The organism is Nesterenkonia sandarakina, assembly GCF_003003175.1.
Lineage (GTDB): Bacteria > Actinomycetota > Actinomycetes > Actinomycetales > Micrococcaceae > Nesterenkonia > Nesterenkonia sandarakina_A.
This window is the reverse complement of the sequence record NZ_PVTY01000013.1, coordinates 1-57,671: the sequence shown is the minus strand read 5'-3', so window position 1 is coordinate 57,671 and position 57,671 is coordinate 1. Positions and strand designations below refer to the sequence as shown.

General features: G+C 67.3%; 45 protein-coding genes, 3 rRNA genes and 2 pseudogenes. 31 read left to right on the top strand and 19 right to left on the bottom strand.

All coding sequences use genetic code 11. From position 1 onward, the window contains the following. Window positions 1–9: 9 nt before the first annotated feature. Both BCL67_RS11330 and BCL67_RS11325 read left to right on the top strand, forming a co-directional pair. Window positions 10–1,893, top strand: coding sequence for an ABC transporter ATP-binding protein (locus tag BCL67_RS11330; RefSeq protein ID WP_106123544.1), 1,884 nt, complete (start codon window positions 10–12; stop codon window positions 1,891–1,893). Continuing rightward, window positions 1,886–3,760: pseudogene (locus BCL67_RS11325) on the top strand (ABC transporter ATP-binding protein). The gene BCL67_RS11330 and the pseudogene BCL67_RS11325 overlap by 8 nt, the downstream one beginning before the upstream one ends. Before the next feature lie 5 nt (window positions 3,761–3,765). On the opposite strand, the gene aroQ reads toward BCL67_RS11325, so the two are convergent. Further along, complete coding sequence (gene aroQ / locus BCL67_RS11320) at window positions 3,766–4,218, bottom strand: type II 3-dehydroquinate dehydratase (RefSeq protein ID WP_106123543.1); 453 nt, start codon at window positions 4,216–4,218, stop codon at window positions 3,766–3,768. Between the two features lie 129 nt (window positions 4,219–4,347). Continuing rightward, entirely contained in the window at window positions 4,348–6,360 is a 2,013-nt protein-coding gene (gene acs, locus BCL67_RS11315) for an acetate--CoA ligase (RefSeq protein WP_106123542.1), read from the bottom strand. 119 nt (window positions 6,361–6,479) lie between these two features. On the opposite strand from acs, the gene nth reads away from it, so the two are divergent. Together nth and BCL67_RS16000 are read left to right on the top strand one after the other, a co-directional pair. Then, entirely contained in the window at window positions 6,480–7,262 is a 783-nt protein-coding gene (nth, locus tag BCL67_RS11310; protein ID WP_106123541.1) for an endonuclease III, read from the top strand. Between the two features lie 163 nt (window positions 7,263–7,425). Beyond that, entirely contained in the window at window positions 7,426–8,160 is a 735-nt protein-coding gene (locus BCL67_RS16000; protein WP_106123540.1) for an NUDIX hydrolase, read from the top strand. A gap of 363 nt (window positions 8,161–8,523) precedes the next feature. Here the strand turns inward: BCL67_RS16000 and BCL67_RS15995 are convergent. Continuing rightward, window positions 8,524–8,820, bottom strand: a pseudogene (locus BCL67_RS15995) (PIG-L deacetylase family protein); the annotation flags it as partial. A 479-nt stretch (window positions 8,821–9,299) separates the two neighbouring features. Between BCL67_RS15995 and BCL67_RS11290 the strand changes: the two are divergent. From BCL67_RS11290 to BCL67_RS11270, 5 genes are read left to right on the top strand one after another with little or no spacing between them, the layout of a single operon-like run. Beyond that, complete coding sequence (locus tag BCL67_RS11290; RefSeq protein WP_106123539.1) at window positions 9,300–10,421, top strand: hypothetical protein; 1,122 nt, start codon at window positions 9,300–9,302, stop codon at window positions 10,419–10,421. Next, window positions 10,414–11,568 (top strand): TadA family conjugal transfer-associated ATPase, encoded by a 1,155-nt coding sequence (locus BCL67_RS11285; protein WP_106123538.1) that lies wholly within the window; start codon window positions 10,414–10,416, stop codon window positions 11,566–11,568. The genes BCL67_RS11290 and BCL67_RS11285 overlap by 8 nt, the downstream gene beginning before the upstream one ends. Beyond that, entirely contained in the window at window positions 11,565–12,521 is a 957-nt protein-coding gene (locus tag BCL67_RS11280; RefSeq protein ID WP_106123537.1) for a type II secretion system F family protein, read from the top strand. The genes BCL67_RS11285 and BCL67_RS11280 overlap by 4 nt, the downstream gene beginning before the upstream one ends. Then, on the top strand, window positions 12,514–13,161 hold the full coding sequence (locus tag BCL67_RS11275) for a type II secretion system F family protein (protein WP_106123536.1): 648 nt from the start codon (window positions 12,514–12,516) through the stop codon (window positions 13,159–13,161). The genes BCL67_RS11280 and BCL67_RS11275 overlap by 8 nt, the downstream gene beginning before the upstream one ends. Window positions 13,162–13,171: 10 nt before the next feature. Then, complete coding sequence (locus BCL67_RS11270; protein WP_106123535.1) at window positions 13,172–13,477, top strand: MTH1187 family thiamine-binding protein; 306 nt, start codon at window positions 13,172–13,174, stop codon at window positions 13,475–13,477. Here the strand turns inward: BCL67_RS11270 and BCL67_RS11265 are convergent. Then, the gene (locus tag BCL67_RS11265; RefSeq protein ID WP_106123534.1) at window positions 13,464–14,429 is read right to left on the bottom strand and encodes a DUF4031 domain-containing protein; all 966 of its coding nucleotides are present in this window, start codon (window positions 14,427–14,429) and stop codon (window positions 13,464–13,466) included. The two genes, BCL67_RS11270 and BCL67_RS11265, sit on opposite strands and share 14 nt — an antisense overlap. A gap of 225 nt (window positions 14,430–14,654) precedes the next feature. Between BCL67_RS11265 and BCL67_RS11260 the strand changes: the two genes are divergently transcribed. Both BCL67_RS11260 and BCL67_RS11255 read left to right on the top strand, forming a co-directional pair. Further along, window positions 14,655–15,653: a TAXI family TRAP transporter solute-binding subunit gene (locus tag BCL67_RS11260; protein ID WP_258174989.1), complete on the top strand. Its 999-nt coding sequence runs from the start codon at window positions 14,655–14,657 to the stop codon at window positions 15,651–15,653. Beyond that, window positions 15,650–17,767 carry a TRAP transporter permease gene (locus BCL67_RS11255; RefSeq protein ID WP_181255985.1) on the top strand — a complete coding sequence of 706 codons (2,118 nt, stop codon included), beginning with the start codon at window positions 15,650–15,652 and terminating at the stop codon, window positions 17,765–17,767. Before BCL67_RS11260 ends, BCL67_RS11255 begins: the two co-directional genes overlap by 4 nt. 103 nt (window positions 17,768–17,870) lie before the next feature. On the opposite strand, the gene BCL67_RS11250 is transcribed toward BCL67_RS11255, so the two are convergent. The 4 genes from BCL67_RS11250 to BCL67_RS11235 all read right to left on the bottom strand — a co-directional run bounded on the left by BCL67_RS11250 (window position 17,871) and on the right by BCL67_RS11235 (window position 20,885). Continuing rightward, window positions 17,871–18,149, bottom strand: coding sequence for an Lrp/AsnC family transcriptional regulator (locus BCL67_RS11250; protein ID WP_058889587.1), 279 nt, complete (start codon window positions 18,147–18,149; stop codon window positions 17,871–17,873). 86 nt (window positions 18,150–18,235) lie between these two features. Then, window positions 18,236–19,366, bottom strand: a complete 1,131-nt coding sequence (gene menC, locus BCL67_RS11245) for an o-succinylbenzoate synthase (protein WP_106123532.1) — start codon at window positions 19,364–19,366, stop codon at window positions 18,236–18,238. Continuing rightward, on the bottom strand, window positions 19,366–20,067 hold the full coding sequence (locus BCL67_RS11240; protein ID WP_219886497.1) for a MurR/RpiR family transcriptional regulator: 702 nt from the start codon (window positions 20,065–20,067) through the stop codon (window positions 19,366–19,368). Before BCL67_RS11240 ends, menC begins: the two co-directional genes overlap by 1 nt. Then, window positions 20,064–20,885, bottom strand: a complete 822-nt coding sequence (locus tag BCL67_RS11235; protein ID WP_146131142.1) for a hypothetical protein — start codon at window positions 20,883–20,885, stop codon at window positions 20,064–20,066. The genes BCL67_RS11240 and BCL67_RS11235 overlap by 4 nt, the downstream gene beginning before the upstream one ends. 51 nt (window positions 20,886–20,936) lie before the next feature. Between BCL67_RS11235 and BCL67_RS11230 the strand changes: the two genes are divergently transcribed. After that, window positions 20,937–22,103 (top strand): M20/M25/M40 family metallo-hydrolase, encoded by a 1,167-nt coding sequence (locus BCL67_RS11230; RefSeq protein WP_106123529.1) that lies wholly within the window; start codon window positions 20,937–20,939, stop codon window positions 22,101–22,103. 1 nt (window position 22,104) lies between these two features. Here BCL67_RS11230 and BCL67_RS11225 read toward each other — a convergent pair whose 3' ends face one another. From BCL67_RS11225 to BCL67_RS11180, 10 genes are all read right to left on the bottom strand, one after another. Further along, window positions 22,105–22,524, bottom strand: a complete 420-nt coding sequence (locus BCL67_RS11225; protein ID WP_106123528.1) for an Rv3654c family TadE-like protein — start codon at window positions 22,522–22,524, stop codon at window positions 22,105–22,107. Then, the gene (locus tag BCL67_RS11220; protein WP_106123527.1) at window positions 22,521–22,871 is read right to left on the bottom strand and encodes a TadE family type IV pilus minor pilin; all 351 of its coding nucleotides are present in this window, start codon (window positions 22,869–22,871) and stop codon (window positions 22,521–22,523) included. Before BCL67_RS11220 ends, BCL67_RS11225 begins: the two co-directional genes overlap by 4 nt. Beyond that, window positions 22,855–23,094, bottom strand: a complete 240-nt coding sequence (locus BCL67_RS15840) for a DUF4244 domain-containing protein (RefSeq protein ID WP_258174987.1) — start codon at window positions 23,092–23,094, stop codon at window positions 22,855–22,857. The genes BCL67_RS11220 and BCL67_RS15840 overlap by 17 nt, the downstream gene beginning before the upstream one ends. Window positions 23,095–23,417: 323 nt before the next feature. Next, on the bottom strand, window positions 23,418–24,440 hold the full coding sequence (locus BCL67_RS11210) for an aldo/keto reductase (RefSeq protein ID WP_106123525.1): 1,023 nt from the start codon (window positions 24,438–24,440) through the stop codon (window positions 23,418–23,420). A 97-nt stretch (window positions 24,441–24,537) separates the two neighbouring features. Then, window positions 24,538–25,215, bottom strand: coding sequence for a methionine ABC transporter permease (locus BCL67_RS11205; protein ID WP_106123524.1), 678 nt, complete (start codon window positions 25,213–25,215; stop codon window positions 24,538–24,540). Beyond that, a complete protein-coding gene (locus tag BCL67_RS11200) occupies window positions 25,212–26,240 on the bottom strand; it encodes a methionine ABC transporter ATP-binding protein (protein WP_106123523.1) in 1,029 nt (342 codons plus the stop codon). The genes BCL67_RS11205 and BCL67_RS11200 overlap by 4 nt, the downstream gene beginning before the upstream one ends. After that, window positions 26,237–27,229 (bottom strand): MetQ/NlpA family ABC transporter substrate-binding protein, encoded by a 993-nt coding sequence (locus BCL67_RS11195; protein ID WP_106123522.1) that lies wholly within the window; start codon window positions 27,227–27,229, stop codon window positions 26,237–26,239. Before BCL67_RS11195 ends, BCL67_RS11200 begins: the two co-directional genes overlap by 4 nt. 392 nt (window positions 27,230–27,621) lie before the next feature. Then, entirely contained in the window at window positions 27,622–30,186 is a 2,565-nt protein-coding gene (locus BCL67_RS11190) for a DEAD/DEAH box helicase (RefSeq protein WP_106123521.1), read from the bottom strand. A gap of 32 nt (window positions 30,187–30,218) precedes the next feature. After that, complete coding sequence (locus BCL67_RS11185; protein ID WP_106123520.1) at window positions 30,219–31,265, bottom strand: homocysteine S-methyltransferase family protein; 1,047 nt, start codon at window positions 31,263–31,265, stop codon at window positions 30,219–30,221. Between the two features lie 108 nt (window positions 31,266–31,373). After that, window positions 31,374–32,075 (bottom strand): GNAT family N-acetyltransferase, encoded by a 702-nt coding sequence (locus BCL67_RS11180; RefSeq protein ID WP_106123519.1) that lies wholly within the window; start codon window positions 32,073–32,075, stop codon window positions 31,374–31,376. An 88-nt stretch (window positions 32,076–32,163) separates the two neighbouring features. On the opposite strand from BCL67_RS11180, the gene trhO reads away from it, so the two are divergent. From trhO to BCL67_RS11125, 11 genes are all read left to right on the top strand, one after another. Continuing rightward, window positions 32,164–33,114: an oxygen-dependent tRNA uridine(34) hydroxylase TrhO gene (gene trhO / locus BCL67_RS11175; RefSeq protein WP_106123518.1), complete on the top strand. Its 951-nt coding sequence runs from the start codon at window positions 32,164–32,166 to the stop codon at window positions 33,112–33,114. After that, window positions 33,111–34,784, top strand: a complete 1,674-nt coding sequence (locus tag BCL67_RS11170) for a DUF7059 domain-containing protein (RefSeq protein ID WP_106123517.1) — start codon at window positions 33,111–33,113, stop codon at window positions 34,782–34,784. The genes trhO and BCL67_RS11170 overlap by 4 nt, the downstream gene beginning before the upstream one ends. A gap of 89 nt (window positions 34,785–34,873) precedes the next feature. Then, on the top strand, window positions 34,874–37,690 hold the full coding sequence (gene topA, locus BCL67_RS11165; RefSeq protein ID WP_106123516.1) for a type I DNA topoisomerase: 2,817 nt from the start codon (window positions 34,874–34,876) through the stop codon (window positions 37,688–37,690). A 15-nt stretch (window positions 37,691–37,705) separates the two neighbouring features. Continuing rightward, window positions 37,706–38,767, top strand: a complete 1,062-nt coding sequence (locus tag BCL67_RS11160; RefSeq protein ID WP_106123515.1) for a Ppx/GppA phosphatase family protein — start codon at window positions 37,706–37,708, stop codon at window positions 38,765–38,767. Beyond that, the gene (locus BCL67_RS11155) at window positions 38,757–39,596 is read left to right on the top strand and encodes a sugar phosphate isomerase/epimerase family protein (protein ID WP_106123514.1); all 840 of its coding nucleotides are present in this window, start codon (window positions 38,757–38,759) and stop codon (window positions 39,594–39,596) included. The genes BCL67_RS11160 and BCL67_RS11155 overlap by 11 nt, the downstream gene beginning before the upstream one ends. Before the next feature lie 2 nt (window positions 39,597–39,598). Continuing rightward, window positions 39,599–40,498, top strand: coding sequence for a pyrroline-5-carboxylate reductase (proC, locus tag BCL67_RS11150; protein ID WP_106123513.1), 900 nt, complete (start codon window positions 39,599–39,601; stop codon window positions 40,496–40,498). Next, the gene (locus BCL67_RS11145; RefSeq protein WP_258174985.1) at window positions 40,476–41,885 is read left to right on the top strand and encodes a TrkH family potassium uptake protein; all 1,410 of its coding nucleotides are present in this window, start codon (window positions 40,476–40,478) and stop codon (window positions 41,883–41,885) included. The genes proC and BCL67_RS11145 overlap by 23 nt, the downstream gene beginning before the upstream one ends. A 127-nt stretch (window positions 41,886–42,012) precedes the next feature. Next, window positions 42,013–42,684: a potassium channel family protein gene (locus BCL67_RS11140; protein ID WP_106123512.1), complete on the top strand. Its 672-nt coding sequence runs from the start codon at window positions 42,013–42,015 to the stop codon at window positions 42,682–42,684. Between the two features lie 10 nt (window positions 42,685–42,694). Further along, entirely contained in the window at window positions 42,695–43,879 is a 1,185-nt protein-coding gene (locus BCL67_RS11135; protein WP_258174983.1) for an acetoin utilization protein AcuC, read from the top strand. A gap of 138 nt (window positions 43,880–44,017) precedes the next feature. Beyond that, on the top strand, window positions 44,018–44,116 hold the full coding sequence (locus BCL67_RS11130; protein WP_081652675.1) for a 30S ribosomal protein bS22: 99 nt from the start codon (window positions 44,018–44,020) through the stop codon (window positions 44,114–44,116). 93 nt (window positions 44,117–44,209) lie between these two features. After that, the gene (locus BCL67_RS11125; RefSeq protein ID WP_106123511.1) at window positions 44,210–44,470 is read left to right on the top strand and encodes a glutaredoxin family protein; all 261 of its coding nucleotides are present in this window, start codon (window positions 44,210–44,212) and stop codon (window positions 44,468–44,470) included. 78 nt (window positions 44,471–44,548) lie between these two features. Here the strand turns inward: BCL67_RS11125 and BCL67_RS11120 are convergent, their stop codons facing one another. Continuing rightward, window positions 44,549–45,109: a hypothetical protein gene (locus BCL67_RS11120; RefSeq protein WP_106123510.1), complete on the bottom strand. Its 561-nt coding sequence runs from the start codon at window positions 45,107–45,109 to the stop codon at window positions 44,549–44,551. A gap of 273 nt (window positions 45,110–45,382) precedes the next feature. On the opposite strand from BCL67_RS11120, the gene BCL67_RS11115 reads away from it, so the two are divergent. From BCL67_RS11115 to rrf, 8 genes are all read left to right on the top strand, one after another. Then, complete coding sequence (locus BCL67_RS11115) at window positions 45,383–45,901, top strand: CarD family transcriptional regulator (protein WP_106123509.1); 519 nt, start codon at window positions 45,383–45,385, stop codon at window positions 45,899–45,901. Window positions 45,902–45,903: 2 nt separating this feature from the next. Beyond that, window positions 45,904–47,280, top strand: a complete 1,377-nt coding sequence (ispF, locus tag BCL67_RS11110; RefSeq protein WP_308738000.1) for a 2-C-methyl-D-erythritol 2,4-cyclodiphosphate synthase — start codon at window positions 45,904–45,906, stop codon at window positions 47,278–47,280. 92 nt (window positions 47,281–47,372) lie between these two features. Continuing rightward, entirely contained in the window at window positions 47,373–48,863 is a 1,491-nt protein-coding gene (gene cysS, locus BCL67_RS11105) for a cysteine--tRNA ligase (RefSeq protein ID WP_106123508.1), read from the top strand. Window positions 48,864–48,865: 2 nt separating this feature from the next. Beyond that, complete coding sequence (rlmB, locus tag BCL67_RS11100; protein WP_106123507.1) at window positions 48,866–49,858, top strand: 23S rRNA (guanosine(2251)-2'-O)-methyltransferase RlmB; 993 nt, start codon at window positions 48,866–48,868, stop codon at window positions 49,856–49,858. Further along, window positions 49,859–51,292 carry a maltokinase N-terminal cap-like domain-containing protein gene (locus BCL67_RS11095; RefSeq protein ID WP_106123506.1) on the top strand — a complete coding sequence of 478 codons (1,434 nt, stop codon included), beginning with the start codon at window positions 49,859–49,861 and terminating at the stop codon, window positions 51,290–51,292. A gap of 842 nt (window positions 51,293–52,134) precedes the next feature. Beyond that, window positions 52,135–53,659: ribosomal RNA gene (locus tag BCL67_RS11090) — 16S ribosomal RNA — on the top strand. 457 nt (window positions 53,660–54,116) lie between these two features. Next, window positions 54,117–57,226 (top strand): 23S ribosomal RNA (locus tag BCL67_RS11085). 263 nt (window positions 57,227–57,489) lie between these two features. Next, a 5S ribosomal RNA gene (gene rrf / locus BCL67_RS11080) occupies window positions 57,490–57,606 on the top strand. The 16S, 23S and 5S rRNA genes sit together here, the layout of an rRNA operon. Window positions 57,607–57,671 lie beyond the last annotated feature (65 nt).

Here is a 57,671-nt window from a genome sequence, read left to right as displayed (position 1 = left end):
AGTTGCTTGATGCAACGAGCGGCTGGAGTCGAGACGACTGAGACCCCCGAGCGTCCTCGCACGCTCTGGCAGGCCCTGACCCGGCTCGGGCCCTACCTCGACGGTCTCAAGCTGCGCTGGACCCTGGGTCTGCTCGCGGCGATCGGCGCCGGCGTCGTCGCGCTGTCCATCCCGCAGGTGCTCCAGGTCCTGGTGAACTCGCTGCTCGACGACGGGGCGCAGGTGAGCGCCGTGTGGATCGCCGGCGCGGTCATCCTCGGACTCGGCGTGCTGGAGGCCGGGCTGGTCTACCTGCGTCGATTCTTCGTGATCCCGCCGGCCTCGGATGCCGAGACCTCCATGCGGACCGGGCTCTTCGACAAGCTCCAGGACCTCTCTGCCTCCTTCCACTCCGCCTGGGGCGCCGGACAGCTGCAGTCCCGCGCGATCGCCGACCTGAACCTGCTCCGTCGCTGGTTCGCCTTCGGCTCACTGATGCTGATCACCTCGGTGGTCAGCCTGCTGGTCGGGTTCACCCTGATGGCCACGCTCTCACCGCTGCTCGCCGTGGTGTTCCTCGGTGCCGCGCTGCCGATCATGATCATCGGGCCGCGGTTCCGGCAGAAGTTCGTGCACTACTCGCGCGCCTCCCAGGACCAGGCCGGCGACGTCGCCACCAAGGTCGAGGAGTCCGTGCACGGGATCCGCGTCCTGAAGGCCTTCGGCCGTGGAGACTACGCGCTGGAAGGCTTCACCGAAGAGGCCGATGAGCTGCGCGACCTCGAGGTCTCCAAGGCCCGCACGCTGGCGAAGTTCCTGATGGCCATGGTGATCCTGCCTGAGGGAATCCTCGGGCTCTGCCTGCTGATCGGGATCTGGCAGGTCGCCAACCAGGAGACCACCGGCGTGACCATCGGAGCGCTTGCGGCCTTCTTCGCGACCGCCGCCGTGCTCAAGGGTCCGATCGAGGGCGTGGGCATGATGCTGGGCATGACCTTCACCGCGAAGACCGCCATCGACCGGCACGCCGATGTCATGGACACCGCCACCGAGATCACCTCCCCGGCCGATCCCGTCCGCGCCCCGGAGCGCGGCGTGCTCGAGCTCGACGACGTCCACTTCCGCTACCCCGACACCAAGACCGGGGAGCGCGACCTGATCGACGGGGTCACGCTGAAGGTCAGGCCCGGGGAGACCATGGCGCTGGTCTCCGCCACCGGCGGCGGCACCTCCACGCTGCTGAACCTGATCCCCCGGCTCTATGAGGTCACCGGCGGAGCGATCCGCGTCGACGGGGTGGACGTCAAGGACTTCAGCCTGGCCGACCTCCGCTCCCGGATCGGTGTCGCCTTCGAGGACCCGATCCTGTTCTCCACCTCTGTGAAGTCCAATGTGCTGCTGGGCACCTCTCACCTGCGCGACGTCGACGATCCGCAGAACCCGCACCGCGACGCCGCACCCGTGCCCGAGGAGCTCGACGCGGTGCTGCGCCGGACGCTGGTCACCGCCGACGCCGAATTCGTCGAGAACCTTCCTCGTGGCGCGGACACTCCGGTGGGGGAGGAGGGGCTGAGCCTCTCCGGCGGACAGCGGCAGCGCCTCGCGCTGGCGCGTGCGATCGCCTCCGCCCCCTCGGTGCTGCTGCTCGACGACCCGCTCTCAGCCCTGGACGTGCGCACCGAGGAGGCCGTGACCCACCGCCTGCGCGAAGTGCTGAACCGGACCACCACGCTGATCGTCGCGCACCGCCCCTCCACCGTCGCGATGGCCGACCGGGTGGCGCTGCTCGAGCACGGCCGGATCAGCGACGTCGGCACCCACGCCGAGCTTCTGGAGCGCAGCCCCGCCTACCGCGAGGTCATGAGCGCCAGCGTTCGTCCCGTCAGCGCCGAGGAGGTGCTCAGCCATGAGTGAGTCCACCAGCGAGTCCCGCCGACCGGTCACGACCGACGCCGCCGGCGACCGCTTCTCCCATCTGCGCGGGACCGCCGGCGAGGAGCAGATCCAGCTGGACAAGGAGGAGCGCCAGTTCATCCGGCGTCGTTCCTGGAAGCTGCTGGTCCAGCTCTCCGTCGGGGTCCGCCGGAAGCTGCTGATCACCGCGATCTTCGTGGTGATCGCCCAGGCCGCGCAGGCCTCGATTCCGCTGATCGTCGCCTGGGCCATCGACTGGGGCCTGCCCCGGATGACGGCGGGGCAGAGCTCCGGCATGTGGCTGCCAGGCCTGTCCTACATCGCCTGCGCCGTGACGGCGGGCGTGCTGATCTTCCACTACACCCGGATGACCGCCGAAGCCTCGCAGCAGATGCTCTTCACCCTGCGTGGGGAGGTGTTCCGCAAGACCCAGGCGCTGAGCCTGGACTTCCACGAGGACTACACCTCCGGCAAGGTGATCTCCCGGCAGACCTCTGACCTGGAGTCGCTGCGCGAGCTGCTCGACGGCGGGATCAACTCCCTGGTCCAGGGCATCATGTTCATGTTCTTCACCGCAGTGACCATCCTGATCATGGACTTCCAGTCCGGACTGGTGCTGCTGGCGGCGCTGATCCCGATCGCGGTGCTCGGCCGCTGGTACCAGCGCAACTCCGAGGTGGCGTATCGACGTACCCGGGTCTCCTCGGCGAAGATGATCGTGCACTTCGTGGAGTCCATGACCGGCATCCGCGCCGTGCAGGCCTTCCGCCGCGAAGACTCGCGGTCCCGGCAGTATCGTCGCCTCGCGGCGGACTACCGCGAGGACATGGTCCGCTCGATCTCACTGTTCGGGGTGCTGCAGCCCTCGCTGATGCTCATCGGCAACATCACCGTCACCGTGGTGCTGCTCTGGGGCGGATACCGCGTGCTCGAGGGCGATCTCGGGATCGGGGTGCTGGTCGCCCTGGTGCTGGCGACCAAACGCGTCTTCCAGCCGCTGGACATGATCGCGATGTTCTACAACTCGCTGCAGTCGGCCACCGCGGCGCTGGAGAAGGTCTCCGGGCTGCTGGAGGAGAGCCCCACGGTCACCGAGGCCCACTACCCGCGGCACCTGCCCGAGGCCCGGGGCGAGCTGGAGTTCCGGCAGGCCTCGTTCCGCTACGCCGAGGACGGTCCGGTGGTGCTCCACGCCTTGGACCTGCACATCCCCGCAGGCCAGACCGTGGCTGTGGTGGGACGCACCGGAGCGGGCAAGTCCACGCTGGCGAAGCTGCTGGCCCGGTTCTACGACGTCAGCGGCGGCTCGGTGAGCCTTGACGGGGTGGACCTGCGCGAGCTCGCCGTGGCCGATCATCACCGGCACGTGGCGATGGTGACCCAGGAGGCGTTCCTGTTCTCCGGCACCATCCGCGGCAACATCGCGCTGGGCCGCCCGGAGGCCTCCGAGCAGGAGATCATCGCCGCGGCCAAGGCCGTGGGCTGCCACGACCTGATCATGGAGCTGCCCGAGGGCTACGACACCGACGTCAACAAGCGCGGCGGCCGGCTCTCGGCCGGTCAGCGTCAGCTGATCTCCTTCGCCCGGGCGTTCCTGGCCGACCCCGCCGTGCTGATCCTCGATGAGGCGACCTCATCGCTGGACCTGCCCAGCGAGGCGCTGGTGTAGCAGGGTCTTGAGCGGCTGCTGGGCAACCGCACCGCGCTGATCATCGCGCACCGGCTCTCCACGGTCGCGATCGCCGACCGGGTCCTGGTGATCGACGACGGCCGAGTGGTCGAGGACGGCGCGCCGGCCGAGCTGGCGGCTCAGGGCGGGTACTACGCCAAGCTCGACGCCGCCTGGCGCAGCTCCATGGGCGCCTGAGCCGCTCAGCGCTGCTTCAGCAGCGAGGCCAGGTGATCGATGGCATAGCGGTAGCCGTTGAGCCCGGCGCCGGCGATCACCGCCGCAGCGGCGGGGGAGACGTAGGAATGCCGGCGGAACTCCTCGCGGGCGTGCACGTTGGAGATGTGCACCTCGACCACCGGGAGGTTCACCGCGCGCAGCGCATCGGCGATGGCGACCGAGGTGTGGGTATAGGCGGCCGGGTTGATCACGATGCCCGCCGCGCTGTCCTTCGCGGCCTGGATCGCGTCGATGATGGTGCCCTCGTGGTTGGACTGCAGCAGCTCGGCTTCGAGGCCGAGCGCGGCGGCGGACTCGCGGCACAGGGCTTCGATGTCGGCCAGCGTGGAGGCGCCGTAGATCCCGGGTTCACGGGTCCCCAGCATGTTCAGGTTGGGTCCGTTGATGATCAGCAGGCGGGGAGTCTCGGTGGGCATGCTCTCACCCTACCGGCCCTCTGAAGGCCCCACCACGCGCTGAGGGGCGGATTCTGCGAGCATTCTGCCCCCGCAATGGGGTGAGATGCCCGGAGAATCCGCCCCTCGACGCTGGGGTGGGGTGAGAGGCTACGCGGCGCCGTGCTTGGCGCGCATGTCCTCCGCGATGGAGAGCATCACGGTGGGATCGGCGAGGGTGGAGGCGTCTCCGGCCTCGCGGCCCTCGGCCACATCCTTGAGCAGGCGGCGCATGATCTTGCCGGAGCGGGTCTTCGGAAGCTCCGGCACCACCAGCACGTTGCGCGGCTTGGCGATCGGGCCGATCTCCTTGCCCACGTGGGCGCGAAGCTCCTGCTCGACCTCCTCCTTGTTCCCGCCCTCCGCGGAGCCGCGCAGGATCACGAACGCCACGACGGCCTCTCCGGTGGTCGCATCCTTGGCTCCGACCACGGCGGCCTCAGCGACCGACGGGTGGGAGACCAGCGCGGACTCGATCTCGGTGGTGGAGAGCCGGTGTCCGGAGACGTTCATGACGTCGTCCACGCGTCCCATGAGCCAGACGTCGCCGTCCTCATCGGTGCGAGCGCCGTCGCCGGCGAAGTAGACGTCGCCGAAGCGTGACCAGTAGGTCTCCTGGTAGCGCTCCGGGTTCTTCCAGATGCCGCGCAGCATCGCGGGCCAGGGCTCCTTGATGACGAGCAGGCCGGCCTCGCCCTTCTCCAGGGGAGTGCCCATCTCATCGACGATGCCGATGGAGATGCCCGGCACCGGCGTCTGCGCTGAGCCCGGCTTGGTGGCGGTGACGCCGGGAAGCGGAGCGATCATGTGCGCGCCGGTCTCGGTCTGCCACCAGGTGTCCACGATCGGGGCCGGCTCCTCCTTGGGGGCCATGCCGACGCCGTTGTTCGCACCGATGACGTCGCGGAACCACAGCCATGCCTCGGGGTTGATCGCCTCGCCCACGGTGCCGAGCACGCGCAGGGTGGAGAGGTCGAACTGGTCGGGGATCTCCCGGCCCCACTTCATGCAGGTGCGGATCAGCGTCGGCGCGGTGTAGAACTGCGTGACGCCGTACTTCTGCACGATCTCCCAGAGCCGCCCCTTGTGCGGGGAGTCGGGGGTCCCCTCGTAGATCACCTGGGTGGCGCCGTTGACCAACGGGCCGTAGACGATGTAGGAGTGTCCGGTGACCCAGCCGACGTCGGCGGTGCACCAGTAGACGTCGGTCTCCGGTCGCAGGTCGAAGCTGTCCCGGTGGGTCACCGCGGTCTGGGTCAGGTAGCCGCCGGTGGTGTGCAGGATGCCCTTGGGCTTCCCGGTGGTCCCGGAGGTGTAGAGGATGAACAGCGGGTGCTCGGAGTCGTGGGCCACATAGGCGTGCTCGGTGGACTGCTGCGGCACGACGTCGTGCCACCAGACATCGATGTCATCGTTGAAGGCGACCTCTTCGCCGTTGCGCTTGACCACGACCACGTGTTCCACGGTGTGCCCGGGCTTGGCGAGCGCGTCGTCGACGGCTGGCTTCAGCGTGGAGGGCTTGCCGCGGCGGTAGGAGCCGTCGGCGGTGACCACGAGCTTCGCCTCGGCGTCGTCCACGCGGGAGCGCAGCGCATCGGAGGAGAAACCGCCGAAGACCACGGAGTGGATCGCGCCGATGCGGGCGCAGGCCAGCATGGTCACGATCGTCTCGGGGATCATCGGCATGTAGATGGCCACCCGGTCACCCTTGGCGAGGCCGAGGGACTCGAAGGCGTTGGAGGCCCGCGCGACGTCGTCGGCCAGCTCCTGGTAGGTGATGCTGCGGGAATCGCCGGGCTCACCCTCGAAGTGCAGGGCGACGCGGCTGCCGTTGCCGGCCTCGACGTGGCGGTCCACTGCGTTGTAGGCCGCGTTCACCTCGCCGCCGACGAACCACTTGGCCACCGGCGCCTCGGACCAGTCCAGCACCTCGGTGAAGTCTTTGTCCCAGCTCAACACGGAGCGGGCCTGCTCTGCCCAGTAGCCGAGACGATCCTCGGAGGCCTTGTCGTAGCGCTCCTGGGTGGCGACGGCGTTCTTTGCGAACGTCTCGCTCGGGGGGAAGACCTGACCCGATTTCTGCATCGAGTCCAATTTGTTCTCTTGCTGGGGATTCTGGGTCATGCGGCTCCTCCTTGGATACTCCTGTGTTCCCGCTCACAATACATCTTTTCCCGCCCTGAGCCTGAGGTGGATATCACATAGCGGACACCCTGTTCGGGTGCTCCGTAGAATGGTCTGCGATGAGCCAAGAGACCCTGCTGGGAAAGAAGCGCCGCGTGCGCCGGATCAACCGTGTCCTGGGGGAGGTCTACTCCTACGCCGTGGCCGAGCTGGACTTCACCAACGCCTTCGAGCTACTGATCGCCACGGTGCTCTCCGCCCAGACCACCGATGTGCGGGTCAACGCGATCACGCCTGAGCTGTTCCGACGCTGGCCCGACGCGCACGCCATGGCCCACGCCGAGGAGGACGAGCTCGCGGAGGTGATCCGGTCCACCGGCTTCTACCGCGCCAAGACCCGCTCGCTGCTGGGGCTCTCGAACGCGCTGGTCAGTGAGCACGACGGCGAAGTGCCCGGTTCCCTGGACGCGCTGGTCAAGCTGCCCGGCGTCGGGCGAAAGACCGCGTTCGTGGTGCTCGGGGATGCCTTCGGCAGACCTGGGCTGACTGTGGACACCCACTTCGGTCGGCTGGCTCGCCGGCTGGGGATGACTCAGCAGCAGGACCCGGTGAAGGTGGAGCATGAGGTTGCGGAGCTCTTCGAGCGCCGTGACTGGACCGATCTGTCCCACCGGCTGGTGTTCCACGGCCGACGCATCTGTCATGCCCGCCGCCCCGCCTGCGGCGCCTGCCCGATCGCATCACTGTGCCCCTCCTTCGGTGCCGGCGAGGTGGACCCCGAGACGGCGGCCACGCTGTTGAAGTACGAGCTTGCGCCCGGGCGTGAGGAGCTCCTGGCCAAGATGCAGGCCGGGCACACGCGCCGGGAGCTGCGTGCGCAGGGATACCCGCTCAGTGCGTGACGCCGGTTCCGCCGCTCAGGGGGCAGATGCGCCGAGCCCCGATGCGCCGGGCTCTGATCCGCTCAGGTCTGAGGCGCCCGGTCCTGATCCATTCGGTCCGGAGGCGCCCGGTCCTGATCCATTCGGTCCGGAGGCGCCCGGTCCGGAGGCTCCGGGCGGGGGCATGCCTGCGGAGTTCTCGCTGACCGGCGCTGCGGTCCCGACCCGGCTTGAGGCGCTGCTGCAGCAGGGGCGCGACTACGCGCTTGCGCACCCTGAGTCCTCGGGATCCGGCGGCTGGTGGAATCAGAGCCCGGCCACCCGGCCGCCGAACAAGACCCCGGCAGGGATGGAGAACGCCCGGCAGGCGGCGGTGCTGATGCTCTTCTGTGCCCCCACCGCCGACGACGACGAGGCGCATCTGCTGCTGACCGAGCGTTCCCCGGGATTGAAGAAGCATCCCGGTCAGATCTCCTTCCCCGGCGGGGCCCAGGAGAAGTTCGACCGCGACCCGACGGCGGCGGCTCTGCGCGAGGCCCAGGAGGAGGTGGGGCTCGACCCCGCCCGGGTTCGGGTTCTCGGTTCCCTTCCGCCGGCTCCGGTGCCGATCAGCAGCTTCATGGTCACCCCCGTGATCGGCATGGCGGGTCATACCGGTGTGCTCCGTCCGCAGTCCGGTGAGGTGGAGCGCGTGCTCACGGTGAAGCTGGAGGCACTGATCCGCCCGGAGAACCGCAGGATGACCGTGCTGCGTCGCGCCGGCACGGTGTTCAGCGCCCCGGCGTTCCTTGTGGACGGCACCCTCATCTGGGGCTTCACCGGGATCCTGGTGGATCGGGTGATCAATCGGCTCGGCTGGGAAGAGCCCTGGGATGCCGGGCGCAGCGTGGACCCGGGGGACTACCTGCCGGGACTCTAGGGGCGGCCAGCTCATCCGGTGGACTGCGACGCCGAGCGCGTGGTCGACTCCCGGCAGGTCCGCCGCCTGGTCTGCGGCCATCGACTCCAACATCTGGCGGGTCTCGTCGGCGCCGCCCAGCTCGGCCAGGTACTGCTCGTGTGCCTCCAGCGAGGCGAGTCCCTGCTGCAGCGGCTCCCCGCTGATGTCGATCACATGGGTCGGTGCGGCGCCGAAGACCAGCAGCTCTCTCACGCCCCAGGGCTCGAGCAGCTCCTGCTCGAGGAGTTCGCGGAAGACCCATGGGTTGTCGGCATCGCGGACGGCGTCCAGCGTGGCGAGGCCGGTGGCGCGGTGGTCGGCATGGTTGAGTCCCCAGCCGACCTGCAGCTCCCAGGTCTGGGTCAGCACGACCTCGGGGCGCAGCTGGCGGATGCGGCGCGCGATCTGGCGCCGGGCATCCAGGGAGGCCTCCAGCGTGCCGTCGGGGAGATCCAGGATCACCAGGTCAGAGACGCCGACCAGCTCACAGGCTTGCCGCTGCTCCTCGGCGCGGATCTCTGCCGCCTCCTCAGGGTCTCGGCTGCGCATCCCGGCTTCGCCGGCGGTGAGCAGCAGGTAGGACACCTCTGCACCCTGGGCCGTCCAGCGAGCGACGGCGGCCGAGCCGCCGTATTCCATGTCATCGGGATGGGCCACGACGCACAGGACCCGGCGCAGGTCCGCGTCCGGATAGGTCGGAAGGGAAGCGGAGGCGGAGCTCATCGCCCCAGTCTAGGGGCGGGGAGCTTCGCCGGACAGAGCGGGAGTCACCAGTCGCCGAAGTGGCAGCCTCGACTGTCAGAAGACCACGCTGGACGTACGATGACGCTGTCGCATCAGTGGGTGTCGCCTCGACGGTGGTTCTCTCGGCCGCGACGTGGCAGCTGTTCAGCTCACCTCGGGATCACCGGACGTCTGCTTCACAGAGTGAGGCCACAGCTCAGAGCTGAGCGAGAGTCCTTCACACGTCTCCGCAGGACTCTCGGGCTCCGAGAATCCTCCGCACGGTTTTCCCCAGAGTTTTCCCCACCTCGGGAAGAACGGGGCGCTGCGCAGCCGGTCCCCACAGTTCCGCAGCCCCCGTGCACCTCCGCCGCCCAGATCGGCAGGGTGGGGGCATGGACGTGGAACCCCGGCTGCTGCTGATCACCGAAGATCGTGCGCTGCGCGACGACGTCGCGCTGATCGCCGCCACCGTGGGCGCCGCGCTCGAGTCTCGCCCGACCTGGGAGGCGGTGACGCCGCGGGAGTGGGCGGTCCTGATGTGCGGGGCCGACCGGCTGCCGCCGAGCCCACGGCTGGGGCGCGGAACGCTGCTGCTCGGTGACACGGCGGCAGCTCAGGGTGATGGGCAGCAGCTGTGGAGGCTCGCGGCGGAGCATCCTGGGCTGCAGCCGGTTCCGCTGCCCGCGGCGGAGGCCTGGTTGGCAAGACATCTGGGAGAGCGGGTGCTGGATCGTAGCCCGGGTCGGGTCTTGGCCGTGGCCGGTGTGCTCGGTGGTGTCGGGGCGAGCACGGTGGCGTATCTGCTCGCTGCCGAGCAGGCGGTGAGAGGTGCTTCGGTGCTCCTCGTCGATGCCGACCCGGCGCCCGGATCGGGGATCTCGGGGCTGCTGCCCGGGTGGGAGGGTCAGCCCGGAGCCCGGAACGGAAGAGTCAGGCGGGTCCGCCGCGGCGACGCGGAGCCTGGATCCGGTGACGAGCTCGGATGGGCGCAGCTCGCCGCTCTCGACGGTGAACTCGCCTCCCCACAGCTCGCGGCCGCACTGCCGGTTCGCGACGGAGTCCAGGTGCTCGGCGGAGCCCCCGGCGCCGAGGTGCGTCGGCGCATGCTGGAACCGGTGGTCCGCTCGGCCCGGCGCGTCTTCGACACGGTGGTCATCGACGTCGCGCGCGATGTCGACGCGGTCTCGCTGGTGCGCGAGCACCTGGATCACCTGCTGCTGGTCACGCCCTGCAGCGCGCGGGGAGCCTCAGCGGCCCTCCAGTTCAGTCAGTCCGAGTCGGGGGTGTCGTTGAGGCTGGTGGCCAACGGCGCATCGCACACCGGCTGGAGTCCATTGGAGCTGGCGGCGGCCACGGATCTCCCACTGGCCGGAGATATCCCCGAGCAGCGCTGGCTGCGGCGGGAGGATTCGATCGGCGCCGCCTACGAGCTGCTCCGATCACGCCGCGGAGCTGCCTTCATCGGGACACTCTTGGAGGTCCTGGACCTCCAGGAGCAGGTGCGGCATGAGTGACCGGCAGCTCGACTCGCTGCGGGAGTCGCTGACCAGCTCCGCCGAGCCGGTGACCGCTGCGCGGATCGCCGAAGCGGTCCGCGCCTCGGGGCTGGCGCTGGGGTCGCGCACCACCGCGGAACTGGTCCGGACGCTGCGGGATGAGCTGGTCGGGCTGGGACCGCTGCAGCCGCTGATCGAGCAGCCCGGCATCACCGATGTGCTCATCGACGGTCGCCGACAGGTGTGGACCGACGGTCGGGATGGTCTGGTCAGAACCGAGGTCCGCTTCTTCTCGGAGGAGCAGGTGCGTGGACTTGCCCGACGATTGATCGCGCTGTCCGGGGGCCGGCTCGATGAGGGCCAGCCCTGCGCCGATGGGCGGATCGGTGACTGTCGGATCCACGCGGTGATCCCGCCGGTCGCGGTGGAGGGGACGATGATCTCGGTGCGCATCTCCCGCGGCTCAGCGGCGACGTTGGAACAGCTCGCCCTCCAATGGGATGCGCCTGAGGTGTGGCTCCCCGTCCTTCGGGGGATCGTGGCGGCCCGGCTGAACTGCCTGATCTCAGGGTCCACGGGGTCCGGGAAGACCAGCCTGCTGGGGTCCATGCTCGCCGAGTGCCCGCACCATGAGCGGATCATCATCGTGGAGGACACCACGGAGCTGCGGCCAGACCATCCCCATGTGCTGCACCTCCAGCAGCGCCGCGGCAACGTGGAGGGAGCCGGTCAGCTCGGGATGGGCCAGCTCGTCCGTGAGACCCTGCGGATGCGCCCCGACAGACTGATCGTCGGGGAGTGCCGCGGCAGCGAGCTCAAGGACTTCCTCACCGCGATGAACACGGGACATCAGGGAGCGGTGGGGACGATCCACGCCAATTCACCGCACGCGGTGCCGGCCAGGCTCATCGCGATGGGGGCGCTCGCCGAGCTGCCACCGGAATCCGTGGCGCTGCAGGCCGGAGCCGCCCTGGACGCGGTGATCCACATGGAGCGTCGGCGAGGCCGACGGATGCCGGTGGCCATCTCATTGGTCCGCTGCGTGGAGCGGAGGCTTCAGATGGTGCCGGTCCTGCTCGCCGGAGACCTCGAACCGGGGAGTCGGGCCGACGTGCAGACCCAGGTCGGCTGGGACGAGCTGACCCGACGGATCGGCCTGCGGTGACCGATCTCGCACAGCTTCTCCTGGTGACCTGCGCCAGCGCCGCCATGTTCATCGCAGGGCTTCTCGGCATTCCCCCGCTGCGGGGAACTCCGATCGCAGGGCGCGGCCCGGAATTCCAGCCCACGGGACCACTGCTCACCGGTCCGCGGCGCACCGCGTCGCAGCTCGGGTGGGCGCGGCTCAGCGAGCTGCCGGTGACCTGGAGATCGAGAACCGGGGGTGACGTGGGTGACCTGCGGGGCAATGCCGGGTCTCTGCTGCACCAATACGCCGCATTGCTGCAGTCGGGGCGGTCCCAGGCCCAAGCGTGGACTGACCTGAGCGCCCATTGGCGCTCGCGGGAGGACTCGCACCCGCTCGCGCAGATCTGTGAACGGGCGGCCTCCGCAGAGCAGGCCGGCCTCGGTGCCGTGGTCGCGCTCCGACGCAGCCTCGCTTCCTTCACCGCGGGAGACCGCTCCAGGGCCGGTCCCTTCTCCAGGGACATCACCACGACCCGCAACGGGACCGGTGCCGATCTTCCCGCCGCCACGCTCCCGCGCACCGGTGCCCACCCCAGCACCGGCGTGGGCACCGGGCCCCGGCTCAGCCCCGCCGCCACCATCGTCCTGATCGAGGTGCTCCAACGACTGATCAGCATCCACGCACTCTCGCAGTCCACTGGGGCTCCGCTCTCCCGGCTCTGCCGCAAGGCAGCCGACTCGCTGGAGGACTCGGCCGCGCTCGACGGTGCCGTCCGCACCGCAGCCGCCGGCCCGCGCATGACCCAGCTCATCCTGGCGGCGCTGCCCGTCGGTGGATTGGCCATGGGTGCCCTGATGGGGGCGCAGCCTCTTGCCGTGCTGCTCGGTTCGCCGCTGGGGTGGGGATGCCTGGTGGCGGGACTGGGATGCATGGTGTTCGGCTGGCGCTGGAGCACCCGGCTGATCCGCGCAGTGGCCCTGCATGGCTGAGGCACAGGTGCTCCCAGCCCTTGCCTGCGCCCTGCTGACCGGGATCCTCGCGCTGATGCTGTCGGTCCTGCCTGCTCCGCCGCCGCAGAGTCGGCCGCGCGCGTTCGGACCGTACGACGGGGAACCCCGCACATCGGCGCCGCGCGTCGCCCGGCCGAGGCTCCCGCGGCGGGCCAGCTCACTCCGCCCGCGTGCCCAGCGGACGGTCCCGCAGCACCGGCCCGATGCCGCGACCCTGCTGGACCTCACGGCGGCGATGCTGCGGGCCGGAGTGGGCATCGAGCCCGCCGTGCTGCGACTCTCCGAGGACGTTCCAGGGTGCGCCCCACTGGGCCGGGTGCACCGCGGGCTCGTGACCGGGCAGCCATGGAAGGACGCCTGGTCCTGCGTGGATGCCCAGTCCCAGCTGCGCGAATTCGGCGAAGAGCTGGCATTCGCCCATGCCACCGGCGCGCCCACCGTGGAGCTGCTGGAACTGACTGCGGTCCAGGCGCGTCGGCGTCGCCGCGCAGCAGTAGAAGAACAGGCCGCCAGGCTGTCGGTGCAGATGGTGCTGCCGCTGGGGCTCTGCTTCCTGCCGGGCTTCATCCTGCTGGGTGTGATTCCGGTGGTGCTGGGACTGGTGCAGGAACTGGCGTAATCTGTGACGCATGTTGGCAGCCTTCTCCGTCGCGCCCGTCGCCGCAGACACCACCGATGGTTCGCTCAGCGCAGCCGTGGCCGAAGCCGTCCGCGTGGTGCGGGAGTCAGGGCTTCCCCATGAGACGACCTCGATGTTCACCACGATCGAAGGCGACTGGGACGAGGTCTTCGACGTCATCAGACGCGCCACGGAGGCGGTGGCGGCGGTCAGTCCGCGGGTCAGCCTGGTGGTCAAGGCCGATATCCGACCGGGATTCACCGGGCAGCTCACCGAGAAGGTGACCAGGCTCGAAGAGCGCCTCAGCGGCGACTGAGCTGCTCAAGCTCACGGGCCAGATTGACCCGAGCCTGGGGCTCCCAACGCTGGACCCCCGTGGCGGTGTGGAACAGCGACGGCGTGTCGAGTAGCCGCTCCAGCACCTGCGCCCGGCCGCGCAGGAAGTCCTCTTCGGCCACATGGCGGTAGTCCGCGCGCACCGCTGCCGTGTATTGGGCATAGCTCTCCGGAGTCCGGGCGAGCACCTCGAGGTCAGCGTCCACCAGGACGGCACCCCTGCGATCAGCAGGGTCGGGATCGTGATGCGTGGTGAGTCGGACCAGCCGGGCCGTCTCCTCCACCACGGGCCCGGGGAGCAGCGGCGCCAATCGGGCCTCTGCCAGCGTCGCTGACTCCTCCTCATCGGCTCCGACGACTCCGGCGTAGACGGCGTCGTGGAACCACGCCGCCAGGGTGACCACCGGACGATGCTCCGGTTCCAGCTCACCTGCTCGCGTCAACGTGCCCACTCCGCGCAGCACCGCGCTGAGGTGGGTCGGCGCGTGATAGTTCCGGTGCGGCTCGGACCATCGGGTGAGCAGCTCCTCACCCAGCGTCAGCCACGCCCCGTCCGGGGCGAGCCAGGAGGACAGCAGGGCGTCGTCGGCCGCGCTGCCGTGCTCGGCGGCGCTCCACTGCGCGCCCAGTCGCGCCCAGGCGCGCTGGAGATTGCGGCGAAGCTTCTCCGGGCGCTGCGCCGCGGGGATCCGCAGCCCGCAGCCGAGCAGGATCCGAGTCAGCTCACCACCGGAGACCGGCACCGCTCCCAGCACGGTGAGGTCTTCGAACAGGTGGGCTGGGACGTCGTAGTGATCCCGGTCGAAGGCGCGACGGCTGACCCCGGCGGCGCCGGCGATCTGATGCAGCTCCTCGAGCGAGTGGTCCGAGATCAGGTGGGAGAACACCGTGCCATGGGCAGGCCAGCTGGGTGGGTCGATGTAGATCGTCACCGTGCCACCTCCGTTTCCCTGTCGTCCGCAGCTCCCGGTTCCGTCCTGCGGAAAACACGAAACACCGTGCTCATCCGTATACGCCAGTCTAGAGAGGGTATCCGTGAGGCCAGCAAAGTGTCCTGCGCCACGGTAAAGTGGCTGACTACACATCGCACCGTGTATAGAACCAGAACATAGATCACTGCACCTTGAATCACTCGACTGAGGAGAAGACTCATGAAAATGCGTCGCACAACAATTGCAGTCACCGCTGCAGCCGCCCTTGCCCTGTCCGCCTGCGGCGGAGGCGAAGAGGGTGGAGACGAAGAGGTCCAGACCGGAGACGAGGACAGCTTCACCAATGAGCTGACCTTCGGCACCGGCGGCGTCGCCGGCACCTACTTCCCGCTCGGCGACGAACTGGCCACCATCTTCGAGGAGAACATCGAAGACGTCTCGGTCACAGCGATCGAGACCGGCGGCTCCGCGGACAACCTGGGCGGCATCTTCCAGGAAGAGATGCAGCTCGGCCTGACGCAGAACGACACGGCCGTCATGGGCGTCAATGGCGAGATCGAGGACCTCGACGGCGTGGCCCTGGACAACTTCGGCTGGATCGCCAACCTCTACCCCGAGGCCGCGCACATCATCGTCCGCGAAGACTCCGGGATCGAGTCCATCGAGGATCTCGAAGGACAGACCATCGCCGTGGGCGACGTCGGCTCGGGCACCCGCGCGATCTCCGACGCGATCCTCTCCGCGCACGGGATCGAAGAGGGCGACTACACCGCCGAGGTCGCCGACTTCGGCACCTCGACGGACATGCTCGCCGACGGACAGATCGACGCGTCGATCTTCGTCGTCGGCGTCCCGGTGGCAGGGCTGACCCAGCTGGCGGCCTCCACCGATGTTGCGCTGCTGGGCATCGAAGACGACATGACCGAGACCATCTCGGGCGAGTCCGGTGCCGAGTCCTACGACATCGCCGCCGACGCCTACGACTTCCTCGATGAGGACGTCACCACGGTCTCGGTGTTCGCCGCACTGGTCGCCTCCACCACTCAGGTCAGCGAGGACCTCGGCTACGAGATCACGGCCGCCACCCTGGAGAACGCCGGCGACGTCACGCTCGAGATCGGCGAGAACATCACCGAGGAGAACGCTCTGACGGGCATCGGGGACATCCCGCTGCACCCCGGCGCTGAGCGCTACTTCGACGAGCAGGGCATTGACCTGCCGTGACACGCAGCACTGCTGAGAATCGCTCCCCGGCTCCCGCTGACCAGCAGGAGCCGGGGGTCGGTGCTGAGGAACGAGCAGCCGAGATCCTTCGGCAGCACGACACCTCGAGCCGCTTCCGGACGGACCTGGGCTGGTGGACATGGATCGTGGGCGGCCTGTCCGTGGCCTTCACGCTCTACCACCTGTACTACGCGCTCGAGCGACCCTTCACCGGCTGGATCCACGGCGCCCTGCATCTCGCAGGCGCCACCTCCCTGGTCTTCCTGCTCTACCCGGCGAGCAAGAAGCTGCTCGACCTCAAGCCCACGGGAGTGCTCTGGAAGGACGTCCTGGTCGGTCGCGGCCGCGGCGTCCCCTGGTACGACGCCGTGCTCGCGGCAGCAGGTATGGCGGTCAACCTCTACATCGTGTTCCGCTACGAGTACCTGGTCGGCAACGCCGTGCAGATCCTCGGCTTCAGCGCGCTGGACTACGCCGTCGCAGTGGCCGGCACTCTGCTGGTCCTCGAAGCCACGCGCCGCTGTGTCGGTCTGCCGATCGTGATCATCGCTGGCTGCGCCATCGCCTACGCGGTCTTCGGCAATATGAGCCCGATCTTCCCGCACCGCGGACGCTCCTGGGACGCCTTCGCGACGGAGACCTTCCTCTCCACCAGGTCGATCTTCGGCACGCCGCTGCAGGTCTCGGCGAACTTCATCTTCCTCTTCCTGCTCTTCGCCGTGGTCCTGCTTCGCACCAACATCGGCCAGTTCTTCAACGACCTCGCCTTCCGCGCCGCCGGCAAGTACACCGGCGGGCCGGCCAAGGCCGCCGTCGCCGCCTCGGGGCTGCAGGGCATGGTCTCTGGCTCCTCGGTGGCCAACACGGTGGCTTCCGGCTCCTTCACGATCCCGATCATGAAGAAGGCCGGGTTCAAGCCACACTTCGCCGCCGCCACCGAGGCCACTGCCTCCACCGGTGGACAGCTGATGCCCCCGATCATGGGTGCCGCGGCGTTCATCATGGCGCAGAACGTGCCGGACCTGGAGTACAACGATCTGATCGTCATCGCCATCATCCCTGCGGTGCTCTATTTCCTGGGCGCCTTCCTCTCGGTGCACTTCGAGGCGAAGCGTCGGGAGATCAAGGGGCTTCCGGTCGAGGACCTGCCCAGCATCCGATCGCTGGTCACCCGCGCCGATCTCTTGCTGCCGCTGGTCGTGATCATCGGCACGCTGATCGCTGGCCTGACGCCCACCCGTGCGGCGCTGCTAGGCATTGCGACGGCGGTGGTCCTGAGCTTCTTCCGGTCCTCGACACGGCTCAACGTGCGCGGATTTGTGGAGCTCTTCATCGCCGCGGCACGCACCGCGCTGCCGGTGATCGCGGCCTGCGCCACAGCCGGCATCGTCGCGGGCACCGTGACGGCCACCGGTCTGGGCGGTCAGCTCGGCCGCGGGCTGGTGAACCTCGCCGGCGGCAGCTTCCTGCTGGTGCTCTTCTTCGTGATGATCGCCTGCATCATCCTGGGCATGGGCCTGCCGACCACTGCGAATTACGTGGTCACCGCCTCAGTTGCGGCGCCGATCTTGTACAACAACTTCGACGTTCCGCTGATCGCGGCGCACATGTTCGTGTTCTTCTTCGGCATCCTCGCGGACATCACGCCGCCGGTCTGTCTCGCGGCCTACGCGGGTGCCGGCATCGCCGGGGCCAACCCGATGGCTGCCGGCGTCGCGGCGGTGAAGATCGCGCTTGCCGGCTTCCTGATCCCGTACGCCTTCATCCTGGAGCCGGCGCTGCTGCTCCAAGGCACGTGGGACGAGCTCACGATCGCCCTGGTCACCGTGATCGTGGGGATGATCGCGCTGGCCGCGGGTCTTGCCGGGTATCTGCTGCTGCGTGCCAACGTGGTCGAGCGGACGCTGCTGATCGTCGGTGGCCTCATGCTGATCTATCCGGATCTGATGATCTCCGTCGGCGGCATGGTGGGCCTCGCCGTGGCAGTGGTGCTGCAGCTGGTGCATCGCGGACGCGGGGATGGGTCTTCAGAGAAGACCGAAACCGACGACGACGCCCATGTCACCGCCCGAGGCGGCGGTTCGGTGGAGAATCCAGCACCGGGCATGGCGTGAGCCGACCTGAGGCTAAGCGGGCCTCGGGCAACTGAGGCGCAGGATCACCCAGGCGCCGCAGCAATGAGGCGTCGACAACACTGGAGCGCCGAGAACACTGAGGCTACTCTCCGCCGAGGCTGAAGCTGGCTTCGAGCTCCTGGTCCGAATAGGTCCGGAACGCGACCATGGTCTCGGTGTCATGCACCGTGGCCACCTTGGAGATCTTCGCCGGGACCAGGTCGCTGAGATCCTCCAGATTCGGAGTCTTCACCATCGCCACCAGATCCCATTTCCCGGTGACCGAATAGACGGCCTGGACTTCATCGATATTGGCGATGTCCTGCGCGGACTCGGGGATCCGGTGCGGATCGGTCTTCATCATCACGAATGCGGTGACCATGGTGATCGCTGCCTCTCAGCCGGTGAGACTTCTCGAACGCTGCTCGATGTCAGGTCATGCCAGGATACTGCGCCCCGGACGGGGGTTCAGGCCTGGAAGCGCTGCCGCCGGGTCGCGTGGGCGGCGATGACCTCCGCGCGCACCCCGTGGCCCAGCCCGGGGGTGGTCGGGACCTGCACCACGCCCTGCTCGGCGGTGACCGGCGGATCGATGATGTCTTCGGCGTAGTACTTCCCGGAGGCGGACACGTCCGAGGGCAGCGTGAAGCCCGGCAGTGAGGAGAGGGCAACGTTCGCCAGCCGACCGACGCCGAATTCGTGCATGCCTCCACACCAGACCGGCCAACCGGCGGCCGACGCGATCGCGTGGGCATCACGGGCTGCGCTGAGCCCACCCATCCGGGAGACCTTGATGTTGAGCACGTTGCCAGCCTTCAGGGCCAGCGCGGTGCGCAGATCATCGAGGGTCTCCACCGACTCGTCCAGGCAGACCGGGGTCGTCAGCGCCGCGGTGAGGCGCGCGTGGTCCAGGAAGTTCTTCGGAGCGAAGGGCTGCTCGATCATGGTCAGCCGGAACGGATCCAGGGCGCGCAGCACCTCGAAGGCCGCCTCACCCCCAGGTTCGGTGGAGCCCGGGTAGGCGCCGTTGGCGTCGACATGGACATCGAGATCAGGGAAGGCCTCACGCACCGCGCGCACCGGCTCCACATCCCATCCCGGCGCGATCTTAAGCTTCACCCGGGGATAGCCGGACTCCACGTGACGGGTCACCTCGGTGAGCAGCGCGTCGATGCTGGGCTCGATGCCCAGCGAGACTCCGGCGATGACCGAGTCGCGGTCCCCGCCGAGGGCCCGTGCCAGCGGAACCGACTGAGCCTGGGTCCACAGGGTCCATGCGGCCATCTCAATCCCGGCCTTGGCGAAGTAGTTCCCGCGCACCTTGGCGTAGAGTCCCGCGATCTCGTCGGGGTGGTCCCACTCGGCGCCGAGGACGGCGGGGATCAGGTGCTCGACGGCCGTCTGCCAGGCCGTCGTCGTCGTCTCGGGGGCGTAGAAGGGGCCCGCGGGGGAGGCGATCTCGCCCCATCCGGTGGTCCCGTCCTCGGCGATCATCTCCACCAGCAGGTGGCGCAGCGAGGACTTCCGGTGCGAGCTGGTCTCGAAGGCGTGGCGCAGGGGCAGCTCGACGTCGTGGAGCACGATCTCTGTGGCGCGCATCAGATATACAGTCCCATCTCTTGGATCAGTGATTCTCTCTCGGTCAGCCGACGGCGGCTTCCCTTGGCACTTGCGGTGGTCAGCGCGGTGAGCAGGTGGATCACCGCGGCGATGCCGGTGGCGGAGTCCGTGACCGAGGCGGAGTCGGTGGGGACGATGACGACTTCGCTGGCCGGCTCCACCAACGGGGACTCGGCCGAGTCTGTGACCGCGACGACCGTGCCGCCGCGCTGGGCGAAGGCGTGCACCAGCTCAGCCGTCTCCCGACGATAGCGGCGCATCGAGAACGCCACCAGGACGTCGGTGCCGCGCACGTCGGTGAGCACATCGATGCTGCGGGTGCTCTGGCCGTCGATGAGCGAGACCTGGCTGACCCCGTGGGAGAGGTCCAGGTCGAGCAGGTGTGCGAAGGCCGCGGACCGGCCGTGGCCCACGATGAACCGACGTCGGGCGCCGGCGATCAGCGCCGCGGCCCGGGCGACGGAGTCCTCGGTCTCGAAGCTGGCGAAGACCCGCTCGAGATTCTCCCGCTCCTTGCGGATCAGCCGCGCCTGCAGAGTCTTGGCCGAGGCGCGTGGGGACATGCTGGCGCCGAAGCGGGCGGCCGGATTGTCCAGGCCGCGCTGGTCCTGCGCGACGGCATCAGAGTCGCCGCTCATACGTTGGTCCGGACGCTCGTCGGGGAGCCTCGCGCTGCTCATGCGGGCCTGATAAAGCGGTAGATCGCGAGGTCCTCGTCCACACGGCGGCAGGAGACCGCCACGAACCCCTGCTCGAAGATCTCGCTGAACCGGGTGCGGAGCAGCTCGATGACGGTCGGATCGGTGGGCTGCTGGGCGGGGACCGCGAGCGCGATCGCGTCTGCACCCGTGTGGATCTGCCCGGGAGCCGTGAGCGGCTGCGCCGCCAGCTGTGCCTCGAACTGCTCGCCGGTTACGTTGTGCACGTCCTGCGGCCGGGCTGCGGCCTCACCGAGTCGCCATTCCACGGTGATGCGGTCGGTGCCTGGACCGGCGAGGGCGTCGCGGGCGAACCAACGGCCCTGCGCGCCGAGCACATCGAGGTTGAAGTGCGCGTTGCGGCTGATCATCGGATTGTAGGTCCAGCGCATCCGGCTTGATCCCTGCCGGTGGGCGACCGCGGCCTGGACGTTCTTCAACGCGCGGCCCACGCCCTGGCCCTGCAGGTCCGCAGCGACCACGGCGGCCTGGGAGAAGTGGTAGATATGCGGATCGTCCTCGTCGGTCTCCACCGCAGTCCAGCCGAAGGCCATGCCGCGGACGGTGCCGGCGTCGTCGACCGCGCCGATGACGGTGCCGCCGTAGGTGAGCAGGTTCTTCAGCAGACGGGGGTTGATGCCCTGGTCCTCGCCGCTGTACGAGAAGACCTCGCGGTAGAGCCGAGAGGCGGCTTCGAGCTCCGCGACCTCGGTCAGGCCCCGGACCACCACCCCATCAGCCAGGCTGATCGATTCCGGCATGGCGGGGGAAGCGGGTGCGACGGCATCCTGATGTGTCATGCGGTCCTCTCGAAGCCTGGTCAATGTTCATACGTTGCGTATCATAGTCCCATGGATACCTCTTCTCCCACTGCCCTGCTTGATCTGGCGAGGAAACGCTATGACCGCACCCTTGAACTTCTGGAACGGATGGTGGTGACCGAGTCTCCCACCGGAGACGCCGAGGGAGTCACCGCCGTCGCCGATCAGGTGCGCGAGCTCTTCGCCGAGCACGACGCCGAGATCGCTGTCCACGCGGGGGAGTGGGGGACCCACCTGGTGCTGGACATCCCCGGGGCAGGATCGAAGCGCGATGCCGCGCCGGTGCTCTTCATCGGTCACTCGGACACGGTGTGGCCCACCGGAACCCTGGAGACGATGCCGTTCCGGGTCGACGAGGGCATCGCCTACGGTCCCGGGATCTTCGACATGAAGTCCGGACTGCTGATGATGCACCAGGGGCTGAGCGTGAGCACCGAGCTGGGACTGTCCCGGCCGCCGGTGCGCGTGATCGTGGTCGGGGATGAGGAGATCGGCTCGCCGAGCTCGCGGGAGCTGCTGCTCGCCAGCGCCGAGGGGACCAGCGCCGCTCTGGGCTTCGAGTCACCCCACCCCGGCGGGGCGCTCAAGGTCGGCCGGCTCGGCAGCACCCGGCTCCGGCTGGAGGTCACCGGCCGGGCCTCGCACGCTGCCCTGGATCCCGAGGGGGGTGTCAACGCGATCGAGGAGCTCGTGGACCAGATCCTGGCCCTGCGCGAGATCATCGGGTCAGCCCAGCAGACCGCTCCGGGGGATGTGCTCTGCAACGTTGGCACCATCGCCGGAGGCGGCAAGACCAACGTGGTGCCCGCAGCGGCGTCGGTGGAGGTGGGACTGAGGTTCCGCGCCCCCGAGGTCGAGAATCAGGTGCTGGCGTCGATCCGCGAGCTCACCCCCGTCCGCTCCGATGCCCAGCTGGAAGTCCGCACCTTGTCCCAGCGGCCCGCCTGGCAGGCCGACGCCGCCGATGAGGCGCTGCTCGCGACCGTGGAGGCGGCCGCCGCTGACGCGGGACTTGCCGCCGTCGGCGGGCGACCCGCGGCGGGAGCGGGAGACACCAATTTCCTGGGATCCAGCCTGGCAACCCTCGATGGTCTTGGACCCGACGGCGCGGGAGCCCACGCCGATCACGAGCAGGTCCGACTGGAATCGATCCCGGAACGGATCGCCCTGCTGGCGGCGCTGCTCGCCCGACTCTGAGTCAGTCTGAGGAGGGAGGCCCGGCTCGGGCGGCGCCGCGGCTGAGCAGTCCGGAGAGATCGACGCCGCCGGGGTCGATCAGCCGGTCGGGCAGGATCGGCACCGCGGTGTGCACCAGCACGTCGGTGCCGGCGTGGCCGGTCACGGTGCAGCTGGTGAGCTCCACGTCGTTGCGGTCGGCCACCGCCTCCGCCACGGCGCACGGGCTTCCGGTGCTGATCCCGCGCACCGCATCGGCGCCGGCGAGGGCGGCCAGATCAGCGCCCCGGGCCGCCTGTGCGGAGGAGACGGCGACCATGCTCACGGCCTGAGTCGCGGCGAGCAGCACCAGCAGCGTCATGATCAGGCCCAGGGCCAGCACGGTGCCGGAACCGCGTTCGCCCCGGATCGACTTTCGGGGTGTCATGGGGGCAGATCTCATGGCAGCTCCTCGACGCGGGCCGTGGCCGCAGCGTCCTGGGTCATCGCGACCTCGACCCAGCCAAGCACCCGCACCGGCCGGAGGAGCGTCACGGTGACGTAGCCCTGCTCCTGACTCAGCCGGAAGGACACCTCCTCCCCGGCGACCCGACGAGCCGCCGCCTCCGCCGAGGCTGGGTCCTCTCCGCGGGCCAGCTCCCGCGCCGCCGCCCGAGCCCCCGTCTCCAGAGTGACCTGGGCCGCCCCGTGGAGACCGAGCGAGAGCACCAGCAGCAGCACGAGCACCACCGTCGGCAGCGCGACCGCGAACTCCGCGCTGATCGACCCGCGCTCAGAACGAGAGCGCACGTTCGACGATGCCGGTCAGCAGTCCCCGTGCGGTGCCGGAGCTCAGCACCGCGACCAGCAGCCCGGCGAACCCGACGGCCGCGAGCATCACGATGCCGTACTCCGCCGTGGCGAGACCGGTCTCCTCCTGATGGACCTGCTGTGCCAGATGTTCGGACTTCTTCGGGGTGGTGTGCGTGGGAGTCTTCCCCTTGGCGGTGCGTGCGGTGACGATGCGTTCCATGACCGACCTTCCGTGACGAATGATGCCTGCTGACTGCAGGTCCTCATCAGTCTTGGCCGCTCGGACGTCGATTCCCCCGAGACGAGCCGCACTGTGGAGAGGCGTGATGGGGCCAGGCGAACCTCGGGGCTGGGGCAAACCCTGCCGCTCGGCCACGTCCAGGCCCGACGGAAGATCGCCGCTGAGCATCGATTGTGCAATCTGTGCAGGTCTTTACGGCCATACTGCCCTACAGCGCGGCCGAATCGCACAATGGATGCCCGTTGGGGCCCGGGGCGCCCCGGTGCACGTCCCGTCGGGCCCAGGGCACGCCACCCGCCCGCTCAGCTGCGCGGGAGAAGCCCTTCACGCCCGCCGGAGACCCAGCGCGGGTCGAAGCTGCGGTCACCGGAGACCTGACCGGCGAGCGCGTCCAGCTCTGCCAGCGCCTCACCGGGAAGGGCGACGTCCACCCCGTGCTGCAGCTCGTCCCAGTGCGCGGCCGTGCGCGTCCCCGGAATCGGGGAGATCTGCACGCCCAGGGCGCTGGCCTGCTGATACAGCCAGGCCAGGGCCAGCCCCGCGGTGGGGAGGTCCAGCCGCGCCGCGACAGCGCGCACCTGTTCGAGGAGGGAGGCGTTCTGCGGGAGGTTCTCCGGCATGAACCACGGGAAGTTCTGCCGGATGTCCTCGGCGGGGAGGGCCTTCGCGTCGAAGGAATCGGTGAGCAGTCCTCGGCCCACCGGCGAGTACGGCACGAAGCCGATCCCCAGCCGGGCACAGGTCGGGAGCACATGGGCTTCCACGTCCCGGGCGAAGATGCTCCATTCGCTCTGCACCGCCGTGATCGGGTGCACCGCGTGGCCGCGGGCGATCTCGTCCCCGGTGGCCTCCGAGAGTCCGATGGCGCGCACCTTGCCCGCGGTGACCAGCTCGCCCAGGGCCCCGACGCTCTCCTCGATCGGGGTCTCAGGGTCCACCCGGTGCAGGTAGTAGAGGTCCACGTGATCGGTGCCCAGCCGGCGCAGACTCTGATCGATCTGGTCCTTGATGTACGCCGCGTCGCCTCGGGCCCGGCGCTTGCCGACCCCGGCGCCCTTCTCGATGCCCACCTTGGTCGCCAGCACGAACTCCTCGCGTCGGTGCTTCAGGAAGGTCCCCAGCACCCGCTCGCTCTCGCCGTCGCCGTAGATGTTCGCGGTGTCCAGGAAGGTGACCTCGCGCCGGGCCACGTGGTCCAGCAGCTCCAGCGAATCCGCCTCGCTGATGGCCCCATAGGCGCCGGCCAGTGACATCGCGCCATAACCCAGCGCCGATGTCTCGAGCTGATGCTGGCCGGTTCCCAAGGTGATGGAACGCAGAGTCATGGATGAATCCTTCCGTGGTGCATGGACAGAGAGCAGAGATAGGTGAGCAGAGATCAGGAACGACGACGGCGGCACGGCGTGCCGCCGAACAGGCCGGTCAGCGCCGCATCACCTTGCGCGCCGCCCAGTTGCCCACCAGCTGCAGCGACTGGACGAAGATGATCACCACGATCACCGCCAGCCAGGTCACTTCCGGATTGAACCGGTTGTAGCCCTCGACGATGGCGAAGTTGCCGATGCCGCCGCCGCCGATGATGCCCGCCAGCGCCGACATGTCGGTGAGCGCGATGATCACAAAGGTATACCCCAGGATCAGCGGGCCCAGCGCCTCCGGCAGCAGCACCGTGAGAATGATGCGCAGCCGGGATGCGCCCATGGCGCGGGCTGCCTCGATCACCCCGGGGTCGATCGAGACCAGGTTCTGCTCCACGATCCGGGCGATCGCGAAGGTGGAGGCCCAGATCATCACGAAAATCACCGCATCGTTGCCGATCCCGGAACCGATCACGTAGATGGTCACAGGCTGCAGCGCGGCGATCAGGATCACGAACGGGATCGGTCGGATCAGGTTCACGACGAAGTTCATCGCCATATAGGCGGCCTTGTTCGAGAGCAGCCCGCCGTCCCGCGTGGTGTAGAGCGTGAGCCCGATGGCGAGACCGATGAACCCGCCGAGGAGGAAGGCCCACGCGACCATGTAGATGGTGTCGGCGATGGCCGAGAGCAGCTCGGGCCCGTAGTAGCTCCAGTCCAGAGCTCGGTATGTGTCGATCATTCGTGCACCTCCTGGACCTCTCCGGCGGAGTTCAGCGCCGCGACGAAGGCCTCCACCGCGCTGACCTCGCCTTCCAGGGCGAGGGTCAGCAGCCCATAGGACGCGTTCTTGGTCGTGTTCATGCCGCCGTGCACGATCTCGAAGGACACACCGTGCGAGACCGCCTGGCCCAGCACGGCGCTGACGGCTCCGGCGTTCTGCAGCGAGACCACCACGAGCCGACCGGTGGCGTGCCCGCGGATCCGCCGCACATCCTCCGACGTCGGGCGGTTCTTCAAGGCCGCGCCGACGAAGCTGGCGTCCTTGGACTCGCGCGGGCTGGAGAAGACGTCATAGACCAGCCCGGACTCCACGATCCGTCCCTGGTCCATCACGGCCACCCGGTCCGCGATGGAACGGATGACCTCCATCTCGTGCGTGATCGCCACGATGGTGATGCCGAGCTCCTCGTTCGCGCGGCGCAGCAGTCGCAGGACCTCGCCGGTGGTGTTGGGGTCCAGCGCGGAGGTGGACTCATCGGCCAGGAGGATGTCCGGCTTGGCAGCGAGCGCACGGGCGATCCCGACGCGCTGTTTCTGCCCGCCGGAGAGCTGCTCCGGGTACTGGGTGGCCTTGTCGGCCAGCCCCACGAAGTCCAGCAGCTCCTCCACCCGGGCCTCGCGCTCGGGCTTCTTCCACCCGGCCACCTTCAGCGGATACGCGACATTGCCTGCCACGTTCCGGGAGTGGAACAGGTTGAACTGTTGGAAGACCATGCCGATCCGGGAGCGGACCTTGGTCAGCTGCCCCTCACGCATGGCGGAGATCTCCTGGCCCAGCACGTGGACCGACCCCGCGGTGGGGCGTTCGAGCCCGTTGATCAGCCTGATCAGTGTGGACTTCCCGGCCCCGGAGAACCCGATGACGCCATAGACCTCACCGCGGTCGACGCGCAGGCTCACGTCGTCGACCGCGGTGACCTTCTTGTCTCCCGTCCCGAAGGTGCGGGAGACATTGTTGAACTCGATGAGCGGAGCTGTGCTCACGCGTCGTCGTCCGCTTCCTCATCGTCACCCTCAGCGCCGGACTCGCCCTCGGCGCTGCGCAGCGAATCCTCGTAGTCCACCAGGGCTTCCTGGAGCTGCTCGGCGGTGACCTCCGAGGCGGGGACCGAGGTGTCGGCGGAGAGCTCCGCATCGATCTCAAGCACCCGCTCATCGTGGTAGACCGCGGCGATCTCGCGCAGCGCCTCGTTGTCGCTGTCCTCGGCGCGGGCGACGAAGGCGTTGATGTAGGGGAACGCCGCGGCGTCGGTCGGGTCATCGGCGAAGATGCCGTCGCCCTCGGGGTCGAGCTCGGCGTCCTGGGCGAAGTTGTTGTTGATGATCGAGCCCTCCACCGACTCCAGCGCGTTGACCGTCTGCTGCGCGGCGACCGGCTGAACCGTCACGGTGGAGGCCTCCTCGTCGATGTGGCGCGGCTCGGGCTGGCGGGTCTCCTCCGAGAGCTCCAGCAGACCGGCGGCCACAAGGGTGTTGATGGCGCGCCCCTGGTTCACCGCGTCATTGGGGATCGCGATGGTGTCCCCTTCCGTGAACTCGCTGACATCGGTGTACTCGTTGGAGTACAGGGTCAGCGGCACCGCCGCGGTGGAGCCGATGGGCTGCAGGTCCTCGCCGGAGCTGACGTTGTAGTCCGCCAGGTACGCGATGTGCTGGAACCAGTTGGCGTCGATGTCACCGCTGGTCAACGCCGGGTTCGGCTGGGTGTATTCGGTGAACTCGACGAGTTCGATCTCGTAGCCGAGCTCCTCCTCGGCGATCCGCTCGACCTCGCGGTGGCTCTCGTTGGCGCCGACGACGCCGATGGTGAACTCCTGCTGATCGTCCGGGGCGGCCTCGGTCTCGTCGCCGCCGCGGTCGAAGGCGCTGCAGCTGCTCAGCGCCAGGGCGAGGGTGGCGCTGACGGCCAGGATGCTCAGCCCGCGCTGAGGGCGGTCGGCGGTGGGCCCGGATGAGGTCTGCTGATGAGTCATGAGTGATCCTTATGCTGTGTGCGGGCAGATCTTTGCCCGAAAAGATGACAGGGGTGCCCAGGGAGATGTGCCTGGGGAGCTCGCGAATGTTCACGCGCGAACAGAGGGTGCACCGATGAGTGCGGGTGTGGTGGTGTCCTTTCGACGCTGCTCTTGCCTGTCCCAGTCAGCACCACGGCTGAGCCTCCCGGGCTCCACCGATGGTGAGAACAAGCCGCTTCGTGATCCGGGACCACCCTTGAACATGGGGTTGGTGAGTGACCGTGAACGGATCGTCGGATCACCGCCGACGGCGGATCTCCAGGTCACTTCTCTTGAAGCAGGTTCAATCGTAGCTCACGTTCAAGCCCCGCACAGCGCGCATTCATATTGCGTCACGGACTCGGGTGTGTTCAGTGCTGGGCCCCCGGGGAGCCCGGCGCGGACCCCGGAGCAGACTCTCGAGCAGGCCACGGAGCTGACCCCGAGCCCGAGCCGGGGGCGGATTCCTCGGGCCGGGAGGCCAGGATCGCGCGCAGCAGGTTCAGCGCCGGCTGCTTCTCCAGCGGGTTGTTCTTATTGCCGCATTTCGGCGACTGCACGCAGGAGGGGCACCCGGTGGCGCAGTCGCAGCCCGCGATGGTCTCGGCGGTGGCGCTGATCCATTCGGCGGCCAGCTCGAAGCCGCGTCGCGCGAATCCGGCGCCACCGGGGTGGCCGTCGTAGACGAAGATCGTGGGCAGCTCCGTGTCCCGATGCAGCGCGGTGGAGACTCCGCCGATGTCCCAGCGGTCCCCGGAGGTCAGCAGCGGCAGCAGCCCGATCATGGCATGCTCGGCGGCATGAAGCGCCCCCGGCACGTGCTCCGGGATCACCCCGGCGTCCGCGAGCGCGGTCTCCGGGGCGGTGATCCACATCGCCTGGGTGCGCAACGAGGAGGGCGGCAGGTCCAGCGGCTCGTCGGAGAGCACCTCCGAGGAGCCCAGCGCCTTGCGCTGGAAGCCGACCACGGTGCTGGTGACCTCGACCATGCCGGAGTGCAGCCGGTAGCGACCCCAGTCGGCGGCCTCCTCGACCTGCAGCACCTCGATCGAGGTGGTCTCCCGGGCCTGGGTGTAATAGGGCGGGCTCGCCGGGAAGACCAGCACCGCGCTGTTCTGACGGTCCAGCTCCTCCACGATGTAGCTGCGCCCCTGATGGACATAGACGGCCCCCGGATGCGCCTGCGGCTGGGCCTGGGCGGAGCCCATGTCGCCGATCACGGTGCCGTCTTCAGAGTTCACGATCGTGTAGGGACCGCCCCCGTCGGAGCGCAGCTTCACCCAGGCGGCGGCGGAGACGTCGTCGTGGGCGAAGAACCAGCCGCGTGGCCGGCGCCGCAGATGCCCCTGCTCGGTGAGCGACTCGATCAGCCAGGCCTCGAAGAGCCCCAGGTCAGAGGTGGTCAGCGGCAGCTCCTGGGCCGCGGCGAGGATATGCGGCGCGGCGACATGCGGGTTGGTGGGATCGGTGACCGCATCCTCGACCGCGGTGTCGAAGATCGCCTCGGGGTGGTCCAGCAGATACGAGTCCAACGGGTCGTCCCCGGCGATGAAGAAGGCGGCTCCGCGCTGGCCGGAACGTCCGGCGCGGCCCAGCTGCTGGAAGAACGAGGCGCGGGTGCCGGGCCAGCCGGCGATGATCACCGCGTCCAGGCCCGAGATGTCGATGCCCAGCTCCAGGGCAGGCGTGGACGCGACGCCGAGCAGCCGGCCCTCGCGCAGCGCGTCCTCGAGCTCGCGACGCTCCTCCTTGAGATACCCGGAGCGGTAGGCGGCCACCCGTCCGCGCAGGTCGCGGTCCACCTCGGCGAGCGAATCGGCGGCGATCTGCGCGATGGTCTCGGCTCCGCGGCGGGATCTGATGAACGCCAGCGTCCGGTGTCCGGCGACCACCAGGTCGGTGAGGATGTCGGCGGCCTCCACGGTGAGGCTGCGTTTCAGCGGCGCCGCGTTGTCCCCGGTCAGCGCGGAGTAGGAGGCTTCCCAGAGGTAGACGTCCACCGCTCCGTGCGGGGAGGCGTCCTCGGTGATGGCCTGGACCGCGGCGTCCGGGTGGCCGATGAGCCGGGAGAACGACGTCGCCGGGTCACCGCTGGTGGCCGAGGCTCCGGTGAAGACGGGGTGGGCCCCGTAGTGCGCGCAGATCCGCCGCAGCCGGCGCAGCAGCAGCGCGATGTGGGAGCCGAAGATCCCGCGGCAGCTGTGCGCCTCGTCGATGATCACATAGCGCAGCCGCGCGAAGAACCGGGCCCAGGCCCGGTGGTTGGGCAGGATCCCGACGTTGAGCATGTCGGGATTGGTCAGCACCACATTGGCGTGCTGGCGGATCCAGCGGCGCTCGGCCGGATCGGTGTCCCCGTCATAGGCGGCCGGACGGATGCCGCCCTGGGTCCCGGCAGGCCCCGTGGCCTCGGCGAGCTGGGTCAGCGCGTCCAGCTGGTCGGCCGCCAGCGCCTTGGTGGGGGAGAGGTAGAGCATGGTGGTGCCCACGCTGGACGGAGGGCCGACGCTTCCGAAGGCCGAGCCGGACACGCGCGGAGCCGCGGCGTCCCCGGCTTCTCCAGACCCGCCAGGGCCGCCGAACCCGCCAGCGCCGCCGGCCGCTGACCCCGGCAGCTCCCCGCGCGGGCCCCCGCAGATCTCGGCGAGGCCGGGCAGCTGGGTGCCCAGGGACTTGCCCGACGCCGTGCCGGTGGCCAGGATCGTGTGGCGCCCGGCATGCAGCGCCTCCGCGGCGCTCACCTGGTGGGTGTAGAGCCCGGAGACGCCCAGCTGGCGGTAGCCCGCGCGCAGCTCGGTGGGAACCCAGTCGGGCCAGTCGGCGGTGTGCGCCTGTCGCGCCGGCAGGGTCCGGACGTGGCGCAGCGGACCGGCGTCGCCGATCTCAGCCGTCAGACCCGCACGGCGCAGCAGCTCAAAGGGGTCCTGGTCACGCATCCCCCTCAGGCTACGTCAGGTTCTGGTGGCGCTCAGGCCCGATCGCCCAGGGACCGGATGTGTTCGGGCAGCCGGTCATGAGAGCCGTACATGAAATGGTTCTCCATACGTTCGGAGTAGCGGCTGGCTTCGGTGCTGCGGCCCACGGCTTCGGAGGTCTCACGGATGTGCATCGGTGAGGCGCCGCAGCAGACGCCCAGGTAGTTGATCCCCAGGTCGTAGGCCTCCTTGGCGAACGCGCCGATCTCATAGCGATTGGTGAACAGCGGATCCAGCGCGGTGGGAAAGGTCCGGCCGTGCGGGGAGGGCACGCTGGCGCGCACATCGGAGAGGTTGAAGAAGGTCGGTTCGCTCTGCGTGGTGCGGTAGGGCACGGGCAGCGCGGCGACGTGGCAGGAGACGGCCTCCCGGATCTGACGCAGCCACGGCATCATCGTGTCCGGCCCGCGGAAGCAGTTGAGCCCGACGACGTCGGCTCCGGCCTGCTCCAGGCGCTGGCAGGTCTCGACCACGCCGAGTCCGTCGGCCATCTCTTCGAAGGCCATCGGGGCCAGGGTGAGCACCACCGGGAGTCCGGAGGACCGTGCCGCCTCGAGGGCCGCGAGCGCCTCGCCGGCGTAGTAGAACGTCTCACCGATGATCAGGTCTGCGCCCTCCTGCACCGCCCAGTCGACCATCTCCTCGAACATTGAGCGCACCTCGTTCTGGCGCTGGGCGTCGGTCGGGTCCCAGATGTTGGTGTTGGAGATGTTGCCGGCCATCAGATCCCCGGGGCGTGCGTCGGCGACCTCACGGGCGATCTGCAGAGCCGAGCGGTTCAGCGGCTCGAGCAGATCCTCCTTGCCGATGACCCGCATCTTCTCGCGGTGCCCGTTATAGGTGAACGCCTCGACGATGTCGGAGCCGGCGCGCTGGAAGTCCCGGTGCAGGGCGCGCAGCGCCTCGGGGTCCTCCAGCGCCACCTCGGGGACGAACTCTCCCGCGGTGAGGTAGCCGCGCCGTTCGAGCTCGAAGAGGAACCCTTCGGCGCAGATGACAGGTCCAGCATCGAGGCGATCGGTCAGCGGGTTGGTGGCCATGGGTGCTCCTTCAGCGGCAGTGTGAAGCTGCATCAACCTTCACGATCATGTGAACAATTGAACTTAATGCAGCGATTCGCCGATCATACCGCAGGAGCGGTGCCTGTCCTAGCCGTTGAGGTCGTCGAACTGGGAGTGGCTGGGACGCAGTCGTCCGCCGGAGGTCGCCCCATAGACATGGACGTCGCCGAGCAGCGTCCAGCCCAGGAACTCGTAGAGCTCTCGACCGTCGCCGGTGGCCACGAGCAGGCCCTCTTCGACGTCGTGCTCGTGGGCGATCGCGATCAGCGCGCGGGTCACATAGGTGCCCAGCCCCTGTCGGCGGTAGTCGTTGTTGGTGTAGATCCGGTCCAGGATCGCGTAGTGGCCCACGGTCGCGACCCGGCCGCGGGCGGCGATCTTCTCGCCGTCACGCACCGTGAAGCGGGTCCAGCCGTCGTGGTCCTCGCGCGTGGTGGTGTAGCCCTCCGGGGTGATCGGATCCTCGACGTCCTGAGTGTCCATGTCCACCACCATGAGCTTCTCCTCATCGCTGATGAGCTGCAGCCCGTCGACCGTGCCATGGCTCAGCGACTCGGCGCCGGGCTCCGCGATCACGGTCAACAGTCGGGCGGAGTCCTTCGCGACGGCAGAGGCGATCTTGCGCAGATCGGTCTCCTGCGGGGAGTACAGCACGTACTCCCACTCATCGGAATCTCCGGAGCGCAGAGCTGAGTGGACGTTGCCTTCGTGCTGGACGTCGTAGTCATGAGTTCGCGCCCATCCGGTTACCCAGTGGCGTACAAGGTCATCGCTCAGCTCAGAAGTCATAGTCCGACCATACAAAGAAAAAGCAGCGCACCGTGAGAGGACGGGACAACGAGTTCATAAAGATGTTGTTCAGAACTACCCTTGAGAGGTGAGCATGTCCCGGATCGTCCTCTATTACGCCTTCACCCCCCTCTCGGATCCCGAGGCGGTGAAGCTCTGGCAGCACACGCTCTGCCGGGAGCTCGGCCTCAAGGGCCGGATCCTGATCTCCCCGCAGGGGATCAACGGCACCGTGGGCGGCGAGCTCAAGGCGGTCAAGCAGTATGTGAAGCAGACCCGGGCCTACGCCCCGTTCCGCGAGATGGCCTTCAAATGGTCCGACGGCGCGGCGGAGGACTTTCCCCGGCTCTCGGTCAAGGTCCGCCCCGAGCTCGTGGCCTTCGGGGTGCCCGAGGAGATCGAGGTCGATGAGCATGGCGTCGTCGGCGGCGGCGAGCACCTGCAGCCGCAGCAGGTCCACGAGCTGGTCGAGGCGAAGCGGGCCCAGGGTGTGGAGGTGGCGTTCTTCGACGGCCGCAACGCCATGGAGGCGCAGATCGGAAAGTTCAAGAACGCGGTGGTGCCCGAGACCGAGACCACCCGGGACTTCATCGCCGAGCTGGACTCCGGCAGATACGACCATCTCAAGGACCAGCCGGTGGTCACCTACTGCACCGGCGGGATCCGCTGCGAGGTGCTCTCGGCGCTGATGCGCCGGCGCGGCTTCGAAGAGGTCTATCAGATCGACGGCGGAATCGTCCGCTACGGAGAGACCTTCGGCGACGAGGGCCTCTGGGAGGGTGAGCTCTACGTGTTCGACTCCCGGATGAACACCCGCTTCTCCCCGGAGGCGAAGACCATCGGGGAGTGCACCTGCTGCGCGAGCCCCACGAGCACCTTCTATAACTGTATGGATCGGGGATGCTCCACGCTGCAGCTCTACTGCGAGGACCACCGCCACATCCCCGAGACAACCCGGTGTGAGAACTGCCGCGCCCGGTTGGAGCAGGATCCCGCCGATCCCAATGCCGGCGCGCTGGGAAAGGTGCGCCGCGGATGAACCCCGTCGAGCTGCCCGCCCCCGCCGCCGACCGAGAACTCGTGGCCGCGCTGCGCCAGGACCTGCTCGCCGCGGAGTTCACCAACGAGCGGGTGGCGCAGCTGCTCGGTGCCGACGCGCTGGCCGCCATGGAGCGCGATCAGCTGGTCCCGGGCATGCTGCGCATCGCCGAGCTGCTCTCCACCGACGGGACTCCCGATCCCTGCGCCGTGCTCGCCGGACTCTGGCTGCTCGGACTCGACATCCCGGCCGGACAGCTGCAGGCCGCGCTGCCGCGCCTCGGCGTCGAGGGTCTGCGCCGGCTCAATCTGGTGCACCCGGCGGCAGCGGAGCGCCCGACGGCAGAAGCCCACGGCACGCCAGGAGCGGACGACGCCGAGCGGTACCGTCCCAGCGTGGACCTGCGGCCCTACCAGGCAGAGCAGGAACAGGTCCTGGTCGATCTCTGGGTGGCCAGCGACCTCCCCGCCGCGCAGCTGCAAGGCCCGCTGCATCCCGAACATGTCCTGGGGATCGGCGGCGCGAGCCTGACCCTGGCCGCGAGCATCCACCGCACCCCGGTCCAGCGCGCCCTGGAGATCGGCACCGGCTGCGGGATCCAGCTGCTGCACCTGCTCGACCATGCCGAGCACGTGGTGGCCACCGATCTCAGCCGGCGCGCCCTGGACTTCACCGAGTTCAACCTGGTGCTCAACGCCCCCGCGCTGCGCCTGGACCCGGGAGACCTCGGCGCCCGCGTGGAGCTGGTGCAGGGCAGCCTGCTGGAACCCGTCGCCGGACGACGGTTCGACCTGATCATCTCCAATCCGCCCTTCGTCATCACGCCGCGCCCCCGCGGCGAGCAGATCCAGGCACGCTACACCTACCGCGACGGCGGCCGGGCCGGAGATGAGCTCATGGCGGAGCTGATCGGTGCGCTGCCCGAGCACCTCACCGACTCCGGGACCGCGCAGCTGCTGGGCAACTGGGAGATCCAGGACCAGGACGCCTGGGACGCGCGCCCGCGGCTCTGGTGCGCCGGGTTCCCCGCCGAGGTCGACGCCTGGTTCATCCAGCGCGACCGGCAGGACAGCGCCCAGTACGCCGAGACCTGGCTGCGCGACGCCTCCACCCAGCGCGACCCGGAGAGCTACCGCCGGCGCTACGCCGAGTACCTCGAGGACTTCGGCTCCCGCGCGGTGCTCGCGGTGGGTTTCGGGATGATCTTCCTGCGCCGCCGCAGCGTCGATGCCGGAAGCGCCGAGGCGCGCGCGATCACGCCCTGGCGGAGGTTCGAAGAGCTCACCGGCGCTGTGGAGCAGCCCCTGGGCCCGGTCCTCGGGGCCACCGCGGCACGGGCCGAGAGTGCCGCCCGTGACCCCCAGGCGGTGTTCGACACGGTCCTCGCCGTCGCGCCCGACGTCACCGAGGAGCGCCACCAGCGTTTCGGCGCCGTCCACCCGGAAGTGATCCTGGCACGTCAGGGAGCCGGGCTGCGTCGCAGCCGGGCCGTCTCCAGCGCCGCCGCGGGACTCCTGGGCGCCGCCGACGGGGAGTATCAGGCCGCCGCGCTGATCACCGCGGTCGCGGCGCTGATGGCCGATGAGTCCACAGATCAGGAGGATCTCGAGCAGGCGCTGCGCAGCGAAGTCCTGGAGCTCTACGTCGAGGGATACCTCAGTGAGTCTTGATTCCACCGGACTCGACGTGTTCTGCTCGCTGATATATTGAGCACTCGACGGCCAGCCCACTGCTGAGCGCCCGAGAACGCAGCGCAAGAATTCCCTCAAGGAGATCAGTGCCCGAAGGCAAGAAACTCGTCATCGTCGAGTCCCCGGCGAAGTCCAAGTCCATCGCCAAGTATCTCGGCGATGAGTTCATCGTGGACGCTTCCGCCGGGCATATCCGTGACCTGCCACAGCCCTCCGAGCTGCCCACCGACATGAAGAAGGGCCCGTTCGGCCGGTTCGCGGTGAACCCCGACGACGGCTTCGCGCCCTACTACGTCATCTCTGACTCCAAGAAGAAGAAGGTCACCGAGCTCAAGCGGGCGCTGAAAGATGCCTCGGAGCTCTATCTCGCCACTGACGCCGACCGTGAAGGTGAAGCGATCGCCTGGCACCTGCTGCAGGTGCTCAAGCCCAAGGTCCCGGTCTACCGGATGACCTTCACCGAGATCACCAAAGAGGGCATCACCCGCGCGCTGCAGAACGTGCGCCAGATCGACGACGACCTGGTCGACGCCCAGGAGACCCGGCGGATCCTGGACCGGCTCTACGGCTACGAGATCTCGCCGGTGCTCTGGCGCAAGGTCGGCAAGGGCCTCTCGGCAGGTCGGGTCCAGTCCGTGGCCACCCGCATGGTCGTCGAGCGCGAACGCGAACGCATGGCCTTCATCCCGGCCAGCTACTGGGACCTCTCCGGCAGCTTCGCCACCGCCGCCGGTGAGGAGTTCACCGCCAAGCTCAACGCCGTCGACGGCGCCCGCGTGGCCACCGGATCAGACTTCAACGACCGCGGCGAGCTGAAGTCCACCCGGTCCAAGACCGAGGTCCGCGTCCTGGACCGCGAGGCCGCCGAGGAGCTCGCCGCGAACCTGACCGACGCGGAGTTCACCGTGGACTCGGTCGAGGACAAGCCCTACTCGCGCCGCCCGCAGCCGCCCTTCATCACCTCCACCCTGCAGCAGGAGGCCTCGCGCCGGCTGCGCTTCTCCTCCCGGGCCACCATGCAGGTCGCGCAGCGGCTGTATGAGAACGGCTACATCACCTATATGCGTACCGACTCGGTCACGCTGTCCAACGAGGCGATCACCGCCGCGCGCCGGCAGATCACCGAGCTCTACGGCGCCGACCATGTGCCCGCCAGCCCGCGCCTCTACTCCAAGAAGAGCGAGACCGCGCAGGAGGCCCACGAGGCAATCCGCCCCTCGGGAGACCACTTCCGCACCCCCGGGCAGGTCGCCAACGAGCTGTCCAAGGACGAGTTCAAGCTCTACGAGCTGATCTGGAAGCGCACCGTGGCCTCCCAGATGGAGGACGCCAAGGGCTTCACCGCCTCCGTCCGGCTCAGCGCCGAGGTGGCCCAGGGGCCGCAGGCCGGGACCACCGCCACCTTCGGCGCCTCGGGCACCGTGATCACCTTCCCCGGCTTCCTCGCCGCCTATGAGGAGGTCCGCGAGAACACCTCCGAGGACGACGACGCCAAGGCCGGCAAGGCTGACAAGCGACTCCCGAAGATCGAGACCGGGGAGCGGCTGACCGGCCGCGACGTGCAGGCCAAGGGCCACGAGACGACCCCGCCCGCGCGCTACACCGAAGCCACGATCGTCGCCGAGCTGGAGAAGCGCGAGATCGGCCGCCCGTCGACCTACGCACCCACCATCTCGACCATCATGGACCGCGGCTACGTCACCAAGCGCGGCTCCGCGCTGATCCCCTCCTGGACCGCGTTCAGCGTGATCCGGCTGCTGGAGGAGCACTTCGGCAAGTACGTCAACTACGACTTCACCGCCCGCATGGAAGAGGACCTCGACCAGATCGCGCGCGGCGAGCTGCAGCGCGAAGCCTGGCTGCAGGGCTTCTACTTCGGCGCCAAGGACGGCGTCGACGGGCTCAAGCACGTGGTGGAGAACCTCGGCGAGATCGACGCCCGAGCGATCAACTCCATCGAGATCACCCCCGGGGTCAACCTGCGGGTGGGCCGCTACGGTCCCTACCTGGAACGACCGAACCCCGACGGGGTGGTCAACGCCGACGGCGAGCTGGAGCCCCAGCGCGCCAACCTGCCGCAGGACCTGGCACCCGATGAGCTCACCGCGGCCAAGGCCGAGGAGCTCTTCGAGCAGGCCCAGTACTCAGGCCGCGTGCTCGGCACCGACCCGGAGACCGGTCGCGAGATCGTCGCGAAGGACGGCCGCTACGGCCCCTACGTCACGGAGCTCATCGAAGAGATGACCGAGGCGCAGCTCGAAGAGCACATGAAGTCGCTGCCCACCGAGTACTACAAGAACGGCAAGCCCAAGCCGAAGAAGAAGCCGGCGAAGGAGAAGCCCCGCACCGGCTCGCTGCTCTCCGACATGACTCTGGAGACCGTGACGCTGGAGCAGGCGCTGCGACTGCTCTCCCTGCCCCGCGTCGTCGGGGTGGATGAAGACGGCGAGGAGATCACCGCGCAGAACGGCCGTTTCGGGCCGTATCTGAAGAAGGGCTCGGACTCCCGTTCGCTGGAGACCGAAGAGCAGATGTTCACCATCACCCTGGACGAGGCGAAGGCGATCTATGCCCAGCCCAAGCAGCGGGGACGCCGGGCAGCGGTGCCCCCGCTGGCCGAGTTCGGCCCGGACCCCACCTCGGAGAAGCCGGTGGTGGTCAAGGACGGCCGCTTCGGCCCCTACGTCACCGACGGCGAGACCAACGTGACCGTGCCGCGCAGCGTCTCCCTGGAGACGCTGACCAAGGAGCACGCCTACTCGCTGCTGGCGGAGAAGCGTGCCGCCGGACCGAAGAAGCCTGAGGCCAAGAAGCCCGCCGCGAAGAAGGCACCGGCGAAGAAGAAGGCTCCAGCCAAGAAGACCACCGCGAAGACCGGATCCTAGTCAAGGAGTCACCTGATGCGTCTCGGCGTGTTGGATATCGGTTCGAACACCGTGCACCTGTTACTGGTGGATGCCCACCTCGGGGCCAAACCCGAGGCATTCGCCTCCCATAAGCGACCGCTCTCCCTGGTCAAGCATCTCGACGAGGACGGGGCGATCACCGACGAGGGTCAGCGCGAGCTGATCGGCTTCATCGCCGAGGCGGCCCGGTTCGCCGCACGGCACCGGGCCGAGGATCTGCTCTCCTTCTGCACCTCGGCGCTGCGTGAGGCCGCCAACGGAGAGGCGGTTCTGCAGCGGGTCGTCGCCGAGACCGGGGTGGAGCTCACCGAGCTGACCGGCGCCCAGGAGTCCGCGATGACCTTCTTCGCCGCGCGACGCTGGCGCGGCTGGAGCGCCGGGGACATCCTGAACTTCGACATCGGCGGCGGCTCCTTCGAGATCGCCTATGGCCGCGACGAGCTGCCCGCCACCGCGGTCTCGCTGCCGCTCGGCGCGGGTCGGCTCACCCGGGACTGGCTCGGGGAGGACCCGCCCAGCAAGGACCAGGTCAAGACGCTGAAGGGCTATGTGCGCGAAGAGCTCGAGGCCGCGCGCCGCGAGTTCCCGGCGCTGAGCGGGCACACCGAGGTGCTCGCCACCTCCAAGACCTTCCGCTCGCTGGCCCGGATGACCGGCGCCGCGCCCTCCGCGGAGGGCCCCTACGTCCCGCGCAGCCTGGCCCACTCCGACCTGAAGCCGCTGGTGAAGAGCCTGGCCACGATGACCGCCGCCGAACGCGCCGAGCTGCCGGGCGTCTCTGCGCTGCGCGCCCGCCAGGTCTTCGCCGGAGCCCTCGTCGCCGAGCAGGCGATGAAGATCTTCGGCATCGAGACGCTGCAGATCTGCCCCTGGGCGCTGCGTGAGGGACTGATCCTGCGCCGACTCGACTCCCTGGTCCGCGACGGCGCGGTGGCCGTGCCTGCCGCCCCCGGCGTCGGGCACGTCAACCTCGGACGCGAGCTGCGCAAGCCCTCCCGCGGCGAGGTCCCCGGCGGCCGCGCCCTCGCGACGGCGGCGGTGGAACATGCCAGCTGAGGAGGTCCAGCCCCGCCCGCCCCATGAGCTGCCCCGGATCCCCGTGGCGCTCTCCACCTCCTCGGTCTACCCCATGGGGGTCGCCGAGGGCTTCTCCATCGCCGATGACCTCGGCTATGACGGCATGGAGGTCATGGTCACCCACCGCGGAGAGTCCCAGCAGGCCTCCACGCTGAACGAGCTCTCCTGGCGCTTCGGTCTTCCGGTGATGGCCATCCACGCCCCCACCCTGCTGCTCACCCAACAGGTCTGGGGCTCCGCCTGGGACAAGCTCAAGCGCAGCGCCGCACTGGCCCAGGAGGTGGGCGCCGGCGTCGTCGTCGCGCATCCGCCCTTCCGCTGGCAGGTCGGCTACGCCGAGGGCTTCGCCGAGGGGATCAAGGATCTCGAGGAGGAGACTGGGGTGCTCTTCGCCGTGGAGAACATGTATCCCTGGCGCGCCGGCGGCCGCGAGGCCACGATGTACCTGCCCCATTGGGACCCGGTGGACCAGCCCTACCCCCATGTCACCTGGGACTTCTCCCACGCGGCCACGGCCGAGGCCGACTCCCTCGAAGCGGTCGAGGCGCTGGGTCAGCGGCTGCGCCACTTGCACCTGACCGACGGCTGGTCCAACGGGTTCAAAGACGACCACCTGATCCCCGGCCAGGGCGAGCAGCGCGTGGCCGAGGCCATGGAACTGCTCGGCCGCCCCGACTTCGCCGAGACCGGATTCAACGGCGTCGTCGCCGTCGAGGTCGCCACCCGCACCGCCCGCAACGTGGGGGATCGGGAACGCTGGCTCGCGGAATCCCTGGCCTTCGCCCGCAAGCACCTCGGCCAGGAGTGACGATGTCCCCCAGCACCAGCACCAGCACCAGCACCAGCACCAGCACCAGCCCTGCGCTGCGGATCGCGATGCTCGGCCTCGGCTCGATGAACGGCGCGATCCTGGCGGGGCTGCTCGACGCCTCGGTGACCCCGGAGCAGGTCCGGGCCACCACGCGCAGCACCGCCACAGCCGCGGAGCGCGCGCAGCAGTACGGAGTCAGCGTGCTCGCCGAAGAGGACGACGCCGAGGCCAACCGGAGCGTCGCCGCCGACGCCGACATCATCTTCCTCGGGGTCAAGCCGCACGGGATCGTGGCCCTGGCCGCAGAGATCGCCGCCGTGCTCAAGCCGGGGGCCGTGGTGGTCTCCGTGGCCGCCGCGATCAGTGTTGAGATGCTCGAAGCCGCCCTCGCGCAGGACCAGCCGGTGATCCGCTCGATGCCCAACACCCCGCTCTCGGTCGGCCTCGGCGTCGTCGGACTGGTGCCGGGCAGCCACGCGAGCGCGCAGGACACCGAGACCGTGGCCGCGCTGCTGCGCGCCAGCGGCGCCGTCCACGTGATCGAGGAGTCCCAGATCGACGCGCTGACCGGCATCTCCGGCTCCGGGCCCGCCTACGCCTTCTACCTCGCCGAGCAGATGGCGGAGGCCGGCGTGAAGCTCGGCCTGGACCGGGAGCTTGCCGCGGACCTGGCGGCGCAGACCATCTATGGGGCGGGAAAGATGCTGGTGCGCCACCAGGCCGCCGGCACCGCAGACGCCGCCGCACTGCGCCGCGCCGTCTGCTCACCCAACGGCACCACCGAGCGCGCGATCAACGCCTTCGACGACCATGGCCTCCCCGCCGCGGTCGAGGCCGCCGTCAACGCCAGCGCGCACCGCTCCGCGGAGATCACCGATGAGCTCCGCAGCGCAGACTGAGCCCGGCAGCGGGCGCCGGACGGGCCCCTGGACATACCTGAAGCGCTGGATGGGCCACCTCGCCGGCACCTCGCCGGCACGAGCGGCGATGCTGATCTTCGGGGTCACCATCGCGGTGTTCGCCTCGCTGCTGATGATGCCCTGGGCCACCGCCTCGGGCTCCTCCGCGGCCTTCCACGAGGCGCTCTTCGTGGCCACCTCGGCGGTCACCGTCACCGGGCTGACCCCGGTGAACACCGCGGACCACTGGTCCTTCGCCGGTGAGCTGGTCATCCTGATCGGCATCCAGGTCGGCGGGCTGGGCATCATCACCATCGCCGCGCTGCTGGCCATCTCGGTGACCCGCAACCTCGGTCTGCGCACCCGGCTCGTCGCCCAGGAGGGCGGCATCTCCACCGGCTCGATGGGGGAGACCGGGCAGGTGATCCGCACCGTCGTGATCTGCTCCGCGGTGGTGGAGGCGCTGCTGATGCTGGTGATGATCCCGCGCTTCATCCAGATCAACGGCGACGTCGCCAGCGGGCTCTGGGACGGCACCTTCTATGCGATCTCGGCGTTCAACAACGCCGGCTTCGTGGCCCACTCCGAGGGCCTCGCCGGCTTCGACAACGATCCGGTGATCATCTGGACCATCATGGTCGGGGTCTTCCTGGGCAGCCTCGGCTTCCCGGTGCTGTTCATGCTCTGGCGCAACCGGTGGCACGTGCGGCGCTGGAGCCTGCACACCAAGCTCACCCTGGAGGTGACGCTGCTGCTGATGGTGATCGGCGCGGTGCTCTACGGGGTCATGGAATGGTCCAACAGCGCCACCATCGGGGAGATGTCCCTCGGGGAGAAGCTGCAGAACTCGCTCTTCGCCTCGGTGAACATGCGCTCCGGCGGATTCTCGGTGGTGGAGTCGAACATGCAGAACGCCGAGACCATGCTGATCTCCGACGCGCTGATGTTCGCCGGCGGCGGCTCAGCCTCCACCGCCGGAGGCATCAAGGTCACGACCATCGCGGTGATCTGGCTGGCATTCCTCGCCGAGGCGCGCGGCGACGCAGAGTCCACCGCCCACGGTCGCACCATCCCGCCCTCAGCCGTGCGGGTCGCGGTCTCGGTGGTCGCCATGGGCGCGACCCTGGTGCTGATCTCCACGGTCTGGCTGATGTACATCACCGGACTGGACATGGGCCGCCCGCTGTATGAGTCGATCTCCGCGTTCGCGACCGTCGGGCTCACCAGCGGGCTCACCGAGGACCTGCCCCCAGAGGGGCTCTATGTGCTCGCGGCGCTGATGTTCGCCGGCCGGGTCGGGATCATCACCTTCGCCGCCTCGCTGACCGTGCGCCAGCGCAGTCGGGTCCGCTATCGCTACCCCGAGGGCCGCCCGATGATCGGCTGACCCACCCACCGGCGGGCCAGCGCCGCCGGTAGCCTCCGCGGGGCGCAGTGGGTTTACTCTGGAGTCAGCACTTCAGGACTCGGCCCCGCAGGGTCGAGCAGGTTTCTTCGCGGAAAAGGACGCATTCGTGCCCAAGCTGAACCCCCAGAGCAACAAGCCGGTCCTCGTCGTAGGGCTCGGCCGCTTCGGCATCGCGCTGAGCAACCAGCTGGTGAGCCAGAACAAGGAAGTTCTCGCCGTGGAGCGGGACCGCGGCCTGGTCCAGAAGTACGCGGACATGCTCACCCACGTGGTCGAAGCAGACGCCACCGACATCGAGGCGCTGCGCCAGGTCGGGGCCCAGGAGTTCGACGCCGCCGTCGTCGGTGTCGGCACCTCCATCGAATCCTCCGTGCTGATCGCGGCCAACCTGGTGGACCTCGGGGTCAGCCAGGTCTGGGCCAAGGCCATCAACCCCACGCACGGCAAGATCCTCACCAGGATCGGCTGCCACCACGTGATCTATCCCGAGCACGACGCCGGAGTGCGCGCCGCCCACCTGGTCTCAGGTCAGATGCTGGACTTCATCAAGTTCGACGACGACTTCGCGATCGTGAAGATGCGCCCGCCGCGCGAGCTGCACGGCAAGACCATCGACCAGTGCCAGCCGCGCAGCCGACACAAGGTCAACGTGGTCGGGGTGAAGTCCCCGGGCAAGGACTTCGTCTACGCGCAGCCAGACACGCTCGTCTCCGCCGGGGACACCATCATCGTCTCCGGAGACGTCTCCCAGCTGGAGTATTTCGCCGACCACGCCTGAGGAGGCCCCCGTGGGAGAAGTCCCCACCGCCGTCGTATGGGACGAGGCGCTGCTCGAGTACCGCTTCAACTCCAACCACCCCATGGACCCTGTCCGGCTGGATCTCACGGCGAAGCTCTGTCAGGAGCTCGACCTCTTCAGCGGCGCGAACGTGCGGCAGCTCAGCACCGAGATCGCCTCTGATGCGGTGCTGGGCACGGTCCACTCCGGCGACTACATCACCGCCGTGAAGAACGCCGCGGAACACGGCCGCCCCTCCACCGACCACGGTCTGGGCACCGAGGACACCCCGGTGTTCAGCGAGATCCACCTCGGCGCCGCCCGGATCGTCGACGGGACCCGGCAGTGCGCCCAGGCGCTGATCGACGGCACCGCGGTGCGGGCGCTGAACTTCGCCGGCGGGATGCACCATGCCGCGCGATCCCGGGCCGGAGGCTTCTGCGTCTACAACGACTCCGCGGTGGCGATCCAGCTGCTGCTGGACCAGGGGACCCGCCGCGTGGTCTACATCGACGTCGACGCCCACCACGGAGACGGCACCCAGGACATCTTCTACGACGACCCGCGGGTGATGACCATCTCGATCCATCAGACCGGGGTGGCGCTCTACCCCGGCACCGGGTTCCCCAACGAGACCGGGGGCCCCGGGGCCGAGGGGTCGGCGGTCAACATCGCGCTGCCCGAGACCACCGGTGACGCCGGATGGCTGCGCGCCTTCCACGCGGTGATCCCGCAGCTGGTGGCCGCGTTCGAACCCGAGGTCATCGTCTCCCAGCACGGCTGCGACTCCCACCGCGACGATCCGCTCTCGGATCTGCAGCTCAGCGTGGACGCGCAGCGGCAGAGCGCCCTGGACATTGCCCACCTCGCCGACGAGCACTGCGAGGGACGCTGGATCGCCACCGGCGGGGGCGGGTACGCGGTGCACACGGTGGTCCCGCGCAGCTGGGCGCACCTGACCGGCATCCTCGTCGGTTCACCGGTGTCGCTGAAGACCCCGGTGCCCCGGGCCTGGAGAGACCATGTGCGCGAGCGCTTCGAGGTCGAGACCCCCGAGACCATGGGCGATGCCGCGGAGCTGTGGTGGCGCTCCTGGGAGCTCGGCTATGACCCCTCTGACGCGGTGGACCGCGCGGTGATGCAGACCCGCAGGGAGATCTTCCCGCTCTACGGGCTGGACCCCTGGTTCGACTGAACCTCTCGGCCCGGGCCGAACCGCCAGGTCACACCGAACCTGCACGGCGGTCCCCGATTCTGCCCCAGCAGGGCGTTGCGGCTACACTGTTCCGAGACCTTTTTCTCGTTGTTTACCTACAGACAAGGACTGCACCCCATGGGCTCAGTGATCAAGAAGCGCCGCAAGCGCATGGCGAAGAAGAAGCACCGCAAACGTCTGCGGAAGACTCGTCACCAGCGCCGCAACAAGAAATAAGACTTCTTGGAAGCGTGAGGAAACCCCGGCAGCCAGCAGGCGGCCGGGGTTTCCTCGTCCCACCAGCAGAGTCCGATAAGGAGAGGATCAGTCATGAGCCGGTCGGTCGAGGTCGAGGTGCTCACCAAACAGGGGTGTCACCTGTGCGAGGAGGCCATGGCGGTGGCGCGTGAGGTCTGTGCGGAGTTCTCCGTGCCGGTCCTGGAGCGCGACATCACCGACGATGCGGAGCTGCTGGCCAGCTTCGCGGAGGAGATTCCGGTGCTGCGCATCGATGGTCAGGTGAAGGACTTCTGGCGGATCGATCCGCACCGGCTGCGCCGGCTGCTGCGCGAGGCCAGCTCAGCGTCCTGAGCGGATCGGCGCCTCGACGTACAGAGAGGGCCCGCTTCCGTAGTGGAAGCGGGCCCTCTCTGTACGTCCAGCCGAGCGTCAGTGGCCGGCGTCGTCCGGGTCGTGGTGCGCGGCGCCGCTGCCCCAGGTGTCGGGGCCATGCACGAGGTGCTCCGTCATGGACTCGTCGTAGCCGTCGGGGAGCAGGTGCCGGTATTCCGGGAGGACCCCGTCGAAGACCGAGGCCAGGACCTGCTTGGTCTCGCCGTCGACGGCGACGGTGATCTCATGCATGTCACCGGGATCGCCCTGGAAGGACTCCACGACGAGCTCCTCGTCGAGCTCCAGGGAGACCTTCTCCCCGGCCGGCAGGGTCGCTGCGAAGCTTTCGCCGTCGACGTCGAGCTCCACCTCGACGTCCTCGGTGCCGCTGTTGATGATCGAGCCCATCGCCCGGGCAGGGTTGCCGGCCTCGTCGGTGATGAAGGCCATGTGGCGGAACTGCACGTTCTCGATCTCGGCGCGGGTGCCGTCAGAGGCGGAATACTGCTGGGTGGTGGCCTGGTAGTTCACGGCGCTGCAGCCGCTGGCGCCCAGGAGCGCGGCGGCCGCCACGGAGACCGCTGCCAGGCGGCGGGTCTTATCGGCTGAGAACTTCACGTGGAGAGTCTCCTCACAGGCTTGAAGCGATGCAGAACAGCTCCAGGGTACGCGGTGTGGGACCCGGGGGGAGCGGCATGCAGCGCAGATGTCGTCCACGTCAGCGAAGGAAGCCCCTGCCCACGTGTTGGTCTGATCTGCGGCTAATTCTACAGGATGTCGAAATCGGATGGAGGCGCACCCTATGTCGTGACGGCGGAGGGGGTCCGGAACGACACGCGGGGCCAATTGTGACGCGTGATAAACTCGAGGTCGGGAAAGGGGAATACTTACATGAATTTTGAGGTCGGCGAGACGGTCGTATACCCACACCACGGTGCGGCGACGATTGAAGAAGTGAAGACCCGCACCATCCGCGGCGAAGAGAAGATGTACCTCAAGCTTCGGGTCTCCCAGGGAGATCTGACCATCGAGGTGCCAGCAGACAACGTCGACCTGGTCGGCGTGCGCGATGTCGTCGGTGCAGAAGGCCTGGAGCACGTCTTCGACGTGCTGCGTGCCGAGTACACCGAAGAGCCCACCAACTGGTCCCGTCGATACAAGGCGAACCTTGAGAAGCTCGCCTCCGGTGACGTGAACAAGGTCGCCGAGGTCGTGCGTGACCTGTGGCGACGTGAGAACGACCGCGGTCTCTCCGCGGGGGAGAAGCGCATGCTTGCCAAGGCCCGGCAGATTCTGGTCTCGGAGCTGGCTCTTGCAAAGAAGCTCGACGAAGAAGATGCTGCGAAGCTCCTGGACGAGATCCTCGACCAGGCACCGACTCCGGCAGAGCCAGAGAAGGTCGCAGAGTAGAGATGAGCCAGGTGGGACCACAGGTCGCACCGGCAGCCATGGTCGCCCCGCACGGAGCACCATCGATGAGTCGCCCGGACGCCGGGACAGGAGATCCTGTCACAGCGCGCCGGGCGCTCATCGTTGTGGCCGCCGGCAGCGGCGAGCGACTCGGCCACGGGATGCCCAAAGCCTGCGTGGATCTCGGCGGTCGGCCGATCCTCGCCCACGTGCTGCAGCGACTCCACGGCCTGAGCCGTGGACTGGACGCCGTGGTGCTGGTGCTCCCGGGCGATCAGGCCAGCTACGACCAGCTGAGCGCCGTGGGTGAACAGTTCGGCGTTGCCGCAGGGGTTCCGGTGTTCTTCACCCGCGGAGGCTCGAACCGGTCCTCCTCGGTGCGCGCCGGAGTCGAGTGCCTGCTCAGCGCGGGAGCAGCGGACTGGGACCCCGCGGCCAGCACGGTGCTGATCCAGGACGCCGCCCGAGCCATGACGCCCGAGACCGTCTACGCCCGAGTCTTCGCCGCGGTGGAGGCGGGCGCCGCCGCCGTTGTCCCGGCGCTGCCGGTCACCGACACGATCAAGCGCGTGCATCCGGAGCCGCACCCCGACACCGGGGCCGAGCAGGTCGAGGAGACCGTGCCGCGCTCCTCGCTGCGCGCGGTGCAGACCCCGCAGGGCTTCACCCTCGAACTTCTCCAGCAGGCCTTCGCGTTCATCGGGGACCTCCCCGACGCCCAGGTCGAGGCGCTCACCGACGAGGCCATGATCGCTGAGGCGATGGGAGTCGACGTCGCCGTCGTCCCCGGCTCCGAGAGCGCCGTGAAGATCACCACCGCCGCCGACCTCGCCGCGGCCCAGGCCCTGCTGCAGAGCAGCGAGCCCGTTGCGGCGGGCCGACCGGTGCTGCCGCGGGTGGGAATCGGCCACGACGTGCACGCCTTCGCCGTCGCCGAGGAACCCCGGGACCTCTGGCTGGCCGGACTGTTCTGGCCGGACCAGCAGGGTCTGACCGGTCATTCCGACGGCGACGCCGTGGCTCACGCCTGCTGTGACGCGCTGTTCAGCGCCGCAGGCCTCGGCGACCTCGGCGTGCACTTCGGAGCCGACACCATCGGCACGGCACGACCAGAGCTGGAAGGCGCCTCAGGAGCACAGCTGCTGGCCGAGGCGGCCCGCATCCTGGCGGCGGCGGGCTTCGGGATCGGATCCATCGCTGTGCAGTTCGTCGGCAGACGGCCGAAGTTCGGTCCGCGCCGCGAGGAGGCCCAGCAGGTGCTCAGCGCGGCGGCCGGGGCGCCGGTCGCGATCAGCGCCACCACCTCCGACGGACTCGGCTTCACCGGCCGCGGCGAAGGCATCCTGGCTACGGCCACCGCGGTGATCTACCCGCTCTGACCGTGGTCCTCTCGACGCTCCGGCCGGGTTGCCGTAGGTGCTGAACGCGGTGATCTACACGTTCTGAACCGGGGACCGGATAAGCTGGCGGCGTGGCACTGCGACTTTATGACACCAAGACGGCGACCGTGCGAGATTTCGAGCCCCTTGAGCCGGGCCGGGTGTCCCTGTATTACTGCGGCGCCACCGTGCAGGGTCGCCCGCATGTGGGCCACGTCCGGTCGGCGGTCGCGTTCGACATCCTGATCCGCTGGCTCGAGCACAGCGGCTTCGACGTGCTCAGCGTCCGCAACGTCACCGACATCGACGACAAGATCTTGGAGAAGTCGGCGCTGTCCCATCAGCCCGAGCACACTCCCAGCCCCGGCTACCCGGCTGCGGAGCCCTGGTTCGCCCTGGCCTACCGCTTTGAACAGGCCTTCCACCAGGCCTACGACGCCCTCGGGGTGAAGCGCCCGCGCTACGAGCCGCGCGCCACCGGGCACATGACCGAGATGTTCGCGCTGATCCAGCGACTGATCGACGCCGAGCACGCCTACCCGGCCCAGGACGGCTCCGGCGACGTCTACTTCGACGTCCGCTCCTGGCCCCGCTATGGGGAGCTCACCCACCAGCGCGCCGAGGACATGCAGGACGCCGCCGACGCCGATGCGCGCGGCAAGCGTGACCCGCGTGACTTCGCGCTGTGGAAGGGCCATAAGCCCACCGACCCGGAGACCGCCCGCTGGGACGCACCCTGGGGCGCCGGTCGACCCGGCTGGCATGTGGAGTGCTCGGCGATGGCGACCAAGTACCTGGGCAGCAGCTTCGACATCCACGGCGGCGGTCTGGACCTGCGCTTCCCGCATCACGAGAACGAGCTTGCGCAGTCCGCGGCCGCCGGGGACGGGTTCGCCCGCTTCTGGCTGCACAACGGGATGGTGACCTACGCGGGGGAGAAGATGTCGAAGTCCGTAGGCAACACGATCGCCCCGGAGGAGATGCTCGCCGCCGCCCGGCCTCGCGCCGTGCGCTACTTCCTGGGGCAGGCCCACTACCGCTCCCAGCTGGACTACCGGCCGACCTCGCTCCAGGAGGCCCAGGCCGCCGTCGAGCGGATCGAGACCTTCCTGACCCGTGCCGCCCAGACCCTCACCGCGCAGCAGCGCAGCGCCGACCTCGACGTCCCCGACGGGTTCACCGCGGCGATGAACGATGATCTCAACGTCCCACAGGCGCTGGCGGTGCTGCATGAGACCGTGCGCGCCGGGAACATCGCGCTCGACGCCGGAGACCTCGACGGTCTGGCCCGCAGCGCCGGAGCCGTGACCACCATGATCAAGGTGCTCGGGCTCAGCGACGTCCCCGACGCCGGATCTGCCGGAGACTCCCACGCCGAGGCTGCGCTGACCCAGCTGATCGAGGCGCTGCTCGAAGAACGCGTGGAGGCGAAGTCCGCGAAGGACTACGCCCGCGCCGACGCTGTCCGCGACCGGCTCACCGGAGCCGGGATCGCCCTTGAAGACTCCAAAGATGGAACTCGCTGGGCACTCGCCCAGCCGAGTTCGACCACCAGCCCCGCTGCCGGGGCCAGGAAAGGCTGAACATGGCGAAAGACTCACGGCCGAAATCGGCTGCGATCCGCAGAGAGAAGAAGGGCCCCCAGACTGGCTCCGGGGGACAGGGACGACGCGCGCTGCGCGGCAAGGGACCCACGCCCAAGGCGGAGGACCGGGTCTACCACAAGGCGCACCGAGAGAAGATGCTCGCGGATCGAGCGGCCGCAAAGACCAGGAGCAGTCAGCCGCGCCAGCGCGGCTCCGGGTTCGGTGCTGAGGACATGGTCGCCGGACGCAACTCCGTGCTGGAGGCGCTGCGCGAACGCGTCCCCGCCAAGGAGCTGCACGTCGCCACCGATGTGGAGTCCGACGGACGCGTCCGGGAGGCGCTGCAGTTCGCCGCCGAGGCCGGTGTCCGGGTCCGCGAGGTCACCCGTCGGCATCTGGACAACTCCACCGGCGGCGCGGTCCATCAGGGTCTGGCGCTGCTGCTCGAGCCCTACGAGTATGTCGATGTGCTGGACCTGGCCGAGAACGAGCTGGAGCGCGCCGCCAAGGGGCATATCCCACACCAGCCGCTGTTCCTTGCCTGTGACTCGATCACCGATCCGCGCAACCTCGGCGCCATGCTGCGCGCCGCCTCAGCTTTCGGGGCCCACGGCGTGCTGATCCCTGAACGCCGCAGCGCCGGCGTCACCGCCACCACCTGGAAGACCTCCGCCGGTGCCGCCGCGCGGATCCCGGTGGCGCGGGCGAAGAACCTCACCCAGGCGTTGAAGGAGGCCAAGCAGCTCGGCTTCTTCGTGCTGGGGCTCGACGGCGGGGGTGACATCTCGCTGCAGAACATCGAACTGGCCCAGGAGCCGGTGATCATCGTGGTCGGCTCAGAGGGCAAGGGACTCTCCCGGCTGGTCCGCGAGACCTGCGACCAGATCGTCTCGATCCCGATCAGCTCGGCCACGGAGTCCCTGAACGCCTCCATGGCAGTGGGCATCAGCCTCTACGAGATCGCGATGCGACGCCAGGGGGCACGGCAGTAGATGGTCAGCTTCCGAGGCGAGGAACAGTCCGGATTCCTGGACCTGGTGGGAACCTGGCTGTCTCAGCAGTCCTGGTTCCAGGCCGCGCCAGGCCGCCGTGTGATCACCCGTGTCGGTGGTCTGCGGCTCCCCGCCCCGGAGGGTGACCCCGATCAGTGGGTCCACCTCGAACTGCACATCTTTCATGTCGACCACGCGGGTGGCCAGGCCCGGGTGGCCGTGCCGATGGCACTGCGCAGCCGCCCCTCGGCGCTGGCCGGCAAGACCGCCTTCATCGGACGGCTCCGGGCCGCCGAGGGTGACCTCTGGGTCTACGACGGGGCCCACGATCGAGCCTTCCTCGCCGCATGGCACGAGATGGCCCGCCGCGGACAGGGCAGCCGCAACGGCCGCTCACGGGGGGAGGCCTTCGCCGAGTTCGACACCTGGCCCGCCTTCACCGCCAAGCTCCAGCGCACCCCGCTGACCCCGCCGACCCCAGACGCGACCCGGACCGCGGTCACCATCGACGGTGGAGACGCAGAGACCCGCAAGACCGTGGTCGACTTCTTCCGGCAGCCGACCCACCAGCGCTCAGCGCCCATCGACACCGTGCTGCGCATGTCACGAACCGGCAGCGGCACCGTCTCCCGCGTGCTCGGAGCGGTCACCGGAAGCTGGCCGGAGACGAACCCAGCCACTGGGGAGCGCAAGTGGGTCAGCGGAGATCTCGGCATCATCCGTGAGTCCTCGATCGCGTGGGCTCCCGTGGCGGCTCAGGCACGGACCGCGCTGCACCAAGGCTCAGACTTCCTCGCAGAGGCCGCCCAGCTGGGAAGAACCCTCGGGGACTTCCATGCAGACCTGGCCGGAACCTTCGGCGCCCACCCCCAGACCGGCGCTCAGCTGGAGACGATGATCAACGAGGCTGCTGCGTCGCTGGAAGAGCAGCGGACCCAGGTCCGTGAGAACCTCGACAAAACGGTGCCCGAGGAGCTGCCCGACATCGTCGACCGACTGAGCTCGCAGCTCCGCGAGACCGATCAGCCGATGAGCCTGCAGAAGATCCACGGTGCACTGACCCTGGAGCGAATCCTCACCGATGAGCAGGACGGGGGATCGATCGTCGACGAACAGGGTGGCATGTCTGAGCATGCCCTGCCGATGCGCGATGTGGTCTCGCTGCTGATCTCTCTGGCAGAGGTCGTGATGGAGGCGTCCCGCAACGACGCTCTTCCGCAGACTGCCGAAGGGGATGCCTCGGCGTTTGATCCCGGACTCTGGTTCGAACAGGTGAGTGCCGAAGTGCTGCAGGGGTACCGAAGCAGCGATGCCGGCGACGCCGGACTCGACACCCCGGTGTTCCGGGCGGCCATGCTCACCGAAGCACTCGCGCTGCTGCACCGGAGCGAGGGACGCTGGGTCTTCCGGCCCTCCCTGCTGCAACAGGTCTAGATCAGCTGCGATCTAGACCGGGTCTGAACCGGATCTGGCCAGAACCGGACCTGATCCGCAGATCCCCCTGGTCCACCAGTGGCGACCCGGCCTCCTGTGTGGGGGTGCAAAAACCCCCAGGTCACGGGGATGCCGGGGTGTGATGCAGGTCGCACGGGTTCTGGTTTGCGGACTCGGCAGGGCATGTGTAAAGTTCTATCTCGTGCTCAAGGGCGCACAGCGGAAAGCCACGGCGGACCGATGAAGACCTTAGTTTTGATAACCACATAGCTTCTCCCCATACAGGACATGGTCCTGGCAGCAGGATTCACCGGCCATCTGGTCGTGGTGATGGTGCTGGCTGGTGTAGTGTTCGGGGGGTTCGAGACCACGGTTTTTCTGGTGTTCATATGGTGTTGACCTCGAGTTGACGGCAGCGAAGATCAGGACGTAGAGTTGAGAACCGCGCAGACGACGAGTTCGAGTCGGTCTGGCAGTGAGTATTCACTGCTGAGTGATTCACTTCGAGTCGGGTCAAGACGGTGGAAACGCCGAATTGACGAAGCGGAAGCTTGTTGGTAAGCTTACAAAGTTGCTTCGGAGCGATTCAGAGAAAAACTTCTGATGGTGCCGGTAGCGGTTGTTGTTTGAGAACTCAATAGTGTGCCAAGTTTGTTGATACCAAATTATTTATTTGGTTATAACAGTGACATTATCACCCCCGTGATAGTGATCGCAAATTTAGCCAAGGATTCATTAACTGGTGTCTGTGGTTGATGATGAGCGGATCGTGAGGGCCTTGTTTTTCTGGCAGGGTCTGGTCTGTTTGTTGTTGATTGTGGATGCTGTCTCTTATTAATTTTTTAATGGAGAGTTTGATCCTGGCTCAGGATGAACGCTGGCGGCGTGCTTAACACATGCAAGTCGAACGATGAAGACCGTGCTTGCACGGTTGGATTAGTGGCGAACGGGTGAGTATCACGTGAGTAACCTTCCCTTGACTCTGGGATAAGCCCGGGAAACTGGGTCTAATACCGGATACGACCAGTCCTCGCATGGGGTGCTGGTGGAAAGATTTATCGGTCTTGGATGGACTCGCGGCCTATCAGCTTGTTGGTGAGGTAATGGCTCACCAAGGCGATGACGGGTAGCCGGCCTGAGAGGGTGACCGGCCACACTGGGACTGAGACACGGCCCAGACTCCTACGGGAGGCAGCAGTGGGGAATATTGCACAATGGGCGAAAGCCTGATGCAGCGACGCCGCGTGCGGGATGACGGCCTTCGGGTTGTAAACCGCTTTCAGCAGGGAAGAAGCGAAAGTGACGGTACCTGCAGAAGAAGCGCCGGCTAACTACGTGCCAGCAGCCGCGGTAATACGTAGGGCGCGAGCGTTATCCGGAATTATTGGGCGTAAAGAGCTCGTAGGCGGTTTGTCACGTCTGCTGTGAAAGCCCGAGGCTCAACCTCGGGTGTGCAGTGGGTACGGGCAGACTAGAGTGCAGTAGGGGAGACTGGAATTCCTGGTGTAGCGGTGAAATGCGCAGATATCAGGAGGAACACCGATGGCGAAGGCAGGTCTCTGGGCTGTTACTGACGCTGAGGAGCGAAAGCATGGGGAGCGAACAGGATTAGATACCCTGGTAGTCCATGCCGTAAACGTTGGGCACTAGGTGTGGGGGACATTCCACGTTTTCCGCGCCGTAGCTAACGCATTAAGTGCCCCGCCTGGGGAGTACGGCCGCAAGGCTAAAACTCAAAGGAATTGACGGGGGCCCGCACAAGCGGCGGAGCATGCGGATTAATTCGATGCAACGCGAAGAACCTTACCAAGGCTTGACATGGACCGGATCGCTGCAGAGATGCAGTTTCCCTTCGGGGTCGGTTCACAGGTGGTGCATGGTTGTCGTCAGCTCGTGTCGTGAGATGTTGGGTTAAGTCCCGCAACGAGCGCAACCCCTATCCTATGTTGCCAGCACGTAATGGTGGGGACTCATGGGAGACTGCCGGGGTCAACTCGGAGGAAGGTGGGGACGACGTCAAATCATCATGCCCCTTATGTCTTGGGCTTCACGCATGCTACAATGGCCGGTACAATGGGTTGCGATACTGTGAGGTGGAGCTAATCCCTAAAAGCCGGTCTCAGTTCGGATCGAAGTCTGCAACTCGACTTCGTGAAGTTGGAGTCGCTAGTAATCGCAGATCAGCAACGCTGCGGTGAATACGTTCCCGGGCCTTGTACACACCGCCCGTCAAGTCACGAAAGTGGGTAACACCCGAAGCCGGTGGCCTAACCCTTGTGGGGGGAGCCGTCGAAGGTGGGACTCGCGATTGGGACTAAGTCGTAACAAGGTAGCCGTACCGGAAGGTGCGGCTGGATCACCTCCTTTCTAAGGAGCAGGACCCGAGTCGGGTCCGCCACTTCATGTCGCCGTTCGTGTGACTGGTGGTTTGCTCAAGGGTGGAATATCAACGAATCGTCATCATGGTCTTGGCATTAGTTTCTCCGGTACGCCTGACGCTCACACTTGTGTGGGATCACGTGGGGTCGGAAAGAGAGCTGGTGTCTATATTCTGTGGTGCTTGGCACACTGTTGGGTCCTGAGACAACAATGGTTGTTTCATGATCTGGCCCTCGGCTTCAGGTAGCCGATCCGTGTTATGCGGGTTGGTGATGGTGGTGGGGGTTGTTGTTTGGGAACTGCATAGTGGACGCGAGCATCTTTGTTCTTTTGAACAAAATACTCGAATCATGCTGGTCACACCTTTGGTGTGGTCAGTCTTTTTTGTGTCAATTTTTAGTCGAGCACTTATTTGTGAGTGTCATCGCAGCTACTGTGATGGCGGTCGTAAGTGTTTTAGGGCGCATGGTGAATGCCTTGGTAGTAGGAGCCGATGAAGGACGTGGGAATCTGCGATAAGCCTGGTGGAGCTGATAACCGAGCGTTGATACCAGGATTTCCGAATGGGGAAACCCCGCATGCTGTGATGGTGTGTGACCACCGGTTGAATGTATAGACCGGTTGGAGGGAACGTCGGGAAGTGAAACATCTCAGTACCGACAGGAAGAGAAAACAATGTAGTGATTCTGTGAGTAGTGGCGAGCGAAAGCGGATGGGGCTAAACCGGTTGCGTGTGATACCTGGTAGGGGTTGCGTGGCCGGGGTTGTGGGACATTACGTGGGGGATCTACCAGTCCTCCGGGTTGAGGTGCGGGCGTATAGACGAAGAAGGTTGAGTCCTTCGCCGTAGAGGGTGTGAGTCCCGTAGTCGTAATGCGTTCCGCCGGCCTGTGAGTGTATCCCGAGTAGCACGAGGCTCGAGGAATCTTGTGTGAATCAGCCAGGACCACCTGGTAAGCCTAAATACTACCTACTAACCGATAGTGAATCAGTACCGTGAGGGAATGGTGAAAAGTACCCCGGGAGGGGAGTGAAATAGTACCTGAAACCATGTGCCTACAATCCGTCAAAGCATCCTATAGGGGTGTGATGGCGTGCCTTTTGAAGAATGAGCCTGCGAGTTAGTGCTCAGTGGCGAGGTTAACCCGTGTGGGGAAGCCGTAGCGAAAGCGAGTCTGAATAGGGCGTTTGAGTCGCTGGGTCTAGACCCGAAGCGGAGTGATCTACCCATGGCCAGGTTGAAGCGCGTGTAAGAGCGCGTGGAGGACCGAACCCACCTAGGTTGAAAACTGGGGGGATGAGCTGTGGGTAGGGGTGAAAGGCCAATCAAACTCCGTGATAGCTGGTTCTCCCCGAAATGCATTTAGGTGCAGCGTTGCGTGTTTCTTGCCGGAGGTAGAGCTACTGGATGGCCGATGGGCCCTACAAGGTTACTGACGTCAGCTAAACTCCGAATGCCGGTCAAGTCAGAGCGCAGCAGTGAGACTGTGGGGGATAAGCTTCATGGTCGAGAGGGAAACAGCCCAGACCACCAGTTAAGGTCCCTAAGCGTGTGCTAAGTGGGAAAGGATGTGGAGTTGCTTAGACAACCAGGAGGTTGGCTTAGAAGCAGCCACCCTTGAAAGAGTGCGTAATAGCTCACTGGTCAAGTGATTCCGCGCCGACAATTTAGCGGGGCTCAAGCACACCACCGAAACTGTGGCATTTAGTCCCTTGCGGACTGGATGGGTAGGGGAGCGTCGAACACTGCGGTGAAGCAGCAGCGTAAGCTCGTCTGTGGAGTGTGTTCGAGTGAGAATGCAGGCATGAGTAGCGAAAGACACGTGAGAAACGTGTCCGCCGAATGACTAAGGGTTCCAGGGTCAAGCTAATCTGCCCTGGGTTAGTCGGGACCTAAGGCGAGGCCGACAGGCGTAGTCGATGGACAACGGGTTGATATTCCCGTACCGGTATAAGACCGCCCATGGTGAACTGGTGATACTAACTGCCCGAATCGTGCTAGAGCGTGCCCCTTGTGGGTACGACGTGTACGAGGAGCGCAGGACCTGAACCGGGGAGCCAAGCGTATTAACAGGTGTGACGCAGGAAGGTAGCTGAGCCCAGCGATGGTTGTCTGGGTCTAAGAGTGTAGCCCGAGTCCTAGGCAAATCCGGGACTCGTTATATGGGTGAGACTTGATGGGACTCCACTTTGTGGGGGATTCAGTGATCCTATGCTGCCAAGAAAAGCATCGACGCGAGGGCTTGTACCGCCCGTACCCATAACCGACACAGGTGGTCAGGTAGAGAATACTAAGGCGATCGAGAGAACCACGGTTAAGGAACTCGGCAAAATACCCCCGTAACTTCGGGAGAAGGGGGACCACCCTGGTGATCCAGGCTTGCTTTGGTGAGCTGGTGGTGGTCGCAGAGACCAGGGGGAAGCGACTGTTTACTAAAAACACAGGTCCGTGCGAAGTCGTAAGACGATGTATACGGACTGACTCCTGCCCGGTGCTGGAAGGTTAAGAGGAAGGGTTAGTCCTTGTGGCGAAGCTCTGAATTTAAGCCCCAGTAAACGGCGGTGGTAACTATAACCATCCTAAGGTAGCGAAATTCCTTGTCGGGTAAGTTCCGACCTGCACGAATGGAGTAACGACTTCCCCGCTGTCTCAACCGTGGACTCGGCGAAATTGCACTACGAGTAAAGATGCTCGTTACGCGCAGCAGGACGGAAAGACCCCGAGACCTTTACTATAGCTTGGTATTGGTGTTTGACATCACTTGTGTAGGATAGGTGGGAGACTGTGAAGCGGCCACGCTAGTGGTTGTGGAGTCGTCGTTGAAATACCACTCTGGTGTTGTTAGGCATCTAACTTCGGGCCCTGATCGGGTCCAGGGACAGTGCCTGGTGGGTAGTTTAACTGGGGCGGTTGCCTCCTAAAGAGTAACGGAGGCGCCCAAAGGTTCCCTCAGCCTGGTTGGCAATCAGGTGTCGAGTGTAAGTGCACAAGGGAGCTTGACTGTGAGAGCGGCAGCTCGAGCAGGAACGAAAGTTGGGACTAGTGATCCGGCGTCACCGTGTGGAAGGGACGTCGCTCAACGGATAAAAGGTACCTCGGGGATAACAGGCTGATCCTGCCCAAGAGTCCATATCGACGGCATGGTTTGGCACCTCGATGTCGGCTCGTCGCATCCTGGGGCTGGAGTTGGTCCCAAGGGTTGGGCTGTTCGCCCATTAAAGCGGTACGCGAGCTGGGTTTAGAACGTCGTGAGACAGTTCGGTCCCTATCCGCTGCGCGCGCAGGAGATTTGAGAAGGTCTGTCCTTAGTACGAGAGGACCGGGACGGACGAACCTCTGGTGTGTCAGTTGTACTGCCAAGTGCACCGCTGATTAGCTACGTTCGGGATGGATAACCGCTGAAAGCATCTAAGTGGGAAGCCGGCTTCAAGATAAGATCTCCGTCACCTTCGGGTGTGAAGGCTCCCAGCTAGACTACTGGGTTGATAGGCCAGATGTGGAAGCGCAGCAATGCGTGAAGCTGACTGGTACTAATAAGCCGATCACTTACACCACACTCATATGAGTGTGCTCGATGAGTGTCAATTGAACAATTGCGTGTTTGCGTCCACTAGGCGGTTCTCTGCCAACAACCCCACAACACCCGTGGGCCTCCCGTTTGGGGTGGTCTGGTGGTGTGGGTCAGAGTCAGTAGTTGAATAGTGTTGTTGTGAATTTAGGTTTACGACACCTTCGTACCCCACCACAGGTACACGCCCGGTCCTTTTAGGCGGGTGTGTGTTGTGTGGTGGTGTGGGAGCGGGTGTTGTTCTAGAGTTACGGCGGTCATAGCGTGGGGGAAACGCCCGGTCCCATCCCGAACCCGGAAGCTAAGGCCCACTGCGCCGATGGTACTGCACACTGGAGTGTGTGGGAGAGTAGGTCGCCGCCGGACACTTTTTGTAGAGAGGGTTCAAGCCCGGTCCCTTGTGGGGGACCGGGCTTGACCTGTATCCAGGG

Excerpts from the sequence above, each read along its gene's own strand:
- BCL67_RS11330 (WP_106123544.1), top strand. The coding sequence starts at position 10 with ATGCAACGAGCGGCTGGAGTCGAGACGACTGAGACCCCCGAGCGTCCT.
- aroQ (WP_106123543.1), bottom strand. The coding sequence starts at position 4,218 with ATGCCCACCGAGACTCCCCGCCTGCTGATCATCAACGGACCCAACCTG.
- acs (WP_106123542.1), bottom strand. The coding sequence starts at position 6,360 with ATGACCCAGAATCCCCAGCAAGAGAACAAATTGGACTCGATGCAGAAA.
- nth (WP_106123541.1), top strand. The coding sequence starts at position 6,480 with ATGAGCCAAGAGACCCTGCTGGGAAAGAAGCGCCGCGTGCGCCGGATC.
- BCL67_RS16000 (WP_106123540.1), top strand. The coding sequence starts at position 7,426 with ATGCCTGCGGAGTTCTCGCTGACCGGCGCTGCGGTCCCGACCCGGCTT.
- BCL67_RS11290 (WP_106123539.1), top strand. The coding sequence starts at position 9,300 with ATGGACGTGGAACCCCGGCTGCTGCTGATCACCGAAGATCGTGCGCTG.
- BCL67_RS11285 (WP_106123538.1), top strand. The coding sequence starts at position 10,414 with ATGAGTGACCGGCAGCTCGACTCGCTGCGGGAGTCGCTGACCAGCTCC.
- BCL67_RS11275 (WP_106123536.1), top strand. The coding sequence starts at position 12,514 with ATGGCTGAGGCACAGGTGCTCCCAGCCCTTGCCTGCGCCCTGCTGACC.
- BCL67_RS11270 (WP_106123535.1), top strand. The coding sequence starts at position 13,172 with ATGTTGGCAGCCTTCTCCGTCGCGCCCGTCGCCGCAGACACCACCGAT.
- BCL67_RS11260 (WP_258174989.1), top strand. The coding sequence starts at position 14,655 with ATGCGTCGCACAACAATTGCAGTCACCGCTGCAGCCGCCCTTGCCCTG.
- BCL67_RS11250 (WP_058889587.1), bottom strand. The coding sequence starts at position 18,149 with ATGGTCACCGCATTCGTGATGATGAAGACCGATCCGCACCGGATCCCC.
- menC (WP_106123532.1), bottom strand. The coding sequence starts at position 19,366 with ATGCGCGCCACAGAGATCGTGCTCCACGACGTCGAGCTGCCCCTGCGC.
- BCL67_RS11240 (WP_219886497.1), bottom strand. The coding sequence starts at position 20,067 with ATGAGCAGCGCGAGGCTCCCCGACGAGCGTCCGGACCAACGTATGAGC.
- BCL67_RS11235 (WP_146131142.1), bottom strand. The coding sequence starts at position 20,885 with ATGACACATCAGGATGCCGTCGCACCCGCTTCCCCCGCCATGCCGGAA.
- BCL67_RS11230 (WP_106123529.1), top strand. The coding sequence starts at position 20,937 with ATGGATACCTCTTCTCCCACTGCCCTGCTTGATCTGGCGAGGAAACGC.
- BCL67_RS11225 (WP_106123528.1), bottom strand. The coding sequence starts at position 22,524 with ATGAGATCTGCCCCCATGACACCCCGAAAGTCGATCCGGGGCGAACGC.
- BCL67_RS15840 (WP_258174987.1), bottom strand. The coding sequence starts at position 23,094 with ATGGAACGCATCGTCACCGCACGCACCGCCAAGGGGAAGACTCCCACG.
- BCL67_RS11210 (WP_106123525.1), bottom strand. The coding sequence starts at position 24,440 with ATGACTCTGCGTTCCATCACCTTGGGAACCGGCCAGCATCAGCTCGAG.
- BCL67_RS11205 (WP_106123524.1), bottom strand. The coding sequence starts at position 25,215 with ATGATCGACACATACCGAGCTCTGGACTGGAGCTACTACGGGCCCGAG.
- BCL67_RS11195 (WP_106123522.1), bottom strand. The coding sequence starts at position 27,229 with ATGACTCATCAGCAGACCTCATCCGGGCCCACCGCCGACCGCCCTCAG.
- BCL67_RS11190 (WP_106123521.1), bottom strand. The coding sequence starts at position 30,186 with ATGCGTGACCAGGACCCCTTTGAGCTGCTGCGCCGTGCGGGTCTGACG.
- BCL67_RS11185 (WP_106123520.1), bottom strand. The coding sequence starts at position 31,265 with ATGGCCACCAACCCGCTGACCGATCGCCTCGATGCTGGACCTGTCATC.
- BCL67_RS11180 (WP_106123519.1), bottom strand. The coding sequence starts at position 32,075 with ATGACTTCTGAGCTGAGCGATGACCTTGTACGCCACTGGGTAACCGGA.
- BCL67_RS11170 (WP_106123517.1), top strand. The coding sequence starts at position 33,111 with ATGAACCCCGTCGAGCTGCCCGCCCCCGCCGCCGACCGAGAACTCGTG.
- BCL67_RS11160 (WP_106123515.1), top strand. The coding sequence starts at position 37,706 with ATGCGTCTCGGCGTGTTGGATATCGGTTCGAACACCGTGCACCTGTTA.
- BCL67_RS11155 (WP_106123514.1), top strand. The coding sequence starts at position 38,757 with ATGCCAGCTGAGGAGGTCCAGCCCCGCCCGCCCCATGAGCTGCCCCGG.
- proC (WP_106123513.1), top strand. The coding sequence starts at position 39,599 with ATGTCCCCCAGCACCAGCACCAGCACCAGCACCAGCACCAGCACCAGC.
- BCL67_RS11145 (WP_258174985.1), top strand. The coding sequence starts at position 40,476 with ATGAGCTCCGCAGCGCAGACTGAGCCCGGCAGCGGGCGCCGGACGGGC.
- BCL67_RS11130 (WP_081652675.1), top strand. The coding sequence starts at position 44,018 with ATGGGCTCAGTGATCAAGAAGCGCCGCAAGCGCATGGCGAAGAAGAAG.
- BCL67_RS11125 (WP_106123511.1), top strand. The coding sequence starts at position 44,210 with ATGAGCCGGTCGGTCGAGGTCGAGGTGCTCACCAAACAGGGGTGTCAC.
- BCL67_RS11115 (WP_106123509.1), top strand. The coding sequence starts at position 45,383 with ATGAATTTTGAGGTCGGCGAGACGGTCGTATACCCACACCACGGTGCG.
- ispF (WP_308738000.1), top strand. The coding sequence starts at position 45,904 with ATGAGCCAGGTGGGACCACAGGTCGCACCGGCAGCCATGGTCGCCCCG.
- rlmB (WP_106123507.1), top strand. The coding sequence starts at position 48,866 with ATGGCGAAAGACTCACGGCCGAAATCGGCTGCGATCCGCAGAGAGAAG.
- BCL67_RS11095 (WP_106123506.1), top strand. The coding sequence starts at position 49,859 with ATGGTCAGCTTCCGAGGCGAGGAACAGTCCGGATTCCTGGACCTGGTG.